We start from the raw sequence: 57,671 nt of genomic DNA, 5'->3' as shown, positions 1-57,671 counted from the left end.
ACGGCGGAGCACAGGGCGCTGTCAATATGATAAATAAGAACCTTGACCTGAATATAACAGATTACGTTGCGGTCAATTTCACAGCCCTCACAGAAGCCATCGATGCCCTGGGTGGAATTGATATAGAGCTGAAGGAGGAGGAGCTTTATAAGCTCAACCAGTGTATTGACGAGCAGATGGGTGTAAATGGTATTTATTCAGATTATGTATATGACACAGGTGTCGTTCATCTGAACGGTGTGCAGGCTACAGCCTACTCAAGAATCAGAAGTACAGATGAGGGTGATATAACAAGAACATGGAGACAGAGAACAGTTATCTCCAAGATGATAGAGGCGGCAAAGACAGCAGGAATCTCCAAGCTGCTTGATTGTATCAACGTGGTTGTGGATGATGTTGCATCAAGCCTTACAGAGGAAGAGATCATTGATATGGCAAAATCCTGCTTCAACTACAAGCTGTCTACTACAACAGGATTCCCGTTTACCATCGCCAGTCCTACCATGGATGAGGTGAGCTATGTCGTTGCCTGTGATCTCGCAACGAATGTCACAGCACTTCACAGATTCCTGTTCGACGACATGAATTATACACCGTCAGCTACCGTACAGAATATAAGCTACAACATCATCAATGATTCAGGCTGTGAGAATCAGCTTGATCTTGATACATTTACAGTTCAGGATGATGTGGATTCCATTGTATCGACGGAGTCAGATTATTCTGATGGCTATTGATGATATCTGGGATCTGAAAGCAGGATGTCGGGTGACATATAACAGAAATAAGCATAACAGCAAGGCACATATCATATGCACGTGTACACAGTGATATGTGCCTTTCTTTTTTACTTTGAAATGTAAAGGGTATGTGCTATAATGAATCAGGTCGTCAGGCAGATGTCTGCATGGGTTATCATGCTAGGATATGACGATATATAATATGAATAATAAAATATGAACACAAAGGATGGATCGCGATATGAAGATGGACAGAATTCTGCTCAAGATGAGCGGTGAAGCTCTTGCCGGTGATAAGAAACATGGTTTTGACGAGGAGACAGTCAGAGATGTGTCCAATCAGGTAAAGCAGATAGTAGACAAGGGAATACAGGTATGTGTAGTAATAGGAGGAGGAAACTTCTGGAGAGGAAGAACTTCAGACAACATGGACAGAGTTAAGGCGGATTCCATAGGAATGTTGGCAACTGTCATGAACTGTATCTACACAGCGGACAGCTTCAGAAGCTGCGGAATAAAGACACACATCATGACACCATTTGTATGTGGTAATATGACTGAGCTTTTTGACAAGGACAAGGCAATCGCATATATGGAGCAGGGAGATGTCGTATTTTTTGCAGGTGGAATCGGCCATCCATATTTCTCAACAGATATGGCGACAGTGCTTATGGCAATAGAGGTTCAGGCAGATGTCATTCTTTCAGGTAAGGCCATCGATGGAGTATATGACAGTGATCCAAAGACCAATCCGAACGCTAAGAAGTATGACAGCATGAAGATGAGCGATATAGTAGATAACAAGCTCGGAGTAATAGATCTTGCCTCAGCAGTTCTTGCTATGGAGAACAAGATGCCTATGATGCTGTTTGGCCTGAATGATGAGAACAGCATAGTGAAAGCCGTTACAGGCGGTTTCACCGGAACATATGTGAATGCGGAATAAAAGGGAAAATAATAAGAAAAATATATAATCCAGGAGGAATGAATCATGTTAACACAGTACGAAGAGAAGATGCAGAAGTCAGTTGAGAATCTTGAGGCTGAGTATGCTACCATCAGAGCAGGAAGAGCGAACCCTAACATCCTCAACAAGATCAAGGTTGAGTATTATGGAGTTCCAACACCTATGCAGCAGCTTGCAAATATAACTGTTCCAGAGGCCAGAACACTGGTCATCGCACCATGGGAGCCATCACTTGTCAAGGAGATAGAGAAGGCTATCATGAATTCTGATCTTGGAATCACACCTAACAACGATGGAAGAAACATCATCCTCAACTTCCCAGAGCTCACAGAGGACAGAAGAAAAGAGCTCGTCAAGGATATCAAGAAGAAGGGTGAGGGCGCAAAGGTCGCTATAAGAAACATCAGACGTGATGCCAACGATGCCATCAAGAAGATGGAGAAGAACGGAGACATAAGCGAGGATGAGCTCAAGGACAACGAGGACAAGATCCAGAAGCTCACAGATAAGTACGTTGGTCAGATCGACAAGGCTGTTGAGTCAAAATCCAAGGAGATCATGACAGTATAATAATCATGGATATGATGTATCCCTAAAATGGAATGCGGAGAGAATATGAAGAGAGAGATTAACGGAGAATTACTTAATGTGCCGGAGCACGTGGCTGTGATCATGGATGGAAATGGCAGATGGGCAAAGAAGAGATTTCTTCCCAGGAACTATGGACACGCAGAGGGTGCGAAGGCTCTTGAGGCTATATGTGAAAATTGCGATAGGCTTGGAATAAAGTATCTCACAGTGTATGCTTTTTCCACGGAGAACTGGAAGAGGTCTGTTGAGGAAGTCACAGGTATCATGAATCTTTTCAGAAAGTACCTGGTTGACAGTATAGAGAGATCTAACAACGCCAACATGAAGGTTAACCTCATAGGTAAGCGCGAGGGCCTCCCGGAGGATATAGTTCAGAAGATGGATGATCTGGAGAGGGAGACTGCGGGGAATACAGGACTTCAGTTCCATATAGCGATAAACTACGGTGGACGTGATGAGATTGTCAGGGCGGTGAAGAAGATCATGAAGGATGCCGATGCGGGAAAGATCAGTGCGGATGACATTGACGAGAGCCTGTTTGCGGAATATCTCGACACAAAGGGTGTGCCTGATCCTGATCTGCTAATAAGGACAAGCGGTGAGGAGAGAACATCCAACTTCCTCCCATGGCAGCTTGCATATTCTGAGTTTTATTTCACAGATACACTGTGGCCTGATTTTGACATGGATTCTCTGATAGAAGCCGTGAGGTACTACAATAAGAGAGAGAGAAGATTCGGAGATGCAAAATAGTTATCCGGAGGATATTAGTTAATGAAACAGAGAGTGATAAGTGGTGCGGTTCTGGTAGTGATACTGGCCATCACATTATATTTTGGAGGGATAGTAACATGCGGCCTTATGGCTCTGGTATCCCTTGTGGGCAATATGGAGCTGCTCAGAGTATACGGAGTGAACAAGAAGACTCCGGGAATCGTGTGTTACCTGGCGACAGTTCTGTATTATATAGCCATATACCTGGATCGTATGGACATTATTGTTCCTATGATGGTCGTATATTTATTGGTTATGCTTGCTGTGTATGTGCTGACATTCCCAACATACAGCGATAAACAGATCATGGCGGCATTTATGGATTTCTTCTATGTAAGTGTCATGCTGTCATTTGTATATCTCATAAGAAACATGGAGCATGGACTGGTACTTGTCCTGTTGATATTTGTCAGCTCATGGATAAATGATACATGTGCTTACTTCGTGGGAAGAGCCTTCGGAAAGCACAAGATGGCACCTGTGCTCAGCCCTAAGAAGAGCATAGAGGGTCTTATCGGCGGTATCGTTGGAGCAGGTGTATTCGGAGCAGTGTTTGGCATACTGTTTGATAAGTATGTAGACACCATGAACTATGCGCCATTACTTTTTGCAGTTGTCGGCGCTGTCGGTGCACTTCCGGCGGTTATTGGAGATCTGGCAGCATCTGCGATAAAGAGAAATAACGACATCAAGGACTACGGAAAGCTGATTCCGGGTCACGGAGGAATATTGGACAGATTTGACAGCATAATATTTACAGCACCGATAATTTATTATCTGCTTGTATATCTGCTGTAGGATACATGATGGGCAGTGCCCAGTGGGTTCACTGGATACTGCCTATTATATTCGGATAGATGATCCGGTAAATCCGGATACAGGAGGATAACATGAAGAATGTAGCGATAATTGGCTCTACAGGTTCAATTGGAACACAGACCCTTGAGATAGTTAGGGTTCAGGAAGATCTGAATATAGTGGCGCTTGCCGCCGGAAGTAATATAGAGCTCCTGGAAAAACAGGCGAGGGAGTTTTCGCCTGAGGTTGTGGGAATATGGAGCGAAGAGAATGCTGCGAGACTCAGAGAGTGCCTTGCGGACACTGACATAAGAGTTGTTGCGGGCATGGACGGATTGATAGAGATAGCAGAGCTTTCATCATCAGACATCCTTGTCACGGCAATAGTTGGCATGATCGGAATAAGACCGACTATAGCAGCCATAAATGCGGGAAAGGACATAGCACTTGCCAATAAAGAGACTCTGGTGACAGCGGGACATATCATCATGCCGCTGGCGGCGGAGAAGAATGTAGCGATACTGCCTGTTGACAGCGAACATTCCGCTATATTCCAGTCCCTTCAGGGAAATGTGCACGGCGATGTGGAGAAGATATTGCTCACAGCGTCAGGTGGGCCTTTCAGGGGAAAGGATACCGCATTTCTTGAGAATGTTCAGGTGGAGGATGCGCTCAAGCATCCAAACTGGAGTATGGGAAGAAAGATAACAATAGATTCAGCAACCATGGTCAACAAGGGACTTGAGGTTATAGAGGCAAAGTGGCTCTTTGATGTGAAGCCGGAGAATATCCAGGTGGTAGTCCAGCCACAGAGCATAATCCACTCGATGGTTGAGTACAGGGATGGCGCAGTCATAGCACAGCTTGGAACTCCGGACATGAAGCTTCCGATACAGTACGCTTTGTGTTATCCGGAGAGAAGATACATGGCCGGTGACAGACTGGACTTCTGGACTATGAACTCGATTCTTCTTGAGAAGCCGGACATGGATACATTTAAGGGATTAAAGTATGCGTATTCTGCCATAGCAGATGGCGGTTCAATGCCGACTGTATTCAATGCGGCAAATGAGTGCGCAGTGGCAAAATTCCTTGACAGGAAGATACGCTTCCTCGATATATACAGGATAATAGAGGAGTGTATGGCGAGTCATACAGTTATAGAAAACCCTGACGTGTCACAGATACTTGACACTGAGCGCTGGGTATATGATTTTGTAGAAAGCAGGTGGTAGATTGAACATAATTCTCATAATTCTAGTATTTGGTGTGATAATATTTTTTCATGAGCTTGGACATTTTATTGTCGCAAAGATCAATCATATATCGGTAATTGAGTTTTCCATGGGACTTGGCCCAAAGCTCTTCTCGTTTACCAAGAAGGATACACAGTATTCACTGAGACTCATACCTCTGGGCGGTTATTGTATGTTGCTAAGCGAAGGCGAGGAAGGTCATGAGGATGACGAGAACGCATTTGAGAAGAAGTCCATATGGGTGCGTATGGCGGAGGTCCTTGCCGGTCCGTTCATGAACATAGTTATAGCATTTATCTTTTCAGCGGTCATAATCCACTTCTGTGGTACAGATCCTGCGACTATCGGCAGGGTGTACGACAGCGGGATGGCGAAGGAAAGCGAGTATGCGGATGTTGTCAAGGAGTTCAATGGAGTTTATCCTGCGGAGCAGGCCGGGATAGAGGATGGAGATACCGTCCTTGAGATCGGCGGAAGCAAGATCAAGAACTTCAGGGAGCTTCAGATATATCTTGAGATATACGGGGACGGTTCTCCTATAGACCTCAAGATGCAGAAGAAGGATGGCACGGTGTACGATACGACTGTATATCCGGTGGAGACAAGTGCAGGTTATAAGGTGGGAATCGTAAGCTGCGGTTATGTCTTGCCACAGAATTTTGGCGAGCTGATGAAGTATTCTGCCTATGAGGTCAGATACTGGGTCAAGGCCACGTTCCTGAGCCTTAAGCTCATAGTCACCAGACAGGTCAGCTCAGATGAGGTGTCCGGCCCTGTGGGTGTGGCAAAGTCCATGAACGATACGTTCAATGAGGCTGCAAAGGTCGATGTCCTTACGGTTCTCCTCAACTGGATGAACTATATAGTGCTTCTCTCGGCCAACCTTGGAATCATGAATATGCTTCCGATACCGGGACTTGACGGAGGACGTTTCCTGTTCCTGCTGATCGAGCTTATAACCAGGCGGAAGGTTCCGAAGGACAAGGAAAACATAGTCACATTTGTGGGATTTGTGCTGGTCATGATCCTCATGGTCGTAATATTGTTCAATGATATAAAGAATGTATTTTTCAGTTAAAGACAATTAAAGAAGGAGGAAAGGCGCCAGTGCTTATGTACTGGCGCTGTGAGTATATATGAAGACAAGAGAGATCCACATAGGTGACAGGGTTATAGGCGGAGGCAATCCGATACTTATACAGTCCATGACCAACACAAAGACGAGCGATGTGGAGGCTACGGTTGCACAGATACTCCAGCTTGAGAAGGCCGGATGTGACATAATCAGATGTACGATAAACGATGAGGCTGCAGCAGATGCAATCCCGGCTATAAAGAAACAGATCCACATTCCGCTTGTGGGCGACATACATTTTGACTATAGGCTTGCCATAAAGGCCATAGAAAATGGTGTGGACAAAATCAGGATAAATCCGGGAAATATCGGAGGACAGGAGAAGCTGGCAAAGGTAGTCGAGGCTGCCAGAAAGAGAAATATTCCTATAAGGGTCGGTGTAAACAGTGGTTCTCTGGAGAAGAATCTCGTGGAGAAGTACGGCGGAGTGACCGCAGAGGGAATAGTTGAGAGCGCTCTTGACAAGGTGCGCATGATCGAGGAGCTTGACTATCACAACATAGTCATAAGCATCAAGTCGTCTGATGTTATGATGTGCGTGAGAGCCCATGAGCTCATCGCGGACAAGACAGATTACCCTCTGCATGTGGGAATCACGGAGTCAGGAACCGTCACAAGAGGAAATATCAAATCATCGGTGGGACTTGGAATCATACTCCATGAGGGAATAGGCGATACGATAAGAGTGTCCCTGACAGGAGATCCGGTGGATGAGATCCTGTCAGCAAAGCTTATTCTCAAGGCTCTTGGACTCAGAAAGGGCGGAGTAGAGCTTGTGTCATGTCCGACCTGTGGACGTACTGAGATCGACCTTATCGGACTTGCAAACAAGGTGGAAAAGCTTGTGTCAGACTATGACCATCTCAATATTAAAGTCGCAGTTATGGGTTGTGTGGTGAACGGCCCGGGAGAGGCTAAGGAAGCCGACCTTGGAATTGCAGGAGGCAAGGGCTGCGGACTGCTCATCAAGAAGGGTGAGATAGTTGGCAGACTCAGTGAGGATGAATTTATACCAGCGTTGAAGCGCGAGTTAGATAATTGGAGTGAATAGGATTGAACAACGAAGATCGTATTTTGGAACAAGAGAATATAGATCAGATGTATGCCGATGAGATGCAGACTCAGATGGATTATGAAGCCCAGATGGCTGAACAGGAGATGTATGAGAGCCAGATGTATGCTGATATGCAGCAGGAGAGCGCATCGTACACCCAGGCGGATGTTCACGACTCGGACTGGCATATCGCAGATGATATGGAGGAAGATGCCGAGGACGAAGACGTGGTCAGTGATGGCACTGGTGGCGATATGGTCGAGGGGTGCGAGGCTGATGCTGATACACCGGAAGGCTCAGTGAGTGGAAATGAGAGTAATGATGGCTCTGCAACGGCGGTTTCAGATGCCGGAAATGAGCAGGCGGAGCTCTTCATGACGGTGTTCCCCGGAGTGGAGATGACTAAGGAGCTTGCAGGTCTGTTCACCGAGGTGTATGTGACAAAAGTCACGATATATGACAGTAAAAATATCCTGCAGGTTGACATAAGATCGAGACATATAATAAGCAGACCGAATATAGAAAAGGCGGAGGAGTGTATCCGTAAGTTTGTATTTGGCAATAAAAGGTATACGGTCCAGATACGGGAGCACTATACACTTTCTACACAGTACAATCTCGAAGCAATAGTCAAAGCATATCAGGACAGCATACTCTACGATATAAGATCATTCAGCAATGTGGGCTACAGGCTTATATCCAGATCGATAGGAGAACTGTACTGTGACGGAGACGCGATAACCATAGCTATAGAGGACAGTAAGATAGCGCATATACACGCTGAGAAAATAAAGGCGTATATGGAGGAGATGTTCCAGGAGAGATTTGACCTGAATGTCAATGTTGCATTTGAGTACAGTGAGGCGGACAAGGAGAAGCTGAGGAGAGCCAGTGCACTTGTTGAGCAGCAGAAGATAGATGCCATATTGAACAACCTCAGGGATCATGGCGACATCATCGTGGATGGAAAGGCCGTGGACAAGGATAAGCTCGGAGTGTCGAAGAAGGAAGATAAGAAGAGCGAGGGACACAAGCCTGATGAGAAGAAGGCTGCTCCTGCATCCTCCGGCGGCGATTCAGGCCAGAAAAATGGCGGTGAAAAGGAGAAGTTCGGAAGGAGGCGAAGATATTCAGATGATCCAGAGGTGTTCATAGGAAGAGATGTGGAGGGCAAGCTGCTTGAGATATCCAGCATCAACGATGGTATCGGAGAGGTCGTCATCCACGGACAGATTATGAGCACTGAGGAGAGAGAGCTCCGAAATGGCAAGATCATACTGACTGGATATATAACAGATTTCACAGACACCATAGGCTTCAAGATGTTCTGCAGTCCTGAGGATATGGAGGTCTACCGCGAGGAGATACAGAAGGGTAAGTTCTATAGGATGAAGGGCCTTGCCGAGTTCGACTCGTATGCCAAGGAGGTTATGATATGCCGAGTGCTCGGTATGAAGCACATTCAGGACTTCCGTATACCTCGTATGGATACATATCCTGAGAAGCGTGTCGAGCTTCACATGCATACCAAGATGAGCGAGATGGACAGTGTGGTCGATATAGAGACCATCGTGAAGCGAGCCAGCGACTGGGGACACCCTGCCATAGCGATCACGGATCACGGTGTTGTTCAGGCTTTCCCTATAGCAAACCATACAAAGGGACTCAGAAAAGATTTCAAGATCATATATGGTGTCGAGGGTTACTTTGTCGATGACCTGAAGGATCTGGTCAAGAACTCAAGGAATCAGAGCCTTGACTCGGAATACGTGGTATTTGATATAGAGACAACGGGACTTTCCAAGAAGCACAACAAGATCATAGAGATCGGTGCGGTCAAGGTGAAGGACGGAGAGGTCGTAGATACATTCTCGGAGTTTATAAATCCGGGTGTGCCTATCCCATACCAGATAGAACAGCTCACATCCATCAATGATGATATGGTAAAGGATGCGCCGATGTTCGATGTGATCGTGCCGAGATTTGTGGAGTTCTGCGGTGACGATATCGTGGTTGCCCACAATGCGTCATTTGATACGGGATTTGTGAGAATGAATGCGGAGGAGCTTGGACTTAAGTTCGACAACACGGTTCTGGATACCATGACGCTCAGCCATATACTGCTGCCGGAGCTTGGAAAATTCACTCTGGACAGAGTGTGTAAGGAACTCAAAGTCGTGAATGCGCATCACCACAGAGCCATAGACGATGCGGAGGCCACGGCGAAAGTATTCTTCAAGCTGCTCGACATGCTGAAGGAGAGAGATGTTAAGACCATGGATGATCTAAATGTCCTTGGAAGCACCTCACCTGATGCGATCAAGAAGGATAAGACATATCACGGAATCATCCTGGCAAAGAACGAGATAGGAAGAGTCAATCTGTACAGGCTCATATCTGAGTCTCATCTGACATATTTTGCGCGAAGGCCGCGTATGCCGATGAGTCTCATCAACAAATACAGAGAGGGTCTGATAATAGGCTCTGCCTGTGAGGCTGGAGAGCTGTTCCGTGCCATAGTTGATGATGCGTCGGATGAGGAGATAGTGAGACTGGTCAACTGGTTTGACTACCTTGAGATACAGCCGCTTGGCAACAATGAATTCATGACGAGGGATACAAGAAATCCAAAGACCATGGACGATCTGATCGGATACAACAAGAGGATCGTGGAGCTCGGAGAGATGTTCAACAAGCCAGTGGTCGCAACCTGTGATGTGCATTTCCTTGATCCTGAGGATTATATATACAGGGCGATCATCATGAAGAGCAAGGGCTTTGACGATGCTGATATGCAGCCACCGCTGTATTTCCGTACCACGGAGGAGATGCTGGCAGAGTTCCAGTATCTTGGAAGTGACAAGGCCAAGGAGGTCGTCATCACAAACACGAATATGATAGCGGACATGATAGAGAGGATAGAGCCGGTCAGACCGGACAAGGCGCCTCCTATCATCGAGAATTCGGATCAGACACTTACGGATATATGTTATACCAAGGCACATGAGATATATGGCCCAGACCTGCCACCTCAGGTTCAGGAGAGACTGGACAGGGAGCTGCACTCCATCATTTCAAATGGATTTGCGGTTATGTACATCATCGCACAGAAGCTTGTGTGGGATTCCAATGACCACGGATATCTGGTTGGTTCCCGAGGTTCGGTTGGATCTTCATTTGTCGCAACAATGGCCGGTATCACGGAGGTAAATCCGCTGTCGGCTCACTATATCTGTCCGAAATGCCACTTTGTGGATTTTGATTCAGAGCTTGTAAAGTCGTATTCGGGAATGAGCGGATGTGATATGCCGGACAGAGACTGTCCGAATTGTGGAACACCGCTTATAAAGGAAGGACACGATATACCATTCGAGACATTCCTTGGATTCAACGGAGACAAGGAGCCTGATATCGATTTGAACTTCTCGGGTGAGTATCAGTCGAAGGCACATGCATACACCGAGGTACTCTTCGGCAAGGGCAAGGCATTCAAGGCGGGAACCGTAGGTGGTGTTGCGGAAAAGACAGCATTTGGATATGTGTATAATTACTTTAAGGATCACTCCAAGGAGGATCTCATGGCGGAGGCCAAGGCGTCCGGAATGGATGAGAAGGCCGCGAAGAAGTACGCTGAGGAGAATGCAACGGTCACAAAGAGAAGATGCGAGATGGAGCGTCTGGCCCTGGGATGTACCGGTGTCAGAAGAACCACGGGTCAGCATCCGGGTGGTATGATAGTTCTTCCGAGACATGAGGAGATATATTCATTTACACCTATACAGCACCCGGCAAATGATGTGACGTCGGATATTATCACATCGCACTTTGAGTACCATTCAATCGATCATAACCTGCTGAAGCTCGATATTCTTGGACACGATGATCCGACCATGATCAGGCGACTTGAGGATCTGACGGGACTTGATGCCACGAAGATAAGACTTGACGACAAGGATGTCATGGAATTGTTTCACAGCACAAAGTCGCTGGGGATCACACCGGAGGATATCAATGGGATACCTCTTGGAAGCCTGGGGGTGCCGGAGTTCGGAACGGACTTTGCTATGCAGATGCTTATAGATGCCAAGCCGACATGTTTCTCAGATCTTGTGCGAATAGCGGGTCTGGCGCATGGAACCGATGTATGGCTGGGCAACGCGCAGGAGCTCATCAAGTCGGGCAAGTGTACCATATCGACAGCCATTTGTTGTCGTGACGATATTATGGTTTATCTGATACACATGGGACTTGATGCCGGACTTGCCTTCAACATCATGGAGAAGGTTCGTAAGGGAATAGTTGCCAAGGGCAAATGTGACAAATGGGATGACTGGAAGGCGGAGATGGCTGCCCACGGAGTACCGGACTGGTACGTGTGGTCATGTCAGAAGATCAAGTACATGTTCCCGAAGGCCCATGCGGCGGCATATGTCATGATGGCGTGGAGAATTGCCTGGTTCAAGGTCAATTATCCGCTTGAATACTATACAGCATTCTTCAGTATCAGAGCTGATGACTTCAGCTATGAGATGATGTGCTTTGGCAAGGAGAGAGTTCTCTTCCATATCAATGAGATAAGCAAGGTGGACAAGAACAAGAGATCAGCCAAGGACGAGGGCAAGCTCAAGGATCTGAAGATAGTTCTCGAGATGTACGCAAGAGGCTACGACTTTGTTCCAATAGATATATATAAGGCAAAGGCTGACAGGTTCCAGATAATAGACGGCAAGATCATGCCATCCTTCGCATCCATAGAAGGAATGGGAGAGAAGGCTGCACAGCAGCTCTACGATGCCGCCCAGAAGGGGCCGTTCCTCTCCAAGGAGGAGATCAATGAGCGTGCAAAGATCGGCAAGGGAACCATCGAGAAGATGAGTGAGCTGGGCATCCTGGACGGAATGCCGGAGACAAATCAGCTTTCGCTGTTTGACTTTATGTAGGCTGGCGGAACAAATTAAGTCAATAATCTGAAAAAAGTTTGCAATTTTATAAAAAAAGTGCTTGCATTCTGCTTTCGTTTCTGTTATATTAAACAGGTCGCAAGCGAAGCGGCAGGATACAAGCACTTATGGTTCGTTGGTCAAGCGGCTAAGACGTCGCCCTCTCACGGCGAAAACAGGGGTTCGATTCCCCTACGAACTGCTAAGAATCGAAAGATTCAATAATTAGATAACAAGACCTATGGTTCGTTGGTCAAGCGGCTAAGACGTCGCCCTCTCACGGCGAAAACAGGGGTTCGATTCCCCTACGAACTGCTAAAAGCTGAAATCATTATGATTTCAGCTTTTTTGTGTTTTCATGCCATAGTGTGTGAAGCGGTGCTACACATTTTCCGCAATCTTCGTAACTCCCACATATATCTGTGAAATTTTATACCACGTTTTATAGTCGGTGACTCCGGTAACCGGAAGATTGAATATCTGCTGGAACTTTCTCACAGCATCAGCGGTTTCCTGACCATATACGCCGTCGACGGTTACGGTACCGATGGCGGGATAGTTGAGTGCGATCCTGGCGAGCTGCCTCTGGAGCTGGGAGACCTTGTCGCCGCTTGAGCCGATGGTCAGCTCGTAGCCCGGATATGATGAAGGTATACCGGATATGGTCTCCGAGGTGTTGATGTATATTGTATCTCCGTAATAGTATCTGAGAATCTGGATGGCGGTGAGACCGTCGTCTGCCAGGGATTTTGACCCCCACTGGGTCATCCAGCCCGGACAGGATACACGTTTGCCATCGCAATATTGGGTGAATAGTGGCTGTGTAACGTTGGGCTTTGAGAGATAGTTGGCGAACATCTCATCGACGATCTGGGAGACATTTTCAAATATGGTTGCATTGTAGACCCACTTCTGGTCGAACGCGGTATTGCTCGTGATAGTAAAGTCGTATCCTTTTCCCCTGTACCACTCGGTATAGACCCTATTAAGGGTAAATGACTGTATCGCCAGTACATTTGCACGGATGGCTGCATCAGGCCAGGTGGAATATATCTCGTTGCAGGCAACATTCTTTATGTAATCCTTATATGGAACATAGTAGTCCCTGGCGGTGGAGTCCGCCGGGGCGCCGTCATGGACAACTATGGTCTCAGGTACAACGACGCGGCTCAACACTATGCCGCCTGATGGATTCACCGGCTTTATCATGTCCTCGGCGATCTTGGGTGGATACTGCTTCCAGAGGGTGTGGGCGTCGAGAACGGTAGGGTTCGTATCGCTTCCATCGGATGGTGTCAGCTCTATGTTCTGGATCCCGTTCTCACCGGAGAATATCTGGACCCCGGAGATGAAGCGTTCATTGTACCCTGGCGCGTTCACAAGGACGTTGTATTCCGCGTATGGCTGGTTGTCGCCAGGCTCCAGACTGTAGGCGACATCGGGGGCGGGAAGCTCTTCATCGATGACGATACCATTTTTATCGGTGACAAATTCCTCTGAGGTGGAATCGGGAATTCCCGTAGGGCTTATGTATACGGAAGCACCCTCGACGGGAAAGAAATTGTTGTTCGTTATCTGAATTTTTAGTGAACCAACGTTATTTGTAATTGCCATTTCTTAATTCCTCATTTATAATTTGCTGTGAAAGTTTTTTAAGCAGCTTTCACAGTAAGTATATGACTAGATTTATAGAATATTCGGAGGAGATAAGATATGGCATACTTTCCAATGTACATCGATCTTGAGGGCAAGAAAGTAATAGTTGTAGGTGGAGGTAAGGCAGCACTTAGAAAGATCAATTCGCTGCTGTATTTCGGAGCGAAGATAGCGGTCATTGCGCCGAAGGTGTGCGATGATATAAAAGCGATAAAGGGGATAAATGTACATGAGAGCAACGTGGCACTTGACATACTGCAGAATGCAGACATTGTTGTGGCGGCAACCAGGCGCCCGGAGATCAATGCCAAGATAGGTACATATTGTAATGACAGGGGCATCATGGTAAATGTGGCTGATAACAAGGAGCTCAGCAGCTTCCTGTTTCCAGGCGTTATCGTCCGCGGAGATCTTGTGGTGGGAGTCACAACAGGCGGCAACAGCCAGGCGGTATCCAAGCAGATCAGGAATATGATAGACAGGATGCTTCCAGAGGAGTACGAGGCGCTCACAAGAAAGATGGGAGCGTACACGGAGCTTGCAAATGTCAACATCAAGAGCACGGCACTTAGGGAGGAAGCACTGGATGAACTCGTCAAGGTTGCACTGTCCAACAAATGCGTTCTTGACGACAAGAAGGCGAACAAGGTGCTTGACAAATATTACCGTGAGGACGCAGCCAGAAGAAACGCATAAATATTTGTTAATATTTGTACTTGAATTATTTGATAATTATGATACAATAAGTGAGATTGTTATAGATTGCAGCATGAGAGTGGGCCTTGGCCCACTCTCAATTGTTGTGGGGATAATATTTTACAGAAAGGTGGTCGTATTTACGAAGAGAGCGGATATTGAAGCAAAGACGGAGGCACTTGTGATGCCGATCATTGAGGCGAACAATCTGGAGCTTGTTGATGTGGAGTACGTCAAGGAAGGCAGTGATTATTACCTCAGAGTGTATGCAGACAAGGAAGGTGGCATCACGATCGGTGATTGCGAGATAGTGAACAGAGCACTTGGAGACCTGCTTGACCAGGATGATTATATAGGAGATGCCTATATACTGGAGGTCAGCTCACCGGGGCTTACGAGACCACTGAAGAAAGAGAAGGATTTCAAGAGAAGCATAGGTAAGGTCGTGGAGATCAAGACATTTGCCAAGGTGAATGGTGCAAAGGAATTCGAGGGTGTGCTCAAGGCATATGATGAGAATACAGTTACCATTGAGCTTGAGGATGAGACAGAGATAACAATAACGAGAAAAGATATTTCCATGATACGATTAGCATTTATATATTAGGAGGATAAAAAGGTGTCAGAGATCATTGAAGCATTGAATCAGCTTGAGAAGGAGAGAAACATTAGCAAGGATGTTCTGCTTGAGGCTATAGAGAGATCACTCAAGACAGCCTGCAAGAAGGATTTCAATACAGACGAGAACATTACAGTTTCACTGGACAGAGAGACTGGTGAGTGCCATGTATATGCAGCCAAAGAGGTTGTTGAGGAAGTTGAGAATCCTGCATGCCAGATAACACTGGAGCAGGCCAAGATGATAAGCAGCAAGTACGAGATAGGTGATACAGTAAATATAGAGATCACAACTAAGAACTTTGGAAGAATCGCAGCCCAGCGTGCGAGAAATGTCATCGTTCAGGCGATCAACGAGAACGAGAGAGCAGCTATATACGATCACTTCCATATGAAGGAGAAGGATATCGTAACAGGAATCGTTCAGAGACAGGTTGGAGACAGCGTGAATGTGAGCCTTGATGACAAGACAGAGGCACTCTTAAAGCCATCAGAGATGATCGAGGGAGAGAGCTACGAGAGAGGCGACAGAATAAAGCTTTATATCACAGAGGTCAAGAAGACAAACAGAGGACCAAGGATCACTGTATCAAGAACTCATCCAGAGCTCGTCAAGAGACTTTTTGAGAAGGAAGTAACAGAGATCGCAGACGGAACAGTTGAGATCAAGAGCTTCTGCAGAGAGGCAGGATCAAGATCTAAGATCGCAGTATGGTCAAACGATGAGAACGTCGATGCAGTTGGAGCATGCGTAGGAATCAATGGTGACAGAGTAAATGCTGTCGTTGCAGATCTGAACGGTGAAAAGATCGACATCATTCCTTGGAGTGAGAACCCTGCTGAGTTTATTTACAATGCGCTCAGTCCTTCAGATGTTGAGGACGTATCCGTTGATCTTGATGAGAAGACAGCATTTGTCGTAGTACCTGATACACAGCTTTCACTTGCAATCGGTAAGAAGGGTCAGAATGCCCGCCTTGCAGCAAAGCTGACAGGATACAAGATCGATATCAAGAGCCATTCAAAGGCTGAGGAGATGGGTTACTTTGATGAGCAGCCAGAGGATGAGTACGATGAGAACTTTGATTCTTATAACGACGATGAATATTATGATGAAGTAAGCGAAGATAAAGATGCCGATGCTGCTTCATTTGACATAGATGAAACAGTAGACACAAACGACGAAGAGTAATCATTTGCATTGATGTAGTGGCACATGATAGAGAATAGGGAGTGATGAGATGGCAAAGAAGGTACCTCTGAGGCAATGCCTTGGATGCCGTGAGATGATGCCGAAGAGTGAGCTGATAAGGATAGTCCGAAGCAATGACGGGCAGTTCGCAGTTGATGCAACCGGCAAGCTCAACGGAAGAGGCGCTTATATATGCAAGAGATCCGAGTGCCTTAAGAAGGCGGTTGGAAGCAAAGCACTTGAGAAGGCTTTCAAGGTCAGCATACCTGCTGAGGTGTATGAACAATTAGACAAGGAGCTGCGTGACATTGAAGAATAACAAGATCTACTCGTTAATTTCTCTGTGTGCCAGAGCCAGAAGGCTGTGCAGTGGCAATTTCTCAGTAGAGAAAGCAGTTAAGAATCAGAGCGCGTACGTGGTCATTGTGGCGAAGGACGCTTCTGACAATACGAAGAAACTTTTCGACCAGAAATGTAATTATTATGGGATTCCTTATTATGAGTACGGGACAAAGGATGAGCTTGGCAAGTACAGTGGCAATGAGATGAGAACATCCATTGCGATACTTGACGAGGGATTCGGGAATCAGATCATAAAGTACATGAATGTAAATGAAAACATGGAGGTGTAACATTTGGCTAAAATCAGAGTACACGAATTATCAAAACAGTTAAACATTTCAAATAAAGATATCATAGATACACTTGGCGCAAAGGGAATAGAGATCAAGAGTCATATGTCCAATCTGGACGATTCGATGGTTGGAATAATTAAGGCTAAGTTTGGAGCAAAGACTGCGCCAAAGGCCGAGGCTCCAAAGGCTGAGACCCCAAAGCCTGCAGCACCAAAGCAGGAGGCTCCAAAGGCAGCGCCTAAGACAGAGCAGCCAAAGCCTGAGACAGCAAAGCCTGCTGCAGCTCCAAAGGCGGACGCGCAGAAGCAGAATCCTTCAAGGGATGACAATTCAGCAGCCAGACAGGGTTCTGGCAATCATGTAAGATTTGCCAGGGAGGACAGAAACGGCGGCAAGATGAATAACAACGGTAACAGAGTCAGATTTAACAACGACAGACAGGGCGGTTCAGACAGAGCCAGATTCAGCAACGACAGGAACCAGGGCGACAGAAATCAGGGTGACAGACCAAGATTCGGCAGAGATGGCCAGGGCGACAGAAATCAGAGTGACAGACCAAGAGTAGGCAGAGACGGTCAGGGCGACAGACCAAGGTTTAACAGAGATGGCGACAGAAACCAGGGTGACAGACCAAGAGGAGGCAGAGACGGCCAGAATGACAGACCAAGGTTTAACAGAGATGGTGATAGAAACCAGGGTGACAGACCAAGAGGAGGCAGGGACGGCCAGGGTGACAGACCAAGGTTTAACAGAGACGGAGACAGAAACCAGGGTGGCGGACGCTTCGGCAATGGAGATAGAAACCAGGGCGGAAGAGGCTTTAACAGAGATGGTGGCAACCGTTTCAGCAACCGTATCAATATGCCATTTGGCAAGGATGACGAGGATGACAGCCCAGCTCAGAAGAGAGCACCATTCAAGAGAGAACGCAAGGACTTCGATGCGAAGGAGATGCCGGGTAAGGATTTAAAGAGCCAGAACAGAGATAACTACAACAGAGATAAGAACAAGCCACGTAAGGGCAACAGAAGATCACCTGAGGAGGTCGAGGCTGATATCAGCAGACTTGCGAAGAATGTGAAGAACAAGCCACAGAAGAAGCAGCAGACTGTGCAGGAGGATCCGGATGCAATCAGAACCATCACACTTCCTGAGGTTGTAACACTCAAGGAGCTGGCTGATGCGGTAAAGACTCCTGTAACAGCACTTATCAAGAAGCTGTTCCTCGCAGGTAAGATGGTCAATGTGAACTCAGAGCTTCCATTTGACGAGGCTTCAGAGATCGCACTTGAGTACAACTGTATAGCTGAGGAAGAGGAGAAGGTAGATGTGATCGAGGAACTCCTGAAGGAGGACGAAGAGGACGAGAAGGACATGGTTCCAAGACCTCCAGTAGTCTGCGTTATGGGACACGTTGATCACGGTAAGACATCACTCCTTGATGCGATCAGACAGACAAAGGTTACATCGGGCGAGGCTGGTGGAATCACACAGGCGATCGGTGCATCTGTTGTCGATGTAAATGGCCAGACCATCACATTCCTTGATACTCCTGGACATGAGGCGTTCACAGCGATGCGTATGCGTGGTGCACAGAGTACAGATATCGCTATCCTTGTTGTAGCTGCCGATGATGGTGTTATGCCACAAACAATCGAGGCTATCAACCATGCAAAGGCTGCCGGAATCGAGATCATAGTAGCGATCAACAAGATCGATAAGGAAAGTGCGAATATAGAGAGAGTTAAGCAGGAGCTCACAGAGTACGAGCTGATCCCAGAGGATTGGGGCGGTTCAACAATATTCTGCCCTGTATCTGCACATACTAAGGAAGGTATTGACAATCTCCTTGAGATGATCCTCCTCACAGCGGATGTGCTTGAACTTAAGGCAAATCCTAACAGAAAGGCAAGAGGTATCGTCATCGAGGCCGAGCTTGACAAGGGACGTGGACCTGTTGCAACAATGCTTGTACAGAAGGGAACACTCCACGTTGGAGATTACATTGCTGTAGGAGCATCACACGGTAAGGTGCGTGCCATGACCAACTCAAGAGGTGAGAGAGTTACAGAGGCTCTTCCATCAACACCTGTACAGATCCAGGGTCTCAACACAGTTCCTGATGCAGGTGAGATATTCATGGCAGTTGACAATGAGAAGGAAGCAAGGACCATATCAGAGACATATATCTCACAGGGTAAGGAGAAGCTTCTTGCAGATACAAAGCAGAGAATGTCACTTGACGATCTGTACAGCCAGATCCAGGCCGGCAACCTCAAGGAGCTCAAGATCATCATCAAGGCAGATGTACAGGGTTCAGTTGAGGCCGTTAAGCAGAGCCTTTTAAAGCTCTCAAATGACGAGGTCGTTATCAAGTGCATACATGCAGGTGTAGGTGCTATCAACGAGTCAGATATAATCCTTGCATCAGCATCAAATGCCATCGTAATCGGTTTCAATATCAGGCCGGATGCGAGAGCAAAGGATATGGCTGACAGCGAGGGTGTAGATGTTCGTCTGTACAGAGTCATATACAATGCAATAGAGGATATTGATTCAGCAATGAAGGGTATGCTTGATCCTATATATGAGGAGAAGATCATCGGCCACGCTGAGATCAGACAGACATACAAGGCTTCTGGTATCGGTGTCATTGCCGGTTCATATGTTCTCGACGGAACAATCAACAGAAACTGCAGCGTAAGGATTACCAGAGAGGGCAATCTTATATTTGAAGGAAAGCTTGCTTCACTCAAGAGATTCAAGGATGATGTCAAGGAAGTTAAGTCCGGCTTTGAGTGTGGTATGGTATTCGAGAACTTCCAGGACGTTGCAGAGGAAGATCAGATAGAGGCATACGAGATGGTAGAGGTGCCTAGAAAGTAGTAATAGATATGAGAAAAAACAGTGTAAAGAATAACAGGATCAACGGTGAGGTCCAGAGAGAACTCAGCAGGATCATCAGCCGTGAGATCAAGGATCCAAGAATATCACCTATGACTTCGGTCGTTGATGTGGTTGTCACACCTGATCTCAAGTTCTGTAAGGCATATATCAGTGTCCTGGGTGACCAGGATGCTGTTGATTCCACATTTGCAGGGTTGAACAGCGCAATGGGATATATCAGAAGAGAGCTTGCTCATTCTGTAAATCTGCGCAATACACCGGAGATAACATTTATCATGGACCAGTCCATAGAGTATGGTGTCAGTATGTCCCACAAGATAGATGAGGCTCTCGGAAAGCATGGCGATGCTGACGAGAGTACAGATGAAAACTCGGAGAGTGAAGATGAGTTTGAAGAGTAGGATATAATATGAGAATTTAAAAGGAGGTATATCATGAACGATCTTATAAGGGAGATAGAGAACGCAGACAGCATAGCCATAACAGGACATATCAATCCTGATGGTGACTGTATAGGTTCAACACTTGGAATGTATAACTATATTACAAGCAATTACCCTGACAAGAGGGTTCAGGTATATCTTCAGGAATTCCCGGATGTGTTCATGTTCCTGAATGGTGCATCTACTGTAAAGCATGAGGCAGATGACGAGACCTATGATCTGTTTATGTCGCTTGACTGCGGAGATATGGACAGATTCACACCATTTGTCAGATATTATGAGACTGCGAAGAGAACCTTGTGTATAGACCACCATGTGTCCAATAAGGGTTTTGGAGATGTATGTTATGTGGAAAGTGGTGCGTGTTCTGCTGCGGAAGCCATATTCAAGCTCCTTGACGCTGATAAGATCAATCAGAAGTGTGCAGAGTGCCTGTATACCGGAATAGTCCACGATACGGGAGTGTTTAAGCACAGCAATACAACAAGGGCAGCCATGACTATAGCGGGAATTCTTATAGAGAAGGGGGCAAGACCAAGCTTTGTCATAGATGAGACCTTCTACAAGAAGACGCTCATACAGAACAAGCTTCTGGGCTATGCTCTTCTCAATATGAAGCAGTTTGCAGGCGGAAGGATAACCCACACTCTTCTGACAAAGGAGGACTTTGACAGATTTGGTGCCAGCAAGATGGATACGGATGGAATCGTGGATCAGCTCAGACTGACATCAGGTACTGAGGTTGCTTTCTTCATGTATCAGGCTGGTGAGGATAATTACAAGATATCCCTCAGGGCAAATGATATCGTGAACGTGAGTGAGATTGCGTGCAGCCACGGCGGTGGCGGCCATGTGAAGGCTGCGGGATGCAATATGTCAGGTGATCCGGAAAAGATCGTAGCTGAGATCGTGGCAGATATAGAGAAACAGCTTGGATAGGATTGGTAACAGTTATGATAGATGGATTTATCAATATATATAAGGAGCAGGGGTTCACGTCATTTGATGTGGTGGCAAAGCTCCGTGGTATATTAAAACAGAAAAAGATAGGTCATACCGGAACTCTCGATCCCATGGCGGAGGGAGTTCTTCTTGTGTGTCTGGGAAGTGCTACGAAGATGTGCGATCTGCTCACTGAGAAGAACAAGACATACACATGTACCATGCTTCTCGGAAAGACCAGCGACACCGAAGACGTGACAGGAGTCATGACAGACGTGACAGATGTATATCCTGATGAGAAGACAGTCAGGGCTGCGGTGATGAGTTTTGTAGGCGATTACATGCAGATCCCGCCTATGTATTCAGCCATCAAGGTAAATGGTAAGAAGCTCTATGAGCTGGCGAGGGCCGGACAGGTTATAGAGAGAGAGCCGAGACCGGTCACGATACATGGTATCACCGTACAGTCGGTAGAACTTCCGAGGCTGACATTCGATGTGAGCTGTTCCAAGGGAACATATATCAGAAGCCTGTGCAGGGATATAGGAGAGAAGCTTGGCTGCGGTGCGGTGATGGAGAAGCTTGTCAGAACCGAGGTGAAGGGCTTTACTATAGAGGAAAGTCTGACACTTGATGAGGTGGAGAAGGCAAGGGATGACGGGACACTCATGCAGCATGTGCTCACAACAGACAAGCTTATGCCGGATATTCCAGAACTCCATATATCAGCAAAGGGTGAGAAACTCCTTGCAAATGGCAATAAACTTTCTGCGGATTCATTTATGGAAGATCAGATATACAGGGACACATATGTCAAGGTGTACGATGAGAACGGGAGATTTGCGGCACTGTATGAATACAGTGATGAGAAGAGGCAGTATGTGCCATTTAAGATGTTTCCGGTGAGCAATTAAGGACAGACAGTTATGATTCATATAAAGGATACAAAGAAGATACAACTAAATAGCACAGAGCGCACGGCGGTTGCACTGGGAAAGTTTGATGGCATACACCAGGGGCATATGTTATTGATAGAACAGGTGCTCAAACTGCAGAAAAAAGGCTATATGGGTGTCGTGTTCACATTTGACATGAGGGAGAACCATGTGTTTGATGTGAGCAATATGAAGACCATATACACATCTGACGAGAAGGCACAGGTGGTATCGGATACCGGAGTTGACGTCCTGGTTGAATATCCGTTTGACGATGCATTTGCGGCTACAGAGCCGAAGGCTTTTATCAGGGATATACTGGTGGGTATGATGAGAGCCGGATATGTGGTGGTTGGAAGCGATTACAGATTCGGCAGAGACAGAAAGGGCGATGTGGATACCCTCAGAAGCTATGCGAACGAGTATGGATATAAGGTCATAGTCATAGACAAGCTGGAACAGGATGACGAGGTGGTCAGCTCAACTGTCATCAGGAAGAATATTTCTGAGGGAGATGTGAGGTCGGTCATTCCGATGCTCGGTAGACCGTACAGTATGACAGGTGAAGTGGTGTCCGGTAAACAGCTTGGAAGGACAATAGGAATACCGACTGCGAATATGCTGCCGGAGGAGCGCAAGCTGTACCCGCCGGCTGGTGTGTATGCTTCAAGGATCAGGATAATCCGGGGGAAGCATACGGGATATGAGGATCCTTTCAGAGTCTATATGGGAATCACCAACATAGGAGACAATCCTACAGTCAACGACAAGGGAAATATCACCATAGAGACGAATATCTTCGACTTTGACAGGAACATATATGGACAGGTCATCAAGGTGGAGCTTATCGAGCAGATCCGAGGTGAGAAGAAATTTGGAAGCCTGGATGAGCTCAAGGCCCAGATGACAAATGACATAGAGAATTCAAAGAGAATACTTGGAAACAAGGTGTTGGTAAAATAGCACAGAAAACATTGGTAATTATGCGGATAAATAATGACGGATTATTGGGTCGCATGAAGATGTTTTCTGTGCTATATTTTTAATAATAGGGTATTTTTTTCTGGTAGAAAAGGAAGTACAAGGAGGAAAAGGGAAATGAGAAAGAAAGCAGCGAGCAGGATCCTGGCATATGTTCTCACCTTATGCATGATCATCGGCAATATAACATGGCCGGAGATCACAGCTAAGGCGGAGACCATAACGCTGGATCTGAAACCGGACACCGGTTGGAAGACGGTGACTGCGGCAACAGATGAGTGGAGTGATTATGGAAAGGCGGAGATCAGATTTTCGCCTTCATCAGATCTGGCATCCATGAAGGCTATTGCGGATGCGGGATACAAGACGCTCAAGATCACATATGCGGTTGACACATTTACCGCTGCAAGTGGACAGAATGCGGGAGTTATGCCATTTGCATCATATGGATCTTCATGGTCGAATAATGACAAGTGGATAGATCTGTCCAAGAGCGGTCAGTTTGAGACCGTACTTGATCTGTCATCTATCAGCACAACAAGCACGGAGAAGGTGGCATTTGGAATACAGGTTGCCAATCTTCAGGAAAACAGCACGATCAAATTCAAGATCGTGTCAGCGGTCCTCTCAGGAACAAAGAGCACCTCTGGTGGCTCATCAGGGGAGTCAGATGGTTCAGGCGACAGCGGATCAGGCAGTGTGGACCTTGATTCAATTGGAAACACAAGTTCAAGCGTAACCGCAAGCCTTGCCGATGGAGATGGAACAGCCAAGGGAGACGGCTACTACGAGACAGAGATAACGATAAATAACAAGAGCAATTCATACATAGCAGACTGGATAGTGGTGGCTGATGTGAATGGTTCGGTAACTGCAGTTAAGGATTACAGCAGCTGGTCAGCCCTCAAGGGTGTATTCAGTGATGGGAAGCTGTACATATATCCAAACACATCAAAGAAGTCAGGTGCAATAAATGCCGGTTCGAGCGTGAGCTATTCAAAGCTTGGCTACACAGGTACGGCAAACGGTGTGTCTATAACAGGTGTTAAGGTGTACTACAGCTCACAGTCAGGTGCATTTGACTCATTTATCGGTTCGCTTTCATCATCATCTGGCGGAGCCGGGGACAACACAGGTGAGATCAATACGGATGTTGAGTACAATTATGCAAAGCTTCTTCAGGAGTCACTGTATCTTTATGATGCGAATATGTGCGGAAGTGATGTATCTGCAAAGAGTGAGTTCTCTTGGAGATCAAACTGCCATACTGAGGATGCAAAAACAACATATAATGGAAAGACTGTGGATGTCAGCGGTGGATACCATGATGCGGGAGATCATGCCAAGTTTGGTCTGCCACAGGCATATTCGGCTACGGTCCTAGGACTTGCTCACATGGAGTTTGCTGAGGCATTTGCGGATACTGCTACAGAGGCACACTACAAGAGGATCATGGACAGATTCGTTAATTATTTCGAGAGATGCACAGTCCTTGGAAGCGATGGTTCGGTTCAGGCTTTCTGTTATCAGGTCGGTGATGGAAATGTAGATCATGGATACTGGGGAGCTCCGGAAAAGCAGTCGTCTAGAAGTGGACAGGCAACATTCACATCTGATTCGGATACGTGTACAGATATCGTTTCAGAGACAGCGGCGGCACTTGCGGCATATTATATAAATTACAAGGATAAGAAAGCGCTTTCCTATGCGGAGAAGCTTTTCACATATGCGGATACTAAGGCTAAGAAGAACAGCTCGGGTCCGGCATCTGGTTTCTATAACTCAGATTCATGGGAAGATGACTATGCCCTTGCGGCGGCTCTTCTGTACAAGGCTACAGGTAAATCAGCATATGCAACAAAATACAATAATGTATATGGTGGCAGAACAAATCCTAACTGGGCTCTTTGCTGGAATAACGTGGCTCAGGCGGCTCTGCTCTACAGTCCTAATTCATCAAAGAAGAGTGTGTTCGTGGAGAACCAGTCAGGACTTATAGCAAGCAAGACACAGTCAGGAGATAACAACTTCTGCCTGATAGACAGCTGGGGATCAGCGAGATATAACACTGCTCATCAGATGACAGGTCTCATGTATGATACTATATATGGAAAGAATGATTATTCATCATGGGCAAATGGTCAGATGAAGTACATACTTGGCAACAATGCAGGTTCAAAGTGTTTCGTTGTCGGTTACAACAAGTATTCATCAAAGTACCCTCATCACAGAGCCTCAAGCGGATATCAGGGTTCTGTGACTGGAAATGCATATACAAAGCAGGCACATGTACTAGTCGGCGCTTTGGTTGGCGGCCCGGCGGGTTCGAGTACATCCTATGTAGATAGCTCAGAAGATTATAACCAGAACGAGGTTGCACTGGATTATAATGCAAGCCTTGTGGGTGCAGCAGCCGGACTTTATCTGTATGTAAAGAACAGCGGAACAGATGAGGAGAAGACAGCGCAGAAGGTAGTTCCAAAGAGCGAGGTGTCGTCAGAGCTCAGGACGATCAGCGGGGAGTTAGGTGGAAATGTCACCACAGAGACTACGACAAAGACCACTACCACAGAAAAGGCAACAAAGAATCCTTCATCTGGATCCAGCACGGGTTCGACAGGATCAACATCAGGTTCAGGTACAGGTTCATCAACAGAAAAGACTACAGAGTCTTCTACGGAAACTCAGGTTATACCAGTCAAAGGTATCACATTTGACAAAACGGCACTTACTATGAAGGTAGGTGAGAGTGGACAGATAAAAGCCACAGTCACACCAGCGGATGCGACAGACAGCTCACTCGTGTGGACAAGCTCTGACAGGACAAAGGTATCGGTTCAGAATGGCAAGATAACGGCACTTGCAGCCGGAACGGCCACCATCACCGCAAAGGCAAAGGATGGTTCAGGCGTTAAGGCTGGGTGCAAAGTAAAGGTTCTTGAACCGGGAAAACTGTCATGCGAAACTTCTGGAAAGGCATGGAATGCTCTTGTCTATGGATACGGGGATGTTTCTTCAGAACGCATAGGCTTAAGTAATTGTGGCGAGACTGAGCTGAGCGATGTGAAGGCGAGTCTCAAGACCGGAAGTAATTTCCAGATCACAGTATATCCTGCAGGTCAGATAGCAGCCGGACAGGAGACCTCTGTTGAGGTGAGACCTGTGACAGGCCTTGCTGCAGGAAGCTATAGCGATACACTTGTGATCACAACAGCAAATGGAACAGCGAATATACTTCTTAAAGCGAAAGTCGCAAAGTCTGAGAACACAGCTAGTGTGTCACTTGCCAAAAAGGCAGTTTCATCATTATCTGTAACAGTTGAGAGCTATGTATCAGGTACAAATACAGGAGTTGAATATGCAATATCTACAGTTCCTGTCGATGACGCGGATAGTCTCACATGGCAGGACGGCGCATATTTTGCAGGACGCAAGGCATTTACAAAGTATTATGTATATGGACGAATGAAGGCAACTTCAAATCTGAATGCCGGTGCAATGAGTAAGGCACTTGAGATTGTGACACTTGTGTCAGATCCATACACAATAGATGTTGGACGACTTGGCGACAGTGAATATGTTGGAGCTTTGGTAGATGGCAATGGCAATCCAACTGTAAGAGTGTCTGAGTCCGGTGAAAATATACTGGTTTCATTTACACAGAGCGGTGATTATACTGTGACGGGCGATGGCGCAGATGTGGCGGTTGATACCGGAAAAGCAGGCAGTATCACGATAGACAGTGCTGTGTTAAAGAAACTCACAGTAGGTTCAGGCAATTCTGGAACATTCGTGATCAGTGTGCTTGGAAACAATATCGTCTCAGATGGAATCAAATGTATGGAGAATTCTGCGGGATCAGGTGTTGTGAAGATAAATGGAAATGGCGATTCATCAGTGATAGTCTCATCAACACCGGATGCTCCGGCGGTGAAGGCTGACGGAGATGTTGAGATATCAGGCATAAAGATAAAGTCTGAGGGTAAGGGCGTTGAATCAGCTGGCACAGTGAAGATATCCGGTGGCAGCAACAAGATAGAGGCAGTGTCGGAGGCCGTTGCAGCGAAGGATGTCGAGATGACAGGTGGCTTGCTTGATGCCACATCCACAGCTCTTGGCGAGGATGAGTCGGTTATATCAGCGGATAATTCTATAAAGCTTGTAGGCGGAAAGATCACAGCAGATGCATCAGGTTCAAGTACAGGTGGATCATTTGGTGTCAGATCAGACGATGGAAAGATCATAGTTGACGGAGATGCCGTTATAGGCGGAGATCCGACGTATTCAAAGGATCCTGTAGACAGCACGGGTGAGAGCATTGTTATGGTCAAGGTGACATTTGTCGATGAGAATGATGATCAGATCTGTGTATCGTCATTCAACAAGGGTTCAATACTTGATATCTCAAAGCTCGATATAACTACAAAAGATGGTGTAGCTTACTCAGCATCAAAGCCTGGGTACAGCCTGACATGGACCGACAATGCAGGTAAGACATATGTGGCCGATGCGTTGTATGGAGCCGTGGATGGAGATATTACACTGAAGGCTGTGTGGACATGGATAACGGTTGACATATCTAAGAGCGCAAAGGTAATTTATAAGGCGACACAGAAGGCATCCTACAAGGCTACATATACGGGAGCGAAGATAACTCCTGCAGTAGTGGTTAGTGTCGGAAATACCACACTTGTATCTGGCACAGATTACACAGTTACATATTCATCGAATATAAATGCCGGAACAGCCCAAGCGGTCGTAAAGGGCAAAGGAAAATACAAAGGCACGGTTACATTGACATTTGCCATTGCAAAGAGAGATATCAAAAAGGCAAAGGTGGCTGTGTCAGCAAAGGTTCTGTATACAGGCAAGGCTGTAAAGCCAAATACCAAGGTGGTGTATGGCAAGACCAAGCTCACATTGAATAAGAACTACAAGATAACATGCTATTCCAATAAGAACTTCGGCAAGGCAAAGGTCGTCATAACCGGAATTGGCAACTATGGTGGAAGTGTGGTGAGATACTTCAATATAGTTACAAAGGCTGGAAAGGTATACACATACGGAAACTATAGATACAAGATAACAAATGCATCCACAAGCGGAAGAGGAACAGTAACTCTTGTGTCAGCTGTCAAGAAGACAACTTCTGTTACAGTGCCGGATGCGATAAAGCTTGGCGGAAAGACATTCAAGGTCACTGCCATAGGAGGCGGAGCATTCAAGGGCAATACAAAGCTTGCAAAGGTTGTTATAAGCAAGAATGTAAAGACCATAGGTTCAAAGGCATTTTACGGATGTAAGAACCTCAAGGCACTTGTGGTGAGAAACACAGCCATGACCACAAAGACGGTAGGAGCTGCTGCCTTTACAGGAACATACGCAAAGATGACCGTAAAAGTACCGGCATCAAAGCTTGCTTACTATAAGAAACTTCTGGTAGCAAGGGGTGTGTCTAAGAAAGCGGTTATCAAAAAGTAAGATATATTCAATAAAATAATTTCTTTATAGACATTTCAGAAAGATCCAGACATGACGTATAAGTTGTGCCTGGATCTTTTTTCTATAGGTAGAGATGGGGGACGGAGGTGCTTAACATAAAACAGGCAAAGAGTTTGCTGAATGGTATTGCCTAATATTTTGCTTTGAATGGTTTACAAAATGATTTGCGCTTCAAAGTTTTATGTGACAAACGTAACATCCTATGATATTATAAAAAAGATATAAGCGAAAATGACTTTTGCAGAAAGACGTTTTAAAGATATGGAACGATCTTAGTACAAATGAGCAGGAAACAGTGATGTCAATGTTGTGTGGACTTAGGAAGTAGAAGAACAGTTCGAATGTATATATCGGCTGTTCTTTTTTTGGGCATAAGTTTAAAAGTTAAAAAATGATAATCGGCAAACCAGATGAAAGTCTGGGACGCAAAGCTACAGGGCCTTTAAAATGGCAGCCAGTTGCATGAAATTAGGTGCACTGTCTGTAGGACAGTGTTTTTTTATGATGATATTTCATAGATGTAACCATAATAATTTTATTAGGAAATCAGATATGAAAAAACGAAAAAATAGTTAAGGATAGACGGAAAATGATAGGAAAAAGAGTGATTGCAGGCATTCTGCTTGCGGGAATCTTAACAGTCACCCTGGCAGGGTGCACAAACACAGGTGACAGTAGAAAAGAAATGGAAAAACCCATCATCACGCTCGGGAGTGACAGTTATCCACCATACAATTATCTGAATGAGGATGGAATCCCGACAGGAATTGATGTAGAACTGGCTACAGAAGCTTTCGAAAGAATGGGATATCAGGTGGAGGTTGTACAGATCAACTGGGAGAAGAAAAAAGAACTGGTGGAGAGCGGAGAGATTGACTGTATCATGGGTTGTTTTTCCATGGAAGGACGCCTTGACGATTATCGCTGGGCGGGACCATATATAGCAAGCCGTCAGGTGGTTGCTGTAAATGAGAACAGCAATATCTATAAACTGAGTGACCTGGAGGGAAAGAACCTGGCTGTCCAGTCCACAACCAAACCGGAAGGCATCTTTCTGAACCGGACAGATGAAAGAATCCCCAAGCTGGGAAATCTGATCAGTCTTGCACACCGGGAGTTGATTTATACGTTTCTGGGGAAAGGATATGTAGATGCAGTTGCCGCACATGAGGAATCGATTTTCCAGTATATGAAGGATTATAACACAAGCTTCCGTATTCTAGAAGAACCGCTGATGATTACGGGGATAGGTGTTGCTTTCGCAAAAGATGATGACAGAGGAATCTGTGAGCAGATGGACCAGACGCTGGAAGAAATGCGTCAGGATGGCACATCCCTGAAAATCATTGAAAAATACCTGGATAATCCTGAGAAGTATCTGGAGGTAGATGATCTTGGATATTAAGAGAAAGAAGAAAGAAAAACGAATCCGGCTGCTCGGTGGTCTGATTGGAATCTGTGTGGCAATAGCCTTTCTGTTCTATTTCTTCAACGCAGAAAAAACAGAAGCAGAGAAAAGAATGTTGGAGATTGTAAACTATGTCAAAGTGCAGTGTTCAAGCTACACCCATTATAATGAATCTTCGGAATCCAAAAGTCTCCTCCGTGCGATTGAAAGTGCCAGACAGATGAGTACGAATATCGACATGGAAACAGAAAACGGTGGTCAGCTGAGTCAGGAATTTCTGAAAGAAAATCTGCAGACGCTCTGGGTGGATGGTATCATTGTACTGGATAAAGAAGGAAAGACGGACTGTGAATACAGCACGGATGAATTTCTGTACAACGAGATTACGGAGTATCTGCAAAAAGAAATTATCATGGATTTTGCCGGATATGAAGAAAGATCTTATTCAGAACGGTTTACCAGGGAAGATGGATCATATATTGATATTGCAGCCTGCGCCAGAAAAGATGCACCGGGTATTGTGGCAATCTACTATTACACATCACCTGAATTTGCCAGAAATTATACCCTTACGATACAGAGGCTTTTAAACGGCTATAGTGTCCATAAAGATGGAACAATAATTATTGCAGATGATGGAATAGTTGTTGCCAGTAACGATGAGAGCCTTCTGGGGCAGAATACAACTGGTAACGAGGTTGTTCAGGAAATGAAAAAGCATACAGACAGTCAGCATATTTATCATTTGAAGAATGAGGGAACTGGATGTTACGGTATCATGCTGAAGCAGCGAGATTATTATATTTATGCATATCTTCCGGACACAGAAGTGTTTCATAACCTTCCATTGAGTGTAGCAGGTGTTATTTTCCTTTATTTGCTGATGTTCAGTACATTTTGGTTCTGGGCATACAGAACCAATCTTACACATCAGAAACTGGAACAGGAAAAAGACGAAAAATATAAAGCAGAACTTCTGATAGCTGCAAAAAAGGCAGAAGCCGCCAATGAGGCAAAAACGGAGTTCCTTCAGCGAATGAGCCATGATATCCGGACTCCGATCAATGGAATCTGCGGTTTGGTCAATATGGCAGACTATTATGCAGATGATATGGAGAAGCAGGCGGAATACAGGACAAAGGTTAAAGAGGCATCCAATCTGTTGCTGGAACTGGTAAATGATATTCTGGATATGAGTAAGCTTGAGTCTGGTGAAATCGTTCTGGAAGAGATTCCATTTAATCTGAGCAGTATTTCAAGGGAAGTATTCGTTGTGATCGAGCCGATGGCTGCAGAACAGAATATCCGGATCGTGTGGGAGAAAAAAGAAATCACACACCAGAATTTTATTGGAAGTCCAGGGTATGTGAAACGTGTGATGATGAATATCCTGTCGAATGCGGTGAAATATAATAGAGAAAACGGACGTATATATATCAGCTGCATGGAAATTCCATCCGAACAGCCAGAAATGACGACAATGGAATTTGTCTGCCGGGATACAGGAATCGGAATGACTGAGGAGTTCCAGAAATGTGTGTTTGAACCATTCACGCAGGAACACACAGGAAGCCGCACAAAATTTGCAGGAACAGGCCTGGGAATGCCGATTGTAAAAAATCTGGTCGAGAAAATGGGTGGAACAATTACCTTTGAAAGCAAAGAAGGCGAAGGAACTACCTTTGTGATCAGGGTTCCGTTTAAAATAGATCTAGATGCGAATAAACGTGAAGAGCAGAAGTGTGTATCAGAAAAATCTATAAAGGGACTGCATATTCTTCTGGCAGAAGATAATGAGCTGAATATGGAAATTGCAGAATTTGTGCTTCATAATGAAGGCGCAGACGTGACAAAAGCATGGAATGGTAAGGAAGCTGTTGAGCTATTCAAAAAAAGTGAATCTGGTGATTTTGATGCTATTCTTATGGACATTATGATGCCGGTCATGAATGGTTATGAAGCCACAAAGATGATCAGGTCTTTGGACAGAGTGGATGCAAAGAAGGTACCGATCATTGCAATGACAGCAAATGCATTTACGGAGGACAGGCTGAAAGCTAAAGAAGCAGGAATGAATGACCATGTGGCGAAGCCGGTTGACATGAGTATTTTAATATCTGTCATTGCAAAATATATAGAACGATGATCCGTTTTGGGAAAAAGAGGAGCAGAGTAATGAAGAACATGAAGGTAAGAATCCCAATGTATTTTGTTGGACTGTTTATTATGACTATAGGAATAGCACTTTCAGTCAAATCCAATCTGGGAGTGTCGCCGGTTAGCTCTATACCATATACGATGACATGTGTATGGGGAATCGAGATGGGAAAGGCGACGATCATATTTCATGCAGCATTGGTGCTTATACAGATCGTTATACTTCGAAAGAATTTCAAACCGATAAATCTCCTTCAGATAGTGGTTGGAGTAGTATTTGGATACTTTACGACATTCTGTAATTATCTTGCCACATTTCTACCATCAACAGATAACATAGTTGTCAGGGGTGTTTTGATGCTTGTGAGTACCATATTCATAGCAGGCGGAATATTCTTTTATCTGCCGGCGAATCTTATCCCACTTGCCGGGGAGGGTGTTATGCAGGCTATTTCAGAGGTCACACACATTGAATTTTCAAAGGTAAAGATCGGATTTGACTGTTCTATGGTGGCTGTGTCGGTCGTAACATGTCTGATCTGTATACATAGTCTTGGAAGCGTGGGCGCCGGTACGGTTATTGCCGCATTCCTTGTTGGATTCAATCTTGGCAAGTTAAATAAGGCATTTGGCGGAAAACGAGATAAACTTCTTGGAAAGCACACATACACTGAGGAGGAAGTGCTCAGGGAAAGAATGGAGCAATTGCATTAGGACTTTTTGATAAAATTGTATCGTATAAACTATTTTATAATGGTAATCAAAATTACCAATTAGAACTGCAATCTGCCTGCACTGTATTTGAAGTCGTCGAAATCATCGGGTATCCGTGAGAGTTCGTCTATGTATGCCTGACTGTCATATGGCTCATTTGCATTTATATGATGTTCCATATCTGTTATTTTCCCTTCATAAATGGCTAGTCTGGGTAGTTTTATTTGTTTGCTTTTGATATTACGTGGTGTATAATTTATAGCATGATAAATAAAAATTTGCGCATAGGAGGAGAGGGAAGATGGCTGATAAGAATACTGCTGAAATAGGCTTTGAAAAACAGATTTGGGATGCAGCATGTGTGCTCCGTGGAAATCTGGATGCATCAGAGTATAAAAGTGTTGTACTTGGACTGATTTTCTTAAAATACATATCGGATAGATTTGATGAGAAATATAATGAACTTGTGGAAGAAGGGGACGGATTTGAGGAAGATGTAGATGAATATACATCAGAAGGTATCTTCTTTGTACCTGCAGGAGCACGTTGGAAGGATATAGCTGCAAATGCGCATACTCCGGAGATAGGAACAATAATAGATAATGCAATGCGAGCTATAGAGAAAGAAAATAAGAGACTTAAGGATATTCTCCCTAAGAATTTTGCCAGACCAGAGCTTGATAAGAGGCGTCTTGGGGATGTAGTGGACTTATTTACAAATATTCAGATGATTGAACATGGGAATGAGAAGGACATCCTTGGTCGAACATATGAATATTGTCTGTCAATGTTTGCCGAGCAGGAAGGCAAGCGTGGCGGAGAATTCTTTACTCCGTCATGTGTTGTGCGTACTCTTGTGGAAGTTCTCAAACCATTCAAAGGTCGTGTGTATGATCCGGCATGTGGATCAGGCGGTATGTTTGTTCAGTCAGCGAAGTTCATAGAAAAGCATAGTGGAAATATAAGTGATATATCAATATATGGTCAGGATTCCAATCCAACGACATGGAAGATGGCTCAGATGAACCTTGCTATACGAGGAATAGAGCCTGATTTGGGATCTTATGCAGCGGATACATTTCTTGAAGATCGTCATCCAACATTACGTGCGGATTACATCATGGCAAATCCGCCATTTAACCTTTCAAACTGGGGAGCGGATAAGTTAAAAGATGATGTACGTTGGAAGTATGGAATGCCACCGGCAGGAAATGCAAACTTTGCATGGCTGGAGCATATGATATATCATCTTGCACCGGCAGGAAAGATAGGCATGGTTCTTGCAAATGGCTCTCTGTCATCACAGTCTGGAGGAGAGGGAGAAATCCGCAAAAACATAATAAATGCTGATTTGGTAGAGTGCATCGTTGCTATGCCAACTCAGTTATTCTACACGACTCAGATCCCGGTATCATTGTGGTTCCTCAATAAACAGAAAAAACAGTCTGGCAAAACTTTGTTCATAGATGCTCGTAAGATGGGAACGATGGTTAGCCGCAAGCTCAGAGAGCTCACAGATGAAGATATTCAGAAAATAGCAGATGCATATACAGCATTTGTCGATGGAACTCTTGAAGATGTGAAGGGATTCTGTGCAGTTGCAGATATTGCAGAGATTGAAAAACAGGATTTCATACTTACTCCAGGCAGATATGTAGGAATAGAAGAGCAGGAGGATGATGGTGAGCCGTTTGAGGAGAAGATGATCAGGCTTACATCGGAACTGTCTGAATTGTTTGATAAGAGTCATGAGTTGGAGGATGAGATTCGTAGGAAGTTGAGGGCGATTGGGTATGATATATAATAAATACACATTGAAAGAACTTGCAACTATCCGGTATGGAAAGAATCAAAAGAATGTTGTTTCGTCAGACGGATCTTTTCCGATATATGGTACAGGCGGGTTGATGGGATATGCAAGCAAATATCTATATGATAAGCCATCGGTATTAATTGGTAGAAAAGGTACAATAGATAAAGTTAGATATGTTACGCACCCGTTTTGGACTGTAGATACACTTTTTTATACAGAAATAAATGATGCAATAGTAATACCTCATTTTCTATATTATGTTTTATCTTTATTAGACATGAGAAAATACAATGAAGGAACATCAATACCTAGCCTAAGAACAGAGACTTTAAATAGGCTAGAATTATATATACCGCCATTAAGTGAACAGAAAAAAATTCTGTCATTTATAGAGCCAATTGAAGAAAAAATAGATATTAATTCTAGGATAAATAGGAATTTAGCACTGGTTGCATAAATAGGAATTTGTCGGAGCAGGCAGCGGCGATTTATAAAGCATGGTTTATTAATTTTGAAATGAATAATGGAATCTGTCCCGATGACTGGACAGATGGAGTTCTTGGTGATATTGCGGAAATTGCCAGTGGAAAAAGACCTCCTATGAAGCAAAATAATAAAACGGATGATGTTTGTATTCCTTTAGTTGGAGCGGCATCTATCATGGGTTATACGAACACTGTATTATATGATTCAAAAATATTGGTAACTGGACGAGTAGGTACTCATGGAGTTATTCAACGATTTAATCAAGGCTGTTGGCCTTCGGATAATACTTTGGTTATTACTACTGATAGATATGAATTTGTAAATCAAATATTACTAGGTGTGGATTATAAAAGTATGAATCGTGGTTCAACGCAACCATTGATTACACAAGGTGATTTAAAGAAAATAGAAATCATTTTGCCAAATGATGCAGCTTTAGATGAATTTGAGAATTTGGCGGGTGGTCTGATGAGTCAATATGAGAAAAACGTAAAAGAAAATGCCAAGTTGTCAGAATTAAGAGACTCCTTATTGCCTAAGTTAATGTCGGGTGAGTTGGAGGTATCAGAAATTGATTTTTAAGGAAGTGATTAAATGCTTGAATTGCAAGAAGGACAAAAGGTTCTCATAATTAGATACGGTAAGAAAACTGATTGTATAAAAAACATAGAGAAGTTATTGAATTTAAAGGATATTGTTGGTTTGGAAAAATAGGTGTTGTTCCATCACAAAAAGCAATTGATGCGATAACTAAAGAGGCAACTCCCAAGATTATTTTATATTCACAAGGAAAAGGATATGTTGCGGATGTTTCAGAGATAAGATATGAGAAGCCTGATAATGGATATCCTGAGTATTATAATGATGAGTTATTTGACAAACTTATATTTCCTAAGAGCTATTTTAAATTATTAGATATTCAAGCATTATCAAATGAAGATTTATCCAAGTTAAGGATAGTGAGTAGTGGAAGGCAAGCCATCGAAACTTTTAATAGATCGATGTCGTCTTTTTCTTTGAAGAATATGGTAAGTCAAGACCAGTAGAAATTAAACGAAATAAGATAGATGCAAATTCGAAGAAGAAAGAGTTAGACATGAATGATTGTTTCTATAGGAAGAATGGAATATGTAACCGTAAAGGTTTTGTTAGTTATGAATTTGAATGTTCTCGACCAAGTACTTGTATAGGACAAAAACGGTAACTGTTACTCCGACAAATGGTAATTGTTATGATTATACGTTAATAATAAAAACGATATATTTGACATAAACGCGGTTGAATGTTAATATAATTGTAAAGAGGTGCTACCGATAGACGGTTAGCCCTGATATTGCAATTACAAAAAAGTAACCGCCAAGTTTTGTCAGGACAGGGCGGTTACTTTTTTGTCTTATTTCTTATCATTGCTCTTAGAGCCAACGGCATAACCAAGAGCAAAGCATGTAATGCATAAGCTGATGATGGCTATAAAAAGACTGAATTGAAAAGATAAATTTTTATTTGCTCTAGTATTTAGTGTAAAATGGAGGAAAGTTGATGATGGATAAAGAAATAAAAATAAGAAACAGTACAGTTGATTTTCTGGTATTTACACGAGATGCAGGAGAAGATGGAATAGAGGTTAGAGTCCAGAATAATGATGTATGGTTAACTCAAAAGGCGATTTCTCAGCTATTTGAAGTGGATAGAAGTGTTGTGACGAAACATCTTGGGAATATATTCAGTGAAGGGGAGCTTCATGAAGCTTCAGTTTGTGCAAAATTTGCACAAACTGCCGATGATGGAAAAACATATAATTATAAATTCTATTCATTGGCGGCGATTATTGCTGTAGGTTATCGAATAAACTCGGAAAGGGCAACACAGTTTCGAGTATGGGCGACAAAGGTTTTGGATACATTTACAAAACAAGGGTATGTACTTGATAAAAATAGGCTCATCAATGGGCAGATTTTTGATGAAGATTATTTTGATCACCTGATTTCAGAGATTCAGGAAATTAGGGCAAGTGAAAGACGATTTTATCAGAAGATAACAGATATATATGCAACAGCAGTTGATTACGATAAGAATTCAGTTGTTACAAAAGAGTTTTATGCAACTGTGCAGAATAAGATGCATTATGCTGTTCATGGAAATACTGCGGCAGAGGTAATAGTTGCAAGGGCAGATCATACAAAAGAGCATATGGGACTTACATCATGGAAGAATGCCCCAGATGGGAAGATTGTGAAGACGGATGTATCAATTGCAAAAAATTACCTGGCAAAGGATGAGATTAAGGAATTGAATGAGATAGTTACAATGTATCTTGATTATGCAACAAGACAGGCAAGAAGGCATGTACCTATGACAATGGAAGATTGGAAATCTAAATTGGATGCATTTTTAAGATTCAATGATGCCGATGTTTTGCAAGATAAGGGGAAGGTAACTGCAGCAATTGCAAAAGAATTTGCTGAAAGCGAATTTGAAAAATATAGAGTAATCCAGGATTCACTATATGAAAGTGATTTTGATAAGCTTATGAAAGATATGGATGTTGATATTAAATAGACAATAATTACTTTGTATTTTTATTATATCCTCCGGATAATGTAAAGAGTAAAGGAGGATTTGATATGAACCAAGAGATAATAAATGAAGTGCTTTGTCAGATGATACCGCATTTATCTAATGATCAGATAGTGCTGTTAAAGAATGTGTTAGAAGGGGCAATGCTAAAGAGTGGCACTGGGACGGATCAATCTGATGAAGTGTTGGTTGATAGTTTTATTGCAGCAAAACGCCTTGAAGGATGTTCGGAGAGAACCCTGGTATTTTATAAGAATACAATAGATAAAATGTTGGCTTCAATTGGAAAAAATATTAAGGCTGTTACGACAGAGGATTTGCGAGGATATCTTTCAGAGTATCAAAACAGTAATATGGTTAGCAAGGTTACAATAGATAATATACGAAGGAATCTGTCGAGCTTTTTTTCTTGGCTTGAGGATGAGAATTATATACTGAAAAGCCCGGTAAGACGTATACATAGGGTCAAAGCTACGACTTCTGTAAAGGAAACGTATACTGATGAAGACTTGGAACGGTTAAGGGATAGCTGTACGGAGTTACGAGACTTAGCATTGATTGATATACTTGCATCAACAGGAATGAGAGTGGGGGAATTGGTTAGACTTAATCGGGTAGATATAAATTTTAACGAAAGAGAATGTGTTGTATTTGGAAAGGGAGATAAGGAGCGAATCGTATATTTTGATGCGAGGACGAAGATACATCTGCAGAATTACTTGGATGACAGAATAGATAATAATCCCGCGCTTTTTGTTGGATTGAAGCATCCATATAATAGGCTAAAAATAGGTGGTGTAGAATCGAGACTTAAGAGAATGGGAAATGCTATTCAGGTTGAGAAGGTACATCCGCATAAATTTAGAAGAACAATGGCGACGACAGCGATAGATAAAGGTATGCCGATTGAACAGGTTCAAAAGTTGTTGGGGCATGAAAAGATAGATACAACATTGCATTATGCTATGGTGAAACAGAGTAATGTTAAGAATGCACATAGGAGATATATAGGTTAAAGAGGAAGAAGAGAATTATGAGTAATTGGAAAGAAAAACCATTATCCGAGTATTGTGAATTTCAAGAGGGATATGTTAATCCACCCAAAGGACATAGTGAATATTTTGGGGGAGATATAAAATGGTGTAGAGCAGTAGATATTAACAATGGTTATGTGTATAGTACATCGCAAACACTTACAGATGCAGGATTTAATAGCGCAAAAAAGAGTGCTGTGCTTTTTAAACCTAATACAATTGTTATTACTAAATCAGGTACAATAGGACGACTTGGAATAATTAAAGATTATATGTGCGGAAATAGAGCGACTATAAATATAATTCCAAAGAATAATGCAGATGTTGAATTCGTTTTTTATTTGTTGAGGAGTAGACAGAACGAATTTTTTGATCTAGCAGTTGGAAGTGTTCAGAAAAACTTATATGTATCAATTCTGGAAAAAATGATGTTTAAATTTCCCTCATTGTATGAGCAAAAAAAGATTGCCTCTTTTTTTTCAGTTATTGATAAAAAAATTGACATTAATAATCGGATAAATAGGAATTTGTCGGAGCAGGCAAAGGCATTGTTTGAGGAAGAATTATTAAAATTTGATTCAGTTCCAGAAGGATGGAAGAAAGGCTCGTTGAGTGATATTGCAGATTACCTGAATGGATTAGCAATGCAGAAATTTAGGCCGGGCGATGATGAAAAAGGATTACCAGTTCTTAAAATTAAAGAATTAAGACAAGGTTCTTGTGATGCAAACAGTGAACTATGTTCTCTAAGTATAAAGCCAGAGTATATTATTCACGATGGAGATGTGATTTTTTCGTGGTCAGGAAGTTTATTGGTTGATTTCTGGTGTGGTGGAGAATGCGGATTAAATCAGCATCTGTTTAAGGTTACCTCTAAGAAATACGATAAGTGGTTTTATTATGCTTGGACGCTATATCATCTTGATAGATTTATTGCAGTGGCAGCTGATAAAGCAACTACAATGGGCCATATTAAGAGAGAGGAACTTTCAAAAGCAGAAGTATTAATTCCAGATAGTGATTCATACAAAAGAATTGGTGAAGTTTTAGGTCCACTATATGACATAATTATTTCTAATAGAGTTGAAAATAGAAGGCTTGCAACTTTGAGAGATGAGCTTTTGCCAATGCTCATGTCAGGGGAAATGGATGTGTCGGAGGTTGAGTTATGAGTGAAAAAGAACTAAAAATACCGTTTAATGCTCCTTTGAATGAAATGGATGCAGAAAACCAGACTTATGGTTGCCGACAGAACAATCCTGATATATGTGCAAGTAATAGTATTCCAGGAGTATGTGCTTTTACAAGTGATGATTGTATCTGCAAGAAACCATCAAGGTCTTGGAAGAAACAGTATGAAAAGTTAAAAGGATAGCTACTCCGACAAATGGTAATTATCGTTATTGAGAGATGAATTGCTTCCAAAGCGAATGGTAGGAGATATTGATCTTTCATATATATTAAAGATGCAAAATCTTCGAAAAAGTAAAGCTGAAGGGATGGAAAAAGCATGTATAATATTGTTGATAATTTTGATAAGAAAACTCCATCGGAAGTTTATGTTAATATTGTGAAATTGGAATGTGGAATTGATATAAAGACATTCCAAATCGAGACTGTTCATGATTTAGTTCAATTTATTGGTTTTGGAAAGTATATAAATAATAAAATTGGAAATGTATATTTCAGAGGTCAAACATCATTATATGATGGAAAAATGATACCATCATTATATAGGGGGAAGACTAAATTGGATAGTATTACGATGAAATATAATAAGAGAATAAAAAATGTTATTTCGAGTAATAAGCTATTTAATTCGTATGATAGGAGCGTTTTTGAACCGTTGGTACAACATTATGGAGTTAAAACTCCGTATATTGATTTAGTAGACAATGTTTGGGTAGCATTGTGGTTTGCTCTTCATCAAGCAAAAGTTGTTGCTATCAATTCTCATGAATATGTATATTACTATGATTCAAAAGAAGAGTATTCGTATATAGTTTTAATGATATCTGATGCTTTACAAGAAACAAGTAAGTCAGGAATATACCAAGGAAAGAACACGACATTGGTTGATTTAAGAAAAGCTACACCATCATTTTTTTTAAGACCACATGCACAGCATGCATATATGCTTAGAAAGAACGATCAATATCCAGGAGATTATAGCGATTTGATAGTTGGAATTGCCAAGATTCCAACGAGATTAGGGTTAAAATGGTTAGGTCAAAATGAATTCTTAACTTTGAATAGTTTATTTCCTGCCGCCTATTTTGATTCTGGATATAAAATGTTATTGAAAATATATCCGGAAAATGAACAACATACAGTGAATGAATTTGGTTCAATACAGATTTTAACGGATTGAATGGTGACTATATTTAATAGTTGGTTAATTAAATTTTTATAAGGGGGGAGAAAGTGAATATATATGAAACAAAAAGGGTAATTTCATGTATTCTTAATGTTGACGACGATATTTCACTGGAATATGTAGAAGACAAGATGCCTAGTTATGTGCCCCATGAAAAAAGAATTCAGATAGTAAAAGAACTGTATTGGAATGAAGTATATCAATTATCGCATGAATTATTGCATGCTGCATTTTATAAATATAATGGGTGCATGCCGTGCGAATATTTATGGATTGAAGAAATTGTTTGTGAAGCGTTTTCAATATACTGTATTGAGAAATATTGTCATAGTGAAAAGATATATTGGTTTGGATATTTATCACAAAATTATTATATATTAAATGGAAATGTTAGTGAGCCTGAAAAGATTAAAACTATAAAAGAACTTAATGGGAAATTAGGTGGATTTAAGGAGTATGGAGTTAGACAATTTATTCATCCATATGCATTGGATATAAAAAATATCATAAATGAAGATTTTGGCCAACTTGAAGAATTTTTGAATTATCGAAAATACATTCAAGATGGAAAAATAGAGATTGATGCAACTAATAGAATTGCAATTAAAATCTTTTCTTTACAGGAAAAATTGCAGTAGAGATCAGTAAGATAAATTTTTATTTGCTCTACAAAACACAACACAAAGGGGAGGGGAATAAATGCCGGGTTTATTTACAGAAGATACATATGAACAAGCGATAATAGAGCTGTTCGAGAATATGGGATATGACCATATCTATGCACCGGATTTTGACAGGGATTATACCAGCCCATTGATGGATTCGGTACTTAGAGATAGCTTGGTGCGTGTCAATCGGGGATTACCTGTAGATGCCATAGAAGAGGCTATTAATAAGCTTAAGACATTTGATACAGGAAGCTTGTTGCAGAAAAATACAATATTTATGGACTATCTGCAGAATGGAATTACAGTGAAGTTCTTTGTGAATGGCGAGGAACAGGCAACTATAGTGAAATTGGTTGACTATGAGAAGATAGACAACAATACGTTCTATGTGGTGAATCAGTATACATTTGTCGAGAATGGCAACAACAGGCGTCCGGATATTATTTTGTTTATAAATGGCCTGCCACTTGTGTTGATGGAGCTTAAGAGTCCTTCTAAGGATGAGGTAGGAGTAGAGAATGCATATAAGCAGATTCGTAATTATATCAAGGACATCCCATCTCTGTTTTATTACAATGCGATATGTGTAATCAGTGATCTTTCATCGAATAAAGCTGGAACTATAACATCCGGACTTGATAGATTTATGGATTGGAAATGCAAGGATGGAAGTAAGGAAGAAAGTGGGTTTGCGGAATTTGAGACATTCTATGAGGGAATGTTTCAGAAGAAAAGACTGCTTGATATACTGAAGAACTTTATACTTTTTTCAGGAACGGGTACGGGTAGATTTAAGGTACTTGCGGGATATCATCAGTATTTTGCAGTTAGAAAAGCTATAGAGAGGGCAAAGATTGCAACAAGAACAGACGGAAAAGGTGGTGTGTTCTGGCATACACAGGGTTCAGGTAAGTCACTCTCTATGGTATTTTATGCGCATTTGCTGCAGGAGGCACTTGATAGCCCTACCATAGTCGTAATGACAGATCGTATTGATCTGGACGATCAGCTCTATGCACAGTTTTCTCAGTGTGCAGATTTCCTCAGACAGACTCCTGTTCAGGCGGAGAGTAAGGAACATCTTAAGTCACTCCTTGATGGCAGAAGTGCAAATGGTATTATTTTCACAACTATGTTCAAGTTTGAGCGAGGTGAGAAACCTCTTTCAGAACGCAGAAACATTGTGGTTATGGCGGATGAGGCCCATCGTGGTCAGTATGGATTTGAGGAGAAGATTGTAGTATCCGAGAATCAGGCAGGAGAGAAAGAGGCACATACTGTTGTAGGAAATGCAAGAGTCATACATGATGCCCTGCCGAACGCTACGTTTATAGGATTTACCGGAACTCCAATATCAGCGAAAGATAGAAATACCAGGGAGGTATTTGGCGATTATATAGATATTTATGATATGACGCAGGCGGTTGAAGATGGAGCGACCAGACCTGTGTATTATGAGAGCAGAGTTGTTCATCTGAAACTTGATGAGAATACGCTTGCACTTATTGATTCGACTTATGATATTCTTGAGCAGCAATCCGATAAAGCAACGATAGAGAAGAGCAAGAAGATGCTGGGACAAATGGAGAGTGTCCTCGGCGCTGATTCAACTATTGCGTCATTATGCGATGATATTGTGGAACATTACGAGAAGTACAGGGCTAATCTGCTTACAGGTAAGGCTATGATAGTTGCCTATTCTCGTACAATAGCCATGAAGATATACAGAAGAATTCTTGAGATACGACCTGATTGGAAAGAGAAGGTTGGAGTAGTAATGACTGGTGGCAACAATGATCCAGAGGATTGGAAGGAGATAATTGGTACCAAAGCACATAAGGAAGAACTTGCAAGAAAATTCAAAGATAATGACGATCCAATGAAGATTGCAATAGTAGTGGATATGTGGCTGACAGGGTTTGATGTTCCGTCACTTGCGACTATGTATGTATATAAGCCTATGCATGGATATAATCTTATGCAGGCAATAGCACGTGTTAATCGCGTGTTTAAGGACAAAGAAGGCGGTCTTATTGTTGACTATGTAGGTATAGCTTCTGCGCTTAAGGCTGCCATGAAGGAATACACAGAGAGAGATAAAAACACATACGGGGATATGAATATTGCTAAAGTGGCATATCCTAAGTTCCAGGAAAAACTACAGGTGTGCAAGGATCTGCTACATGGATTTGATTTCAGTGGATTTATAGATGGTTCGCCGCTTGTTATGGCAAGACTTATAACCAAGGGAGTGAATTTTGTCCTTGATGCGAGGGTACCTGACAGAAAAGATTTGTTCTTGAAGGAGGCTATGCTGTTAAGACAGTCTCAGTCTCTCTGTTCAAGTATGACTACTGAGAAGGAACGCCACGAGGCAGCTTATATGGAGGCGGTTCGCTCAACAGTTATCAAGATTACATATGGCGGTGCAGACGGAAAAACACTATCACTTAAGGAGATAAACAACCAGATAAATGATCTGCTCAAGGCAGCAGTTCAAAGTGAGGGTGTAATCAATCTGTTTGACAGTAGCAAGACTGGTGGAGAGAACTTCAGCTTATTTGATCCGGCTGTATTGGATGAAATATCCAGAATGAAAGAAAAGAACATTGCTGTGGAAATATTGAAAAAACTCATGGCAGAGCAGGTCTCTTTATACAAAAGAACAAATGTTGTTCAGTCGCAGAAGTTTTCAGAGAAGATAGCACAGCTTATGAATTCGTATTACAACGGACTTATAACAAATGAGGAAGTGATAAAAGAGCTTCTTGAGACAGCCAACGAGATTGCAAATCTGTATAAGAATGGACAGAAACTTGGACTTTCCCAGGAGGAATTGGCATTCTATGATGCGCTGACAAAGCCGGAACATATAAAAGATTTTTATAAAAATGATGAATTGATTGCGCTTACCAAGGAACTGACGGAAATGCTTAGAAAGAATAGAACCATAGACTGGCAGAAGAAGGAAACTGCAAGGGCAACTATGCGAAAGATGGTTAAGAGACTGCTTAAGAAACATCATTACCCACCAGAGGATTATGATTTTGCCATAAATACAGTAATAAGCCAGTGTGAGCTGTGGACGGATAATAGCGATGCGCCTTACGTGGGAGAGCATGATAGTACGTTTAGATATAGTGAAGAGGCAAAACTTGCTAATGTTGCTGAGGGGAAAACAATGTACACAATAAGTAAAAATAGTTAGGAGGGGATTGTTAATGGATGCACGAAAGGGTAATATTTTTGAAATTTTGAATGGCAATAAGCAATTTATAATACCTGTATATCAGAGATATTATAGCTGGGGAGAAGAGCAGTGTAAAAGATTATGGGATGATATTGTAAATATGCAGAAAAAGGGCAAGCCTGGACATTTTGTTGGTTCAATAGTTAATATTGCTGAACAGGCAATGCCAACAGGCGTTCAAAAATATATGATTATAGATGGACAACAGCGTATGACGACATTAACTTTGTTGCTTATAGCGCTTAGGAATTATGTTCTGATGCATCCAGATGATAATTCAATAAATGCGAAACGTATTGATGGTATGCTTTTAAAAAATGAATATGAGAGTGGCATAGATCAATACAAGTTACTGCTTACAGAAAATGATAGAGAAATATTAATCAGTCTTGTAGAAAATAAGTCAATTAATTCAAATGTTAAATCACGTATATTAGATAACTATATGTATTTTAAGGACAAGGTTTCGGAAAAAATTCTAATGCTTGATGAAATATGGGACTCTATTGGTAAATTGCAGATTGTGAATATTACATTGGATCGTGCAATTGATGATGCTCAGGCAATATTTGAAAGTCTAAACTCTACAGGAAAAGAATTGTCAGAATCTGATCTTATACGAAATTATGTTCTTATGGGGTTAGAACCTTCAGAACAGACATATGTATATGAACATTTGTGGAGACCTATGGAGAATTTGTTTATATATGATACGCAAGAGACTGTCATGGATGCTTTTTTCAGACATTATTTAACGATGAAGATAACCCGTATACCGAAACAAGGGAGAGTATATGAAGAGTTTAAATTATATCACTTAAATTGCGAATTTGGTACTATTTTGGAATTGTGTCATGATTTGTTGGATTATGCGAAATATTATACAGATATAGTATTTAAGAGAAACGATGACGTAGAGTTAAGAAAGTTATATGGAGATATTGTTGATTTGAGGATGGAGGTATCTTATCCATTCTTATTAAAATTACATCATGATTGTTGTGAAAAAGTTATATCAAAAGATGAACTTAAAGAAATTTTGAGACTGTGTATAAGTTATGTTCTTAGAAGAGGAATTTGTGACATACCAACAAATTCTATGAATAAGACTTTTGCAACATTCAAAAATTTCATTAGACAGGATGATTATCTTAATTCCGTCAAGGCTCATTTTATTTTGCAGGACACATATAAAGAATTTCCAGATGATGACAAGTTTGGATCTGCGTTTGTTAGTAGAGATGTATATAATATGCGTGTTAGAAACTATATTCTAACCAGACTTGAGAATTATGACAATAAGGCACCGATTGTTATTGAGAACTATACTATAGAGCATATTATGCCACAGAATAGGAAACTTTCTACAGAGTGGCAGCGTGATTTAGGAGATAATTGGGAGAGTATTCAAAAAAGATATCTTCACACAATTGGAAACTTAACATTAACTGCTTACAATTCAGAAATGAGTGATAAATCGTTCATAGAAAAAATGAATATGGAGGGTGGTTTTAAAGAAAGCGCACTTAGATTAAATAAATATATTTTAGGGTTAACGGAATGGAACGAATCTCATATCCAGGAAAGGGCAAGGTTGTTGGCTGAAAAAGCGGAGAAGATATGGCCGTATCCTTCAATGAATGATCATGAGCTCGCCCCATATAAGATAGAGGAAAAAGTTCCTCAGAAATATAGTTTAGATACATACGATACAAATGCATTCACTAAGATATTGTTTACAGCTTTAGATAAAAGAATAATGAATCTTTCTCCAGCGGTAAAAAGAGAGTATAAGAAATTGTATGTAGCGTATAAACTTGATACAAATTTTGTAGACATTGTATTTCAGAAACAACGACTTCGTATAAGTATAAATATGAAATTCTCAGATATAGTAGATCCAGAAGGAATCTGCAAGGATGTTACTGGACTGGGAAGATGGGGAAATGGAGATGTTGAGTTGTTCATGGAACATAATGATGAGCTCGACACGGTTATGGAAATCATAGAGCAATCTTATAATGCTCAAGCAGAATGAGATAAATGTACAAAGATAATAACTTTCGGGGGGAATCACATGACTTTATACATGAACATAAAACAGCTTGGCAAGCGGAAGAACACAGTGCACAAGGTCCCATTTGAATATGACACAGCACCGAGTACGCTGCGGGAACTCATAACAGAGACAGTAAAGGTCTGCGTGGCACAGTACATATCCCGCATGGATCGCGGCGATGCAGTGCTGACAGATGAACAGATCGATGATATGGGAAGAATAGGAAAGATAGCGTTCGGGATCGTCTATGGGGAGAAGAAACCAGATGTGGATGAGGCAGTGAAGACAGCCATTCAGGGATTTGAGGATGGGCTGTTCAGAGTGTTCCGCGGTATGGATGAATTAACGGAGCTGGACAGGGAAGAGAAGTTTAACGAAGGGGATGAGATCACATTTATCCGCCTCACAATGCTGGCGGGGAGAATGTGGTAGAACATAAAGAAAGGGGTTACAATGGCAGAGGACAAGAAGACAAGGCTTGAGCTTGAGGAGCAGAAGAAGATCGCAGATGAAGTGAGAGAGGCATATGACGAGAATTCCACGAAGCTCAGAAAGAGCTACAGTGCGGATGCGCAGAAGCTTCTTAAGGAGATGGATAATTACTATGGAGATGTAAAAGAGTCGATGATCGGCAAGAGACTTGAGACATTTCTTGAGAATGAAAAGAATGTTCCTTCGGAATTCTTCAGGAAGGAGCTGAAGCATTTGCCGGGGTGGGTGCCGGATCATCTGCTGGAGGATTTCTACACTTCTATAGACAGCATAATCAAGTGGCAGACAAGCCAGTATTATTACAGAAGAACCATGCGTACAAAGAGGTATGGGGCATTTCTTGACAGATATTTCAGGATCATGAATGAATATCACTCCATGGGGATATACGGATGCGACATAGTATCTCTCTACAAGGAGAAAATGCCGCAGGATATATTGTGCTATTACAGGGATGGCAACAGCAATGGGTATAGAATAGTATCTGAATATTGGATACAGGCGGAGCTCGACAGGGGAAATGCAGAGCTTGAGGAAGTGCTCATGGACATCATGTTCGGTGAGAGTGCGCAGACAAGGCTAACGACCAATATCCTCAGGGGAATATATATGAGCTCCAACACAAGACTCCATGAGGCTGTAGGCAAGCTGCTCGTTGCAGCAAAGCTTCAGGAGGGGCTTAGGCAGGCGATATGTGAGAACATGGATTATGGAACAGCAGGTGCATTTATGACCCTGTTCCATGTAATAAAGGAGAATGATCTTCTGAGATTCTCGTCTGTCATGAGGGCTGTAGCCACTTGGACAGGACTTGTGACTGACGAGGAGAGCAAGCTTGACCATATACAGAAGAAACAGCTGCTACTTATAGATACATATCTGAATGATGAAAATGCAAGGCGTGAGGCATTATCCGGCGAGGATGCCATGCAGATCTATCTTGCGCTGTGGAGCTATGGTTTCTTTGATGTGGACGAGGCATGCCATGTGATGAACAAGCTGGCGCTTGATGGCAGCAGACACCAAAGACTGGTATTTGGCACATATATTAGGGCAATGAGTCTGGGAAAGGTGTACACACACAGCGTTGCAAAGGAATTTATCAAGAGATTCCCAGACGAGATGGACACCATGGCGGTCATCATGCCAAGCTTCATGTCGGATTACCAGCCTTATATGAATAGTCTCATATATAAAGACGGCAGATCGTACAACAATGAACTTAAGAAAATGACATTTGCCGAGGTGGACAAATATTTTGACAGCAGGAAAGAATGTCAGGAGATGTACGATATCCTCATGGGCATACTTGAGCGCATGCCAAAGAAGAGGCTTGAGTTTGATCCGTGTGTATTTCCATGGAATGCCGAATATCTGGACAGATCTGCAATCATCATGAGACTTGCGGTCTGTGCAAGCGCTCTCAAGGACGAGGACAAGATCACTTACATAGCGGAGATGGTTCCTGAGATAGATTCCGCAAGGTACAGCAGAGATGCGCTTTTGCTTCTGCTTGTAAGGCAGCCGGCAAATGACAGACAGCGTGCCATACTGGTGGATGCGGTTGCCGACAAGGAGACATATACCAGAAACAAGGCGGCGATGATCGTTAAGGATATGAAACTTTCGCCGGAGAATTATGTACAGCTTGAGAATATGCTCAAGTACAAGAAGTCAGACATAAGGGAGACTGTACTGTCTATACTTTATAAACTTGACGGTGATGACATGGACGATCTCATCGGAAGACTTCTCGCAGATTCCAAGGAGGAGAAGAGAACAGCGGGACTTGATCTGCTGCTCCAGCTCAAAAATGATGAGAACAGGCAGAACCTTTTTACAGATTGTGTTGGTCATATAGACGCTATGCAGAGGGAGTCTGCGAATGGAAGATCCAGTGTTACAACTAAGGAGCAGATTCTTATACGTGAGATAAAAAATGTTGGCACAGACCGGGCTGGTGCAGATGAGGGGTATGGACTTTATGATGTAAATGCGGACTATGAGCCGATATTTGACAAGAGTTATCTGGCTGAGTGCCTTGAGCTGTACAAAAAGTATTTCCCTGAAAGCGGGATTGCAAATGATAATCTGTGCAAGACTGCCAAGAGCGAGGGTGCATTTGCAAAACTCAAATCAAAGATTGTGCCTAAAAAGAAAGACACGACATCTGATTCAGAAGTTATAAATATATTAAGAAAATTTGATGCATTTGTGGATGAGCACAAAAATGATGAGTATGAGATGGCTGACGGAGAGATCGGCCTGCTTGGTGAGGCAGGTGGAAACATATATGTGAACCGTGACAAAGTGGCATGTGAGGAATTGTGGGTAGATTTCTACGAGAAAAATATTCAGACTCCGTATATGTGCATGCAACTCTATGTGTATCTGAATGGCTACAACAGTGACAAACAGGATTTCAAGAAGTACTGTGAGAGCTTTATGGCGGATATGTTTGGAAATATATATATAGAAGAATGTCCGGCATTCGGATATCTTGCCATTGCCAGAGCTGTAATTGGTTTCCTGTATAGAAGATATGTGATGGATAGTGACAAGAGGAGGCTTGCCGTTGTGGCAGCAGACTATCTGCTTGGAAGAAACGATGAGCTCATATATACATTTGGCGGGAATAAAGGTGGCAGCAGTATATCTGGTGATGATTCAAAGATATATCACAGAAGTGTGCTCACAAATGAGCAGATCATGATAATAACAAGGTGGCTTGCGATCGATGGTGACAGCGATATATTGGACGTAAAAGAAGATTCTGACGAGGCAAGGCAGAATGAAGAGGATTTCAGGCATTTGTTCCCATACAACTATGCCCTTGCAAAGTGTCATAACTTTAATATACCTTCAGACGTTGTAAATGATAGAAATTCATATTACTGGATACACACAGGAAGTGTCATGCCGGTTCCTGGTCTCCTGAACTATATTGCCGCATACAGTCGTGGCATTATATCCAGGGATTATATGTACAAGATGGCATTTGAGGGGAATTCCCTGGATAGGAGCCTCAAATGTGTATCTGACGTGATGCGTTTTATAACGGAGCGCAACAGGAAGGTGCAGACCAGAGGCTATGAGTGGGGATATACGGAGCGTGAAAGGCTGAGGAGTGTGAGGCAGATACTTCTTCACAGTCCGGAAGGAGAGTTCTCGGAGACGGACGAGAAAAGGCTGGATATAGCTAAGAAGCTGTACACTGATATGTCTGAGCTTGTGCTTTCTGCAGAGCTCACAAGGGGAGATACAGAGACAGAATTCTCTCCATATATATACGGGCTTACAAGAATATTCGGAGCGGAGTATTTTGTCAGGATACTGTCAGCCCTTGGCAAGGAGACCCTGGAGAGATCAACGTATTTCAATACCGGTTATTACTATAACCGTCAGAAGGTCAGCAAGAAAAACAGTATGTCGCATCTTCTTCAGGCGTGTGTGCCAGATGCAAATGACAGCGCGGAGACTCTGAAGGCCTATCTTACAGGTACGGATATAAGTGATGCCAGGCTTATAGAGGCAGCTATGTATTCTCCAGAGTGGATAGATCTAGTTGGAGAGTATCTTGGATGGGATGGATTTACTGCGGGATGCTATTACTTCATGGCGCACATGAACGAGTCATTTGATGACAAGAGAAAGGCTATGATAGCGAGATTTACACCGCTTGAGGTGGATGAGCTGAACGACGGGGCATTTGACAGGACGTGGTTTGCCGAAGTCTATGACAGATTGGGTGACAAGCGATTCCAGCTTATATACAAGGCGGCGAAATACATTTCAGATGGTGCAAAGCACACCAGAGCGAGAAAATACGCGGATGCGGCGCTTGGCAAATATGATGAGCCCGAGCTGATAGCTGAGATCGAGGCAAAGAGAAACAAGGACCTGCTCATGGCGGTGGGAATCCTGCCGATAGAGAATGAGGAGCAGATAAAGGACAGATACATGTTCCTTCAGAAGTTCAAGAAGGAGAGCAGGCAGTTCGGAGCACAGAGGAGAGCCAGCGAGGCGGCAGCAGTTTCTACAGCTATGCGCAATATGGCGATCAATGCCGGATATCAGGACGTGACGAGACTTACCCTACGTATGGAAAGCCTTGTGGTTCAGGGCATGACAGAATATTTTCAGCCGCATGAGGTCGGAGAAGTGACCGTATGGCTTGAGATGGAGGACGGCGGCAAATGCGCTGTCATCTGTGAGAAGAACGGCAAACAGTTAAAGTCCGTTCCGGCAAAGATCAAGAAGTATGAGTATGTATTGGCTCTGATGGATGCCAAGAAGCAGATGGCGGAGCAGTCAAGGCGTACAAAGGCGATGCTTGAGGATGCGATGGAGAGCCAGGAGGAATACACCTGGGCTGAGATCAGGGGCATGCTGGAGAATCCTGTTATACATGACATGGTAGCTGCGCTGGTGTTCAAGGTGGCGGAGCAGGATGGCGTGAAGGCAGAGCTTGATAATGCGGCTGACAGTATTATGTCAGGGGCAAATGAACTTGATGACAGCAAGAATGTAGATTTGAGGAATAACAGCGATGCTGGTGATGTGCAGTTAGATAATGCAAGAGGCGAAAGTGCTGGCGTACCTAGTCAGAATGTAGTTCTTGGATTTGCAACTGAGGATGGATTCAATGTGTTTGTTGAAACAACCGCTGGTGATGAAAACAAACATTTGTCAGACGACACCAAGCTCACAGTTGCACATCCATTCCACATGTACATGGCTGGCAAATGGCACGATATACAGAAATATGTATTTGACAACAAGATCGTCCAGCCGTTCAAGCAGGTGTTCAGAGAACTCTATGTGAAGACCGAAGAGGAAATGAATATGGAACATTCCCTCAGATACGCGGGCAATCAGATCCAGCCGAAGAAGACACTTGGCTGTCTGAGGTCAAGACATTGGGTAGCAGACATAGAGGACGGACTCCAGAAAGTGTATTACAAGGAGAACATAGTAGCACAGATATACGCGCTTGCAGACTGGTTCTCACCTGCGGATATAGAGTCACCGACCCTCGAATGGGTGGTGTTCTCAGATAGAAAGACAGGAAAGAATATGAGAATCAAGGATATCCCAGACATCATATTCTCTGAGGTCATGAGGGATGTGGACATGGCTGTTTCCGTGGCGCATGCAGGAGGCGTGGATCCTGAGACCTCACACTCAACTGTTGAGATGCGAAAGGCGATAGCAGAATTCACTATGCCACTTTTCAAGCTGACAAATGTCACATTTACAAAGAATCACGCAGTGATAGAGGGCAAGCGCGCAAATTACACAGTTCACCTTGGAAGTGGAGTGGTGCATCAGGAGGCAGGACCTATGATAAATATACTTCCTGTACACTCACAGAGGCGTGGCAGAATATTCCTGCCATTTGTGGATGATGATCCAAAGACATCGGAGGTACTCACGAAGATACTGTTCTTTGCGGAGGACAATAAGATCAAGGATCCGTATATACTGGGACAGATCGAGCAGTGAGTGTGAAGATAATACTGCTGCCTGTGACAAGTAAGTGATGTGATGTTTGACAGACAGATTTCCGGACAGAGAAAGAAGATGACATAATGGGAATCAGGAATATAATAACAAGGCATAAAATTGGACGTGGTGATGCAGATAACAGGTTCCCATATGATGAGAACATGCATGAGGCTGTCATCAGGTGTTCTATCTGCACCGGCGAGCAGGTCGCAGGTTTTAAGAACAGACAGGACGGCAGCTTTGTGGGTGTGATGGTGATAAAGTCGGATGACGATCTGGAATACTTCAAAGAGCTTTATGGCGTGGAGAAGGTTAGGAAGGTATATTAAAATAAAATTTTCATCGATATTGACATAAAATAGTGTTGAGTATATTATTAAACAAAGGAGTGCCTGCCTTAAGTGGGGATGATAACAGAGTTGTTTCGCTACTTGGGAAACAACATAATACGTAAATGGCTATGCGTTAATCGCATAGCCATTTGCTGTTTTATCAGATGTATACAAATTGGATAATTATTTGATAGTAGAGAGGCGGATATAAATAGATAATAAAAAACTGAATCTGTATAGGGTAGATATTTTTTATATTTTTATTGTTGACTGCTACATAAAAACGTGAAAATACACATAAAATAGTAGTTGGTATTGATTAAGTAGACACGGGATAGTAAAATGGAATTACTAAAAAATGTGTCCACACACAAAAACAAGGAGTATAACAGTGGAAATCAAGAGAGATGCTTACCTTGAACAGTTGAAGATAAGAAAAGATAATGGAATGATAAAGATTATCACAGGAATCAGGAGATGTGGAAAGTCATTCCTATTATTTGTATTATTTAAGAACTATTTATTAGAGAATGGTGTAGATAATGAACACATTATTGAGATTGCATTAGATGGCATCGAAAACGAAGAACTGAGGGATCCGAAAAAGTGTTATCAATACATTAAGGATGCAATGAAAGATGAGCAGAGGTATTATTTGATTTTGGATGAAGTACAGTTTATGCCGCGATTTGAGGAAGTACTGAATAGTTTGCTCAGGATTAGCAATATTGATGTATATGTGACCGGTAGTAATTCGAGATTTTTATCCAGTGATATTGTAACTGAATTTAGAGGCAGAGGTGATGAGATAAGAATTTATCCATTATCTTTCGCTGAGTTCTATAGTGCGTATGATGGAGATTATGACGAAGCTTGGGAAGAGTATATGACATATGGTGGTTTGCCACAGGTAGCACAATTTTCTGTGGAACGCCAAAAGGCAGAATATCTAAAAAATATTTTTACCAATGTCTATATCAGGGATGTTGTAGAGAGGAATAACATTAAAAATGTTGATGAAATTGGAACTTTAGTCGATATTCTTGCTTCTGCCATAGGCGCACCAACCAATCCAACTAAAATATCAAATACTTTCAAAAGTGAACGGGGTATCAATTATAGCAATAAGACTATATCTAATCATATTGATTATTTGGCGGAGGCCTTTTTGATTTCTAAAGCGGAACGGTATGATATTAAGGGAAGAAAATATGTGGGTGCTAACTTAAAATATTATTTTTCAGATGTGGGACTTAGAAATGCCAGGTTAAATTTCAGACAGCAGGAACCTACTCATATTATGGAGAACATAGTTTATAACGAACTGCTTATTAGAGGTTACAATGTGGATGTTGGTATCGTAGATGTGTATGCAAAGAATGATTATGGAAAAACTACTCGCAAGCAGTTTGAGGTTGATTTTGTAGTGAATCAGGGTAGTCAGAGATATTATATTCAAGTAGCCTATGATATGGTTTCTGAAGAAAAACAGACACAGGAATTTAATTCATTTAGGAATATTCCAGATTCATTTAAGAAGATTGTTATAGTAAATGGAACGAAAAAGCCGTATAGAAATGATGAAGGATTTGTGATTATGGGAATGAAATATTTTTTACTTAATGCAGATAGTTTAGAATTTTAGTGAGGTTGTCAAGAAAAAACACTTGACAACCCATCCCGCCTGTATTAGAATAGCCCATGGTAAAGCAAAAACACTTTACATGCAAGTGCGTTACGGAGAGTTTGTTATGGAGAAGATAGTCAGACAGTCTATGTTATATGATTTTTATGGTGAGCTGCTCACAGAGCATCAGAAGAGCGTGTACGAGGATGTCGTGAACAATGACATGTCTTACTCAGAGATAGCGAGACTCAACAACATAAGCAGACAGGGCGTATATGATATGGTAAGGCGCTGTGACAAGATCCTCGAGGAGTATGAGGAGAAGCTTATGCTGGTACATAAGTTCATGAAGGCACAGGAACAGGTTCAGAAGATCAAGGAATGTGCGGATGAGCTTAAGACGATGAACTCGGATGAACGGCTTGCGGGCAGAATTGAAGATATAGTGAATTATTCAGATAAGATACTCGAAGATTTCTGATGATAGATAATATCAGAAGGGAGAATGTCTATGGCATTTGACAGTTTATCAGATAAACTGCAGAACGTTTTTAAGAAGCTGAGAAGCAAGGGTGTACTTACTGAGGATGATGTCAAGGAGGCCATGAAGGAAGTCAAGAGAGCACTTCTCGAGGCCGACGTTAACTTCAAGGTTGTTAAGTCATTTGTCAAGTCGGTGAGTGACAGAGCTGTAGGTGAAGAAGTTCTCAAAGGTCTGAATCCTGGACACATGGTAATCAAGATCGTCAAGGAAGAGATGGATAAGCTCATGGGCTCTGAGATGACAGAGATCAAGCTCAGACCATCCAATGAGATCACGATCATCATGATGTGTGGACTTCAGGGAGCAGGTAAGACCACCACGGCGGCAAAGCTTGCATATCAGTTCAAGAACAAAGGCAAGAAGCCACTTCTTGTGGCATGTGATGTATACAGACCGGCGGCTATCAAGCAGCTGCAGGTGAATGGTGAGAAGGTTGGAGTTCCTGTGTTTGCCATGGGAGACAACAACAAGCCATTGGATATTGCGAAGGCGGCTATACAGCATGCAGCCAAGAACAATATCAATCTGGTGTTCCTTGACACCGCAGGACGTCTTCATGTCGATGAGGACATGATGAACGAGCTTGCAGAGATAAAGGAGAATCTGGACATTGCCTACACCATACTGACTGTGGATTCCATGACAGGTCAGGATGCGGTAAATGTAGCGACAACGTTCAATGATAAGATAGGTATAGATGGTGTCATCCTCACAAAGCTGGATGGTGATACCAGAGGCGGTGCCGCACTGTCGATCAAGGCAGTCACAGGCAAGCCGATCCTGTACTCAGGTATGGGAGAGAAGCTTACAGATCTGGAACCATTTTACCCGGATCGTATGGCGAGCCGAATCCTCGGAATGGGTGATGTAGAGTCACTTATTGAGAAAGCCCAGTCGGCCATCGACGAGGAGAAGGCCAAAGAGATGGAACAGAAGTTCCGCAAAGCAAGTTTTGATTTCAACGATTTTCTTGATCAGATGGCTCAGCTTGAGCAGATGGGCGGCATGCAGGAGATCCTTTCCATGATGCCTGGCATGGCAAGTCAGATGAAGAATGTTGAGATAGATGAGAACGCTGCTAAAACACCAAAAGCAATCGTTCTGTCCATGACACCTAGAGAGCGTTCACTCCAGGATCCGATATCGCCATCCAGAAAGAAGCGTATCGCAGATGGAGCCGGTGTCCAGATAGCAGATGTCAATCGTTTCCTTAAACAGTTTGAACAGTCTAAGAAGATGATGAAACAGATGTCCGGCATGATGGGTGGAAAGAGAAAACGTGGTGGTTTTAAAATGCCTTTTGGCTTAAGATAATTATTATTTAGGAGGAACAAGAACAATGGCAGTAAAGATTAGATTAAGAAGAATGGGTTATAAGAAGCATCCTTTCTACAGAGTGATCGTAGCAGATTCAAGATCACCAAGAGATGGTAGATTCATCGAGGAGATCGGAACATATGATCCTAACCAGGAGCCATCTGTAGTAAAGATCGACGAGGAGGCTGCTAAGAAGTGGTTAGCTACAGGAGCACAGCCAACTGAGTCAGTTGCAAAGTTATTAAAGCAGGCAGGTATCGAGAAGTAATTTTACGGATGTATCAGCTTTTCTATGAAAAGCTGATATGCAGCGCCAGCCATCGACGAAGTCGATTTTGCATGGCTGGTGTTCCATTTGGGAGGTATAGAGATGAAAGATTTAGTAGAAATCATTGCAAAGTCCCTAGTAGATCATCCTGAGCAGATAGCTGTAACCGAGACTGAAGAAGACGGCATAATAAAGATAGACCTTACTGTCGCACCAGAAGACATGGGTAAGGTAATCGGCAAGCAGGGCAGAATCGCCAAATCCATCCGTACAGTTGT

The 57,671-nt window shown here is 42.9% G+C and carries 44 protein-coding genes, 2 tRNA genes and 1 riboswitch (2 of these 47 running past the window's edge); of the genes, 45 read left to right on the top strand and 1 reads right to left on the bottom strand.

Annotation, left to right across the window (positions count from 1 at the left end; translation table 11 throughout):
• The 11 genes from DXD11_RS04050 to DXD11_RS04000 form a co-directional block, all read left to right on the top strand.
• Positions 1-737, top strand: partial view of an LCP family protein gene (locus tag DXD11_RS04050; protein ID WP_117549064.1) — the 3' portion only. 676 nt of this gene lie to the left of the window's left edge; the window shows 737 of its 1,413 coding nt (coding positions 677-1,413); the start codon falls outside the window, past its left edge; its stop codon occupies positions 735-737.
• Between the two features lie 250 nt (positions 738-987).
• Positions 988-1,686: a UMP kinase gene (pyrH, locus tag DXD11_RS04045; RefSeq protein WP_055145001.1), complete on the top strand. Its 699-nt coding sequence runs from the start codon at positions 988-990 to the stop codon at positions 1,684-1,686.
• Positions 1,687-1,731: 45 nt separating this feature from the next.
• Positions 1,732-2,277: a ribosome recycling factor gene (gene frr / locus DXD11_RS04040; RefSeq protein WP_015534829.1), complete on the top strand. Its 546-nt coding sequence runs from the start codon at positions 1,732-1,734 to the stop codon at positions 2,275-2,277.
• A gap of 45 nt (positions 2,278-2,322) precedes the next feature.
• Positions 2,323-3,051, top strand: a complete 729-nt coding sequence (locus DXD11_RS04035) for an isoprenyl transferase (protein WP_117549063.1) — start codon at positions 2,323-2,325, stop codon at positions 3,049-3,051.
• Positions 3,052-3,072: 21 nt separating this feature from the next.
• Positions 3,073-3,870 carry a phosphatidate cytidylyltransferase gene (locus DXD11_RS04030; protein WP_117549062.1) on the top strand — a complete coding sequence of 266 codons (798 nt, stop codon included), beginning with the start codon at positions 3,073-3,075 and terminating at the stop codon, positions 3,868-3,870.
• A gap of 92 nt (positions 3,871-3,962) precedes the next feature.
• Positions 3,963-5,105, top strand: a complete 1,143-nt coding sequence (gene dxr, locus DXD11_RS04025; RefSeq protein ID WP_117549061.1) for a 1-deoxy-D-xylulose-5-phosphate reductoisomerase — start codon at positions 3,963-3,965, stop codon at positions 5,103-5,105.
• Position 5,106: 1 nt separating this feature from the next.
• Entirely contained in the window at positions 5,107-6,204 is a 1,098-nt protein-coding gene (locus tag DXD11_RS04020; protein ID WP_117549060.1) for a M50 family metallopeptidase, read from the top strand.
• Positions 6,205-6,262: 58 nt separating this feature from the next.
• Positions 6,263-7,312, top strand: a complete 1,050-nt coding sequence (ispG, locus tag DXD11_RS04015) for a flavodoxin-dependent (E)-4-hydroxy-3-methylbut-2-enyl-diphosphate synthase (RefSeq protein ID WP_117549059.1) — start codon at positions 6,263-6,265, stop codon at positions 7,310-7,312.
• Between the two features lie 47 nt (positions 7,313-7,359).
• A complete protein-coding gene (locus tag DXD11_RS04010; protein WP_118757812.1) occupies positions 7,360-12,255 on the top strand; it encodes a PolC-type DNA polymerase III in 4,896 nt (1,631 codons plus the stop codon).
• Between the two features lie 130 nt (positions 12,256-12,385).
• Positions 12,386-12,457 (top strand) — tRNA-Glu (locus DXD11_RS04005).
• A gap of 41 nt (positions 12,458-12,498) precedes the next feature.
• Positions 12,499-12,570, top strand: a tRNA-Glu gene (locus DXD11_RS04000).
• Between the two features lie 66 nt (positions 12,571-12,636).
• Here DXD11_RS04000 and DXD11_RS03995 read toward each other — a convergent pair.
• On the bottom strand, positions 12,637-13,869 hold the full coding sequence (locus DXD11_RS03995; RefSeq protein WP_118757811.1) for a peptidoglycan-binding domain-containing protein: 1,233 nt from the start codon (positions 13,867-13,869) through the stop codon (positions 12,637-12,639).
• A 99-nt stretch (positions 13,870-13,968) separates the two neighbouring features.
• On the opposite strand from DXD11_RS03995, the gene DXD11_RS03990 reads away from it, so the two are divergent.
• The 34 genes from DXD11_RS03990 to DXD11_RS03825 all read left to right on the top strand — a co-directional run.
• On the top strand, positions 13,969-14,607 hold the full coding sequence (locus tag DXD11_RS03990; protein ID WP_015534836.1) for a precorrin-2 dehydrogenase/sirohydrochlorin ferrochelatase family protein: 639 nt from the start codon (positions 13,969-13,971) through the stop codon (positions 14,605-14,607).
• Between the two features lie 184 nt (positions 14,608-14,791).
• Entirely contained in the window at positions 14,792-15,214 is a 423-nt protein-coding gene (gene rimP / locus DXD11_RS03985; protein ID WP_055144996.1) for a ribosome maturation factor RimP, read from the top strand.
• A 12-nt stretch (positions 15,215-15,226) separates the two neighbouring features.
• Positions 15,227-16,417: a transcription termination factor NusA gene (gene nusA, locus DXD11_RS03980; RefSeq protein ID WP_117549056.1), complete on the top strand. Its 1,191-nt coding sequence runs from the start codon at positions 15,227-15,229 to the stop codon at positions 16,415-16,417.
• A gap of 49 nt (positions 16,418-16,466) precedes the next feature.
• Positions 16,467-16,736, top strand: a complete 270-nt coding sequence (gene rnpM, locus DXD11_RS03975; RefSeq protein ID WP_015534837.1) for an RNase P modulator RnpM — start codon at positions 16,467-16,469, stop codon at positions 16,734-16,736.
• Positions 16,720-17,049, top strand: coding sequence for a L7Ae/L30e/S12e/Gadd45 family ribosomal protein (locus DXD11_RS03970; RefSeq protein ID WP_082418050.1), 330 nt, complete (start codon positions 16,720-16,722; stop codon positions 17,047-17,049). The genes rnpM and DXD11_RS03970 overlap by 17 nt, the downstream gene beginning before the upstream one ends.
• Before the next feature lie 3 nt (positions 17,050-17,052).
• Positions 17,053-19,938: a translation initiation factor IF-2 gene (infB, locus tag DXD11_RS03965; RefSeq protein WP_118757810.1), complete on the top strand. Its 2,886-nt coding sequence runs from the start codon at positions 17,053-17,055 to the stop codon at positions 19,936-19,938.
• Positions 19,939-19,946: 8 nt separating this feature from the next.
• A complete protein-coding gene (rbfA, locus tag DXD11_RS03960; RefSeq protein ID WP_015534838.1) occupies positions 19,947-20,360 on the top strand; it encodes a 30S ribosome-binding factor RbfA in 414 nt (137 codons plus the stop codon).
• Between the two features lie 33 nt (positions 20,361-20,393).
• Positions 20,394-21,341 (top strand): DHH family phosphoesterase, encoded by a 948-nt coding sequence (locus DXD11_RS03955; RefSeq protein ID WP_118757809.1) that lies wholly within the window; start codon positions 20,394-20,396, stop codon positions 21,339-21,341.
• Between the two features lie 14 nt (positions 21,342-21,355).
• Positions 21,356-22,258, top strand: a complete 903-nt coding sequence (gene truB, locus DXD11_RS03950) for a tRNA pseudouridine(55) synthase TruB (RefSeq protein WP_118757808.1) — start codon at positions 21,356-21,358, stop codon at positions 22,256-22,258.
• A 12-nt stretch (positions 22,259-22,270) separates the two neighbouring features.
• Complete coding sequence (locus DXD11_RS03945; RefSeq protein ID WP_118757807.1) at positions 22,271-23,242, top strand: bifunctional riboflavin kinase/FAD synthetase; 972 nt, start codon at positions 22,271-22,273, stop codon at positions 23,240-23,242.
• Positions 23,243-23,377: 135 nt separating this feature from the next.
• The gene (locus DXD11_RS03940; protein WP_118757806.1) at positions 23,378-28,741 is read left to right on the top strand and encodes a glycoside hydrolase family 9 protein; all 5,364 of its coding nucleotides are present in this window, start codon (positions 23,378-23,380) and stop codon (positions 28,739-28,741) included.
• A gap of 411 nt (positions 28,742-29,152) precedes the next feature.
• A riboswitch (cyclic di-GMP riboswitch) is annotated at positions 29,153-29,228 on the top strand.
• Between the two features lie 123 nt (positions 29,229-29,351).
• The gene (locus DXD11_RS03935) at positions 29,352-30,167 is read left to right on the top strand and encodes a substrate-binding periplasmic protein (protein WP_117549050.1); all 816 of its coding nucleotides are present in this window, start codon (positions 29,352-29,354) and stop codon (positions 30,165-30,167) included.
• Positions 30,151-32,316: an ATP-binding response regulator gene (locus tag DXD11_RS03930; RefSeq protein WP_118757805.1), complete on the top strand. Its 2,166-nt coding sequence runs from the start codon at positions 30,151-30,153 to the stop codon at positions 32,314-32,316. The genes DXD11_RS03935 and DXD11_RS03930 overlap by 17 nt, the downstream gene beginning before the upstream one ends.
• Before the next feature lie 29 nt (positions 32,317-32,345).
• Entirely contained in the window at positions 32,346-33,041 is a 696-nt protein-coding gene (locus DXD11_RS03925) for a YczE/YyaS/YitT family protein (RefSeq protein ID WP_118757804.1), read from the top strand.
• Between the two features lie 301 nt (positions 33,042-33,342).
• Positions 33,343-34,845: a class I SAM-dependent DNA methyltransferase gene (locus DXD11_RS03920; protein WP_118757803.1), complete on the top strand. Its 1,503-nt coding sequence runs from the start codon at positions 33,343-33,345 to the stop codon at positions 34,843-34,845.
• Positions 34,835-35,311, top strand: a complete 477-nt coding sequence (locus DXD11_RS03915; RefSeq protein ID WP_118757802.1) for a restriction endonuclease subunit S — start codon at positions 34,835-34,837, stop codon at positions 35,309-35,311. Before DXD11_RS03920 ends, DXD11_RS03915 begins: the two co-directional genes overlap by 11 nt.
• Before the next feature lie 8 nt (positions 35,312-35,319).
• Positions 35,320-35,922: a restriction endonuclease subunit S gene (locus tag DXD11_RS03910; protein WP_243105801.1), complete on the top strand. Its 603-nt coding sequence runs from the start codon at positions 35,320-35,322 to the stop codon at positions 35,920-35,922.
• Positions 35,923-35,993: 71 nt separating this feature from the next.
• The gene (locus DXD11_RS03905; RefSeq protein ID WP_118757801.1) at positions 35,994-36,386 is read left to right on the top strand and encodes a hypothetical protein; all 393 of its coding nucleotides are present in this window, start codon (positions 35,994-35,996) and stop codon (positions 36,384-36,386) included.
• A gap of 496 nt (positions 36,387-36,882) precedes the next feature.
• Positions 36,883-37,899, top strand: a complete 1,017-nt coding sequence (locus DXD11_RS03900; protein WP_118757874.1) for a virulence RhuM family protein — start codon at positions 36,883-36,885, stop codon at positions 37,897-37,899.
• Positions 37,900-37,964: 65 nt separating this feature from the next.
• Positions 37,965-38,933 carry a site-specific tyrosine recombinase/integron integrase gene (gene xerA / locus DXD11_RS03895; RefSeq protein WP_118757800.1) on the top strand — a complete coding sequence of 323 codons (969 nt, stop codon included), beginning with the start codon at positions 37,965-37,967 and terminating at the stop codon, positions 38,931-38,933.
• 17 nt (positions 38,934-38,950) lie between these two features.
• Positions 38,951-40,123: a restriction endonuclease subunit S gene (locus DXD11_RS03890; RefSeq protein WP_118757799.1), complete on the top strand. Its 1,173-nt coding sequence runs from the start codon at positions 38,951-38,953 to the stop codon at positions 40,121-40,123.
• Positions 40,120-40,326, top strand: a complete 207-nt coding sequence (locus DXD11_RS03885; RefSeq protein ID WP_118757798.1) for a hypothetical protein — start codon at positions 40,120-40,122, stop codon at positions 40,324-40,326. Before DXD11_RS03890 ends, DXD11_RS03885 begins: the two co-directional genes overlap by 4 nt.
• A 135-nt stretch (positions 40,327-40,461) precedes the next feature.
• On the top strand, positions 40,462-41,322 hold the full coding sequence (locus DXD11_RS03880; protein ID WP_118757797.1) for an FRG domain-containing protein: 861 nt from the start codon (positions 40,462-40,464) through the stop codon (positions 41,320-41,322).
• 53 nt (positions 41,323-41,375) lie between these two features.
• Positions 41,376-41,966 carry a hypothetical protein gene (locus DXD11_RS03875; protein ID WP_118757796.1) on the top strand — a complete coding sequence of 197 codons (591 nt, stop codon included), beginning with the start codon at positions 41,376-41,378 and terminating at the stop codon, positions 41,964-41,966.
• A 61-nt stretch (positions 41,967-42,027) separates the two neighbouring features.
• On the top strand, positions 42,028-45,204 hold the full coding sequence (locus DXD11_RS03870; protein WP_118757795.1) for a type I restriction endonuclease subunit R: 3,177 nt from the start codon (positions 42,028-42,030) through the stop codon (positions 45,202-45,204).
• Positions 45,205-45,217: 13 nt separating this feature from the next.
• Entirely contained in the window at positions 45,218-47,284 is a 2,067-nt protein-coding gene (locus tag DXD11_RS03865) for a DUF262 and DUF1524 domain-containing protein (RefSeq protein ID WP_118757794.1), read from the top strand.
• A gap of 39 nt (positions 47,285-47,323) precedes the next feature.
• Complete coding sequence (locus DXD11_RS03860; RefSeq protein WP_118757793.1) at positions 47,324-47,737, top strand: hypothetical protein; 414 nt, start codon at positions 47,324-47,326, stop codon at positions 47,735-47,737.
• 21 nt (positions 47,738-47,758) lie between these two features.
• Positions 47,759-53,302 (top strand): DUF4132 domain-containing protein, encoded by a 5,544-nt coding sequence (locus tag DXD11_RS03855; RefSeq protein ID WP_118757792.1) that lies wholly within the window; start codon positions 47,759-47,761, stop codon positions 53,300-53,302.
• Positions 53,303-53,388: 86 nt separating this feature from the next.
• Complete coding sequence (locus DXD11_RS03850; protein ID WP_330426603.1) at positions 53,389-53,634, top strand: hypothetical protein; 246 nt, start codon at positions 53,389-53,391, stop codon at positions 53,632-53,634.
• A gap of 394 nt (positions 53,635-54,028) precedes the next feature.
• Entirely contained in the window at positions 54,029-55,282 is a 1,254-nt protein-coding gene (locus tag DXD11_RS03845; protein ID WP_055222514.1) for an ATP-binding protein, read from the top strand.
• Between the two features lie 106 nt (positions 55,283-55,388).
• Positions 55,389-55,745 (top strand): YlxM family DNA-binding protein, encoded by a 357-nt coding sequence (ylxM, locus tag DXD11_RS03840; protein ID WP_120123079.1) that lies wholly within the window; start codon positions 55,389-55,391, stop codon positions 55,743-55,745.
• A 30-nt stretch (positions 55,746-55,775) separates the two neighbouring features.
• The gene (gene ffh / locus DXD11_RS03835; protein WP_118757790.1) at positions 55,776-57,122 is read left to right on the top strand and encodes a signal recognition particle protein; all 1,347 of its coding nucleotides are present in this window, start codon (positions 55,776-55,778) and stop codon (positions 57,120-57,122) included.
• Positions 57,123-57,147: 25 nt separating this feature from the next.
• Positions 57,148-57,393, top strand: a complete 246-nt coding sequence (rpsP, locus tag DXD11_RS03830) for a 30S ribosomal protein S16 (RefSeq protein ID WP_004851225.1) — start codon at positions 57,148-57,150, stop codon at positions 57,391-57,393.
• 102 nt (positions 57,394-57,495) lie between these two features.
• Positions 57,496-57,671, top strand: the 5' portion of a protein-coding gene (locus DXD11_RS03825) for a KH domain-containing protein (RefSeq protein WP_004851223.1). 52 nt of this gene lie beyond the right edge of the window; only the first 176 of its 228 coding nucleotides appear in the window; it begins with the start codon at positions 57,496-57,498; its stop codon lies off the right edge, out of view.

The sequence above is a fragment of the Coprococcus sp. TF11-13 genome, assembly GCF_003481085.1.
GTDB lineage: Bacteria > Bacillota > Clostridia > Lachnospirales > Lachnospiraceae > Coprococcus > Coprococcus aceti.
Note: the sequence above shows the minus strand (reverse complement) of the source record. Positions and strands in the feature narration are given on the sequence as shown.

Coding starts and splice junctions, on each gene's coding strand:
- pyrH (WP_055145001.1), top strand. CDS start 988: ATGGACAGAATTCTGCTCAAGATGAGCGGTGAAGCTCTTGCCGGTGAT.
- frr (WP_015534829.1), top strand. CDS start 1,732: ATGTTAACACAGTACGAAGAGAAGATGCAGAAGTCAGTTGAGAATCTT.
- DXD11_RS04035 (WP_117549063.1), top strand. CDS start 2,323: ATGAAGAGAGAGATTAACGGAGAATTACTTAATGTGCCGGAGCACGTG.
- DXD11_RS04030 (WP_117549062.1), top strand. CDS start 3,073: ATGAAACAGAGAGTGATAAGTGGTGCGGTTCTGGTAGTGATACTGGCC.
- dxr (WP_117549061.1), top strand. CDS start 3,963: ATGAAGAATGTAGCGATAATTGGCTCTACAGGTTCAATTGGAACACAG.
- ispG (WP_117549059.1), top strand. CDS start 6,263: ATGAAGACAAGAGAGATCCACATAGGTGACAGGGTTATAGGCGGAGGC.
- DXD11_RS04010 (WP_118757812.1), top strand. CDS start 7,360: ATGTATGCCGATGAGATGCAGACTCAGATGGATTATGAAGCCCAGATG.
- DXD11_RS03995 (WP_118757811.1), bottom strand. CDS start 13,869: ATGGCAATTACAAATAACGTTGGTTCACTAAAAATTCAGATAACGAAC.
- DXD11_RS03990 (WP_015534836.1), top strand. CDS start 13,969: ATGGCATACTTTCCAATGTACATCGATCTTGAGGGCAAGAAAGTAATA.
- rimP (WP_055144996.1), top strand. CDS start 14,792: ATGCCGATCATTGAGGCGAACAATCTGGAGCTTGTTGATGTGGAGTAC.
- rnpM (WP_015534837.1), top strand. CDS start 16,467: ATGGCAAAGAAGGTACCTCTGAGGCAATGCCTTGGATGCCGTGAGATG.
- rbfA (WP_015534838.1), top strand. CDS start 19,947: ATGAGAAAAAACAGTGTAAAGAATAACAGGATCAACGGTGAGGTCCAG.
- DXD11_RS03955 (WP_118757809.1), top strand. CDS start 20,394: ATGAACGATCTTATAAGGGAGATAGAGAACGCAGACAGCATAGCCATA.
- truB (WP_118757808.1), top strand. CDS start 21,356: ATGATAGATGGATTTATCAATATATATAAGGAGCAGGGGTTCACGTCA.
- DXD11_RS03945 (WP_118757807.1), top strand. CDS start 22,271: ATGATTCATATAAAGGATACAAAGAAGATACAACTAAATAGCACAGAG.
- DXD11_RS03940 (WP_118757806.1), top strand. CDS start 23,378: ATGAGAAAGAAAGCAGCGAGCAGGATCCTGGCATATGTTCTCACCTTA.
- DXD11_RS03935 (WP_117549050.1), top strand. CDS start 29,352: ATGATAGGAAAAAGAGTGATTGCAGGCATTCTGCTTGCGGGAATCTTA.
- DXD11_RS03930 (WP_118757805.1), top strand. CDS start 30,151: ATGATCTTGGATATTAAGAGAAAGAAGAAAGAAAAACGAATCCGGCTG.
- DXD11_RS03925 (WP_118757804.1), top strand. CDS start 32,346: ATGAAGAACATGAAGGTAAGAATCCCAATGTATTTTGTTGGACTGTTT.
- DXD11_RS03920 (WP_118757803.1), top strand. CDS start 33,343: ATGGCTGATAAGAATACTGCTGAAATAGGCTTTGAAAAACAGATTTGG.
- DXD11_RS03915 (WP_118757802.1), top strand. CDS start 34,835: ATGATATATAATAAATACACATTGAAAGAACTTGCAACTATCCGGTAT.
- DXD11_RS03900 (WP_118757874.1), top strand. CDS start 36,883: ATGGATAAAGAAATAAAAATAAGAAACAGTACAGTTGATTTTCTGGTA.
- xerA (WP_118757800.1), top strand. CDS start 37,965: ATGAACCAAGAGATAATAAATGAAGTGCTTTGTCAGATGATACCGCAT.
- DXD11_RS03890 (WP_118757799.1), top strand. CDS start 38,951: ATGAGTAATTGGAAAGAAAAACCATTATCCGAGTATTGTGAATTTCAA.
- DXD11_RS03885 (WP_118757798.1), top strand. CDS start 40,120: ATGAGTGAAAAAGAACTAAAAATACCGTTTAATGCTCCTTTGAATGAA.
- DXD11_RS03880 (WP_118757797.1), top strand. CDS start 40,462: ATGTATAATATTGTTGATAATTTTGATAAGAAAACTCCATCGGAAGTT.
- DXD11_RS03870 (WP_118757795.1), top strand. CDS start 42,028: ATGCCGGGTTTATTTACAGAAGATACATATGAACAAGCGATAATAGAG.
- DXD11_RS03865 (WP_118757794.1), top strand. CDS start 45,218: ATGGATGCACGAAAGGGTAATATTTTTGAAATTTTGAATGGCAATAAG.
- DXD11_RS03860 (WP_118757793.1), top strand. CDS start 47,324: ATGACTTTATACATGAACATAAAACAGCTTGGCAAGCGGAAGAACACA.
- DXD11_RS03855 (WP_118757792.1), top strand. CDS start 47,759: ATGGCAGAGGACAAGAAGACAAGGCTTGAGCTTGAGGAGCAGAAGAAG.
- DXD11_RS03850 (WP_330426603.1), top strand. CDS start 53,389: ATGGGAATCAGGAATATAATAACAAGGCATAAAATTGGACGTGGTGAT.
- ylxM (WP_120123079.1), top strand. CDS start 55,389: ATGGAGAAGATAGTCAGACAGTCTATGTTATATGATTTTTATGGTGAG.
- ffh (WP_118757790.1), top strand. CDS start 55,776: ATGGCATTTGACAGTTTATCAGATAAACTGCAGAACGTTTTTAAGAAG.
- rpsP (WP_004851225.1), top strand. CDS start 57,148: ATGGCAGTAAAGATTAGATTAAGAAGAATGGGTTATAAGAAGCATCCT.